Annotated in this window: 55 protein-coding genes, 4 tRNA genes and 1 pseudogene (1 of these 60 running past the window's edge); 34 read left to right on the top strand and 26 right to left on the bottom strand. The window is 74.0% G+C overall.

Going from position 1 to position 56,157, the window contains the following annotated elements:
* On the top strand, positions 1–68 hold the 3' end of the coding sequence (gene glmS / locus AC230_RS29515) for a glutamine--fructose-6-phosphate transaminase (isomerizing) (protein WP_049719379.1). The gene continues 1,753 nt to the left of window position 1, outside the view; only the last 68 of its 1,821 coding nucleotides appear in the window; its start codon lies off the left edge, out of view; its stop codon occupies positions 66–68.
* 270 nt (positions 69–338) lie between these two features.
* Here the strand turns inward: glmS and AC230_RS29510 are convergent, their stop codons facing one another.
* Positions 339–860 (bottom strand): universal stress protein, encoded by a 522-nt coding sequence (locus tag AC230_RS29510; RefSeq protein ID WP_049719378.1) that lies wholly within the window; start codon positions 858–860, stop codon positions 339–341.
* A gap of 437 nt (positions 861–1,297) precedes the next feature.
* On the opposite strand from AC230_RS29510, the gene AC230_RS29505 reads away from it, so the two are divergent.
* The 8 genes from AC230_RS29505 to AC230_RS29470 all read left to right on the top strand — a co-directional run bounded on the left by AC230_RS29505 (position 1,298) and on the right by AC230_RS29470 (position 9,033).
* A complete protein-coding gene (locus AC230_RS29505; protein WP_049719377.1) occupies positions 1,298–1,657 on the top strand; it encodes a hypothetical protein in 360 nt (119 codons plus the stop codon).
* Between the two features lie 367 nt (positions 1,658–2,024).
* On the top strand, positions 2,025–3,368 hold the full coding sequence (locus AC230_RS29500) for a GlxA family transcriptional regulator (protein ID WP_049719376.1): 1,344 nt from the start codon (positions 2,025–2,027) through the stop codon (positions 3,366–3,368).
* A gap of 5 nt (positions 3,369–3,373) precedes the next feature.
* On the top strand, positions 3,374–3,979 hold the full coding sequence (gene orn / locus AC230_RS29495; protein ID WP_049719375.1) for an oligoribonuclease: 606 nt from the start codon (positions 3,374–3,376) through the stop codon (positions 3,977–3,979).
* Positions 3,980–4,086: 107 nt separating this feature from the next.
* A tRNA-His gene (locus AC230_RS29490) sits at positions 4,087–4,159 on the top strand.
* 248 nt (positions 4,160–4,407) lie between these two features.
* Positions 4,408–5,724, top strand: coding sequence for an ABC transporter substrate-binding protein (locus AC230_RS29485; protein WP_241833401.1), 1,317 nt, complete (start codon positions 4,408–4,410; stop codon positions 5,722–5,724).
* Positions 5,721–6,719, top strand: a complete 999-nt coding sequence (locus AC230_RS29480; protein ID WP_049719373.1) for a carbohydrate ABC transporter permease — start codon at positions 5,721–5,723, stop codon at positions 6,717–6,719. The genes AC230_RS29485 and AC230_RS29480 overlap by 4 nt, the downstream gene beginning before the upstream one ends.
* Positions 6,720–6,728: 9 nt before the next feature.
* Positions 6,729–7,583, top strand: a complete 855-nt coding sequence (locus AC230_RS29475; RefSeq protein WP_049719372.1) for a carbohydrate ABC transporter permease — start codon at positions 6,729–6,731, stop codon at positions 7,581–7,583.
* 61 nt (positions 7,584–7,644) lie between these two features.
* Positions 7,645–9,033, top strand: coding sequence for a GH1 family beta-glucosidase (locus AC230_RS29470; RefSeq protein WP_049719371.1), 1,389 nt, complete (start codon positions 7,645–7,647; stop codon positions 9,031–9,033).
* A 9-nt stretch (positions 9,034–9,042) separates the two neighbouring features.
* Here AC230_RS29470 and AC230_RS29465 read toward each other — a convergent pair whose 3' ends face one another.
* Together AC230_RS29465 and AC230_RS29460 are read right to left on the bottom strand one after the other, a co-directional pair.
* Positions 9,043–9,912, bottom strand: coding sequence for a spermidine synthase (locus AC230_RS29465; RefSeq protein WP_049719370.1), 870 nt, complete (start codon positions 9,910–9,912; stop codon positions 9,043–9,045).
* Positions 9,913–9,927: 15 nt separating this feature from the next.
* Entirely contained in the window at positions 9,928–10,416 is a 489-nt protein-coding gene (locus AC230_RS29460; RefSeq protein ID WP_049719369.1) for a hypothetical protein, read from the bottom strand.
* A 287-nt stretch (positions 10,417–10,703) separates the two neighbouring features.
* On the opposite strand from AC230_RS29460, the gene AC230_RS29455 reads away from it, so the two are divergent.
* Positions 10,704–12,080 carry an NsdA family TPR-like regulatory protein gene (locus tag AC230_RS29455; RefSeq protein ID WP_049719368.1) on the top strand — a complete coding sequence of 459 codons (1,377 nt, stop codon included), beginning with the start codon at positions 10,704–10,706 and terminating at the stop codon, positions 12,078–12,080.
* 461 nt (positions 12,081–12,541) lie between these two features.
* Here the strand turns inward: AC230_RS29455 and AC230_RS29450 are convergent, their stop codons facing one another.
* A complete protein-coding gene (locus AC230_RS29450; protein ID WP_049719367.1) occupies positions 12,542–13,135 on the bottom strand; it encodes a histidine phosphatase family protein in 594 nt (197 codons plus the stop codon).
* Between the two features lie 295 nt (positions 13,136–13,430).
* Here AC230_RS29450 and AC230_RS29445 point away from each other — a divergent pair, with 295 nt between their 5' ends.
* From AC230_RS29445 to AC230_RS29415, 7 genes are all read left to right on the top strand, one after another.
* The gene (locus AC230_RS29445; RefSeq protein WP_078871666.1) at positions 13,431–14,423 is read left to right on the top strand and encodes a phosphatase PAP2 family protein; all 993 of its coding nucleotides are present in this window, start codon (positions 13,431–13,433) and stop codon (positions 14,421–14,423) included.
* Positions 14,320–15,501 (top strand): hypothetical protein, encoded by a 1,182-nt coding sequence (locus AC230_RS29440; RefSeq protein ID WP_049719365.1) that lies wholly within the window; start codon positions 14,320–14,322, stop codon positions 15,499–15,501. Before AC230_RS29445 ends, AC230_RS29440 begins: the two co-directional genes overlap by 104 nt.
* Positions 15,492–17,060, top strand: a complete 1,569-nt coding sequence (locus tag AC230_RS29435) for a hypothetical protein (protein WP_049719364.1) — start codon at positions 15,492–15,494, stop codon at positions 17,058–17,060. The genes AC230_RS29440 and AC230_RS29435 overlap by 10 nt, the downstream gene beginning before the upstream one ends.
* Entirely contained in the window at positions 17,057–18,415 is a 1,359-nt protein-coding gene (locus AC230_RS29430) for an AAA domain-containing protein (protein WP_049719363.1), read from the top strand. The genes AC230_RS29435 and AC230_RS29430 overlap by 4 nt, the downstream gene beginning before the upstream one ends.
* Positions 18,416–18,484: 69 nt before the next feature.
* Positions 18,485–18,868 carry a hypothetical protein gene (locus AC230_RS29425; protein WP_241833400.1) on the top strand — a complete coding sequence of 128 codons (384 nt, stop codon included), beginning with the start codon at positions 18,485–18,487 and terminating at the stop codon, positions 18,866–18,868.
* Positions 18,869–19,013: 145 nt separating this feature from the next.
* Positions 19,014–19,592: a bifunctional DNA primase/polymerase gene (locus AC230_RS29420; RefSeq protein WP_049719362.1), complete on the top strand. Its 579-nt coding sequence runs from the start codon at positions 19,014–19,016 to the stop codon at positions 19,590–19,592.
* Positions 19,593–19,610: 18 nt separating this feature from the next.
* A tRNA-Lys gene (locus tag AC230_RS29415) sits at positions 19,611–19,684 on the top strand.
* Positions 19,685–19,749: 65 nt separating this feature from the next.
* Here AC230_RS29415 and AC230_RS29410 read toward each other — a convergent pair.
* Entirely contained in the window at positions 19,750–20,988 is a 1,239-nt protein-coding gene (locus tag AC230_RS29410) for a M6 family metalloprotease domain-containing protein (RefSeq protein ID WP_049719361.1), read from the bottom strand.
* Positions 20,989–21,402: 414 nt separating this feature from the next.
* On the opposite strand from AC230_RS29410, the gene AC230_RS29405 reads away from it, so the two are divergent.
* Positions 21,403–23,187 (top strand): putative bifunctional diguanylate cyclase/phosphodiesterase, encoded by a 1,785-nt coding sequence (locus AC230_RS29405; RefSeq protein WP_078871664.1) that lies wholly within the window; start codon positions 21,403–21,405, stop codon positions 23,185–23,187.
* A 78-nt stretch (positions 23,188–23,265) separates the two neighbouring features.
* On the opposite strand, the pseudogene AC230_RS29400 reads toward AC230_RS29405, so the two are convergent.
* Positions 23,266–24,344: pseudogene (locus AC230_RS29400) on the bottom strand (LLM class flavin-dependent oxidoreductase).
* A gap of 244 nt (positions 24,345–24,588) precedes the next feature.
* Here AC230_RS29400 and AC230_RS29395 point away from each other — a divergent pair.
* From AC230_RS29395 to AC230_RS29375, 5 genes are all read left to right on the top strand, one after another.
* Entirely contained in the window at positions 24,589–25,350 is a 762-nt protein-coding gene (locus tag AC230_RS29395) for an IclR family transcriptional regulator (protein ID WP_049719360.1), read from the top strand.
* A 125-nt stretch (positions 25,351–25,475) separates the two neighbouring features.
* Positions 25,476–25,549: transfer RNA gene (locus AC230_RS29390), tRNA-Lys, on the top strand.
* A gap of 65 nt (positions 25,550–25,614) precedes the next feature.
* Positions 25,615–25,986, top strand: coding sequence for a hypothetical protein (locus AC230_RS29385; protein ID WP_049719359.1), 372 nt, complete (start codon positions 25,615–25,617; stop codon positions 25,984–25,986).
* A gap of 75 nt (positions 25,987–26,061) precedes the next feature.
* Positions 26,062–26,880: a DsbA family protein gene (locus tag AC230_RS29380; RefSeq protein WP_049719358.1), complete on the top strand. Its 819-nt coding sequence runs from the start codon at positions 26,062–26,064 to the stop codon at positions 26,878–26,880.
* Complete coding sequence (locus tag AC230_RS29375; RefSeq protein ID WP_049719357.1) at positions 26,877–27,743, top strand: cytochrome c biogenesis CcdA family protein; 867 nt, start codon at positions 26,877–26,879, stop codon at positions 27,741–27,743. Before AC230_RS29380 ends, AC230_RS29375 begins: the two co-directional genes overlap by 4 nt.
* Here the strand turns inward: AC230_RS29375 and AC230_RS29370 are convergent.
* Both AC230_RS29370 and AC230_RS29365 read right to left on the bottom strand, forming a co-directional pair.
* The gene (locus AC230_RS29370; protein WP_049719356.1) at positions 27,713–28,306 is read right to left on the bottom strand and encodes a lytic polysaccharide monooxygenase auxiliary activity family 9 protein; all 594 of its coding nucleotides are present in this window, start codon (positions 28,304–28,306) and stop codon (positions 27,713–27,715) included. The genes AC230_RS29375 and AC230_RS29370 overlap by 31 nt on opposite strands.
* A gap of 238 nt (positions 28,307–28,544) precedes the next feature.
* Complete coding sequence (locus AC230_RS29365) at positions 28,545–29,417, bottom strand: C40 family peptidase (RefSeq protein WP_157868685.1); 873 nt, start codon at positions 29,415–29,417, stop codon at positions 28,545–28,547.
* Between the two features lie 220 nt (positions 29,418–29,637).
* Between AC230_RS29365 and AC230_RS29360 the strand changes: the two genes are divergently transcribed.
* The 4 genes from AC230_RS29360 to glxA all read left to right on the top strand — a co-directional run bounded on the left by AC230_RS29360 (position 29,638) and on the right by glxA (position 34,576).
* Positions 29,638–29,711: transfer RNA gene (locus tag AC230_RS29360), tRNA-Lys, on the top strand.
* Positions 29,712–29,812: 101 nt separating this feature from the next.
* On the top strand, positions 29,813–30,502 hold the full coding sequence (locus AC230_RS29355) for a FadR/GntR family transcriptional regulator (RefSeq protein WP_049719354.1): 690 nt from the start codon (positions 29,813–29,815) through the stop codon (positions 30,500–30,502).
* Positions 30,503–30,749: 247 nt separating this feature from the next.
* On the top strand, positions 30,750–32,609 hold the full coding sequence (locus AC230_RS29350; RefSeq protein WP_049719353.1) for a glycosyltransferase family 2 protein: 1,860 nt from the start codon (positions 30,750–30,752) through the stop codon (positions 32,607–32,609).
* Complete coding sequence (gene glxA / locus AC230_RS29345; protein ID WP_078871663.1) at positions 32,606–34,576, top strand: radical copper oxidase GlxA; 1,971 nt, start codon at positions 32,606–32,608, stop codon at positions 34,574–34,576. The genes AC230_RS29350 and glxA overlap by 4 nt, the downstream gene beginning before the upstream one ends.
* 171 nt (positions 34,577–34,747) lie before the next feature.
* Here the strand turns inward: glxA and AC230_RS29340 are convergent, their stop codons facing one another.
* The 6 genes from AC230_RS29340 to AC230_RS29315 all read right to left on the bottom strand — a co-directional run bounded on the left by AC230_RS29340 (position 34,748) and on the right by AC230_RS29315 (position 39,577).
* Positions 34,748–35,809 (bottom strand): glycoside hydrolase family 6 protein, encoded by a 1,062-nt coding sequence (locus tag AC230_RS29340; protein WP_049719351.1) that lies wholly within the window; start codon positions 35,807–35,809, stop codon positions 34,748–34,750.
* Positions 35,810–35,973: 164 nt separating this feature from the next.
* Positions 35,974–36,636, bottom strand: a complete 663-nt coding sequence (locus AC230_RS29335) for a class F sortase (RefSeq protein WP_049719350.1) — start codon at positions 36,634–36,636, stop codon at positions 35,974–35,976.
* Positions 36,637–36,649: 13 nt separating this feature from the next.
* Complete coding sequence (locus tag AC230_RS29330; RefSeq protein WP_049719349.1) at positions 36,650–37,249, bottom strand: hypothetical protein; 600 nt, start codon at positions 37,247–37,249, stop codon at positions 36,650–36,652.
* 170 nt (positions 37,250–37,419) lie between these two features.
* A complete protein-coding gene (locus tag AC230_RS29325; protein ID WP_049719348.1) occupies positions 37,420–38,199 on the bottom strand; it encodes an HAD-IIA family hydrolase in 780 nt (259 codons plus the stop codon).
* Between the two features lie 95 nt (positions 38,200–38,294).
* Positions 38,295–39,152: a hypothetical protein gene (locus AC230_RS29320; RefSeq protein ID WP_053161415.1), complete on the bottom strand. Its 858-nt coding sequence runs from the start codon at positions 39,150–39,152 to the stop codon at positions 38,295–38,297.
* A gap of 113 nt (positions 39,153–39,265) precedes the next feature.
* Entirely contained in the window at positions 39,266–39,577 is a 312-nt protein-coding gene (locus AC230_RS29315) for a hypothetical protein (protein WP_049719347.1), read from the bottom strand.
* A gap of 185 nt (positions 39,578–39,762) precedes the next feature.
* Between AC230_RS29315 and AC230_RS29310 the strand changes: the two genes are divergently transcribed.
* Complete coding sequence (locus AC230_RS29310) at positions 39,763–40,842, top strand: Gfo/Idh/MocA family oxidoreductase (RefSeq protein WP_049719346.1); 1,080 nt, start codon at positions 39,763–39,765, stop codon at positions 40,840–40,842.
* A gap of 16 nt (positions 40,843–40,858) precedes the next feature.
* Here AC230_RS29310 and AC230_RS29305 read toward each other — a convergent pair whose 3' ends face one another.
* Positions 40,859–41,278, bottom strand: coding sequence for a hypothetical protein (locus AC230_RS29305; RefSeq protein ID WP_157868684.1), 420 nt, complete (start codon positions 41,276–41,278; stop codon positions 40,859–40,861).
* A gap of 19 nt (positions 41,279–41,297) precedes the next feature.
* On the bottom strand, positions 41,298–41,627 hold the full coding sequence (locus tag AC230_RS29300; RefSeq protein WP_049719344.1) for a hypothetical protein: 330 nt from the start codon (positions 41,625–41,627) through the stop codon (positions 41,298–41,300).
* A 158-nt stretch (positions 41,628–41,785) separates the two neighbouring features.
* On the opposite strand from AC230_RS29300, the gene AC230_RS29295 reads away from it, so the two are divergent.
* The 5 genes from AC230_RS29295 to AC230_RS29280 all read left to right on the top strand — a co-directional run bounded on the left by AC230_RS29295 (position 41,786) and on the right by AC230_RS29280 (position 45,809).
* The gene (locus tag AC230_RS29295; protein WP_049719343.1) at positions 41,786–42,673 is read left to right on the top strand and encodes a helix-turn-helix domain-containing protein; all 888 of its coding nucleotides are present in this window, start codon (positions 41,786–41,788) and stop codon (positions 42,671–42,673) included.
* 15 nt (positions 42,674–42,688) lie between these two features.
* The gene (locus AC230_RS31675; RefSeq protein ID WP_078871662.1) at positions 42,689–42,889 is read left to right on the top strand and encodes a DUF397 domain-containing protein; all 201 of its coding nucleotides are present in this window, start codon (positions 42,689–42,691) and stop codon (positions 42,887–42,889) included.
* A 178-nt stretch (positions 42,890–43,067) separates the two neighbouring features.
* Positions 43,068–43,463, top strand: a complete 396-nt coding sequence (locus tag AC230_RS29290) for a hypothetical protein (protein ID WP_078871661.1) — start codon at positions 43,068–43,070, stop codon at positions 43,461–43,463.
* Between the two features lie 22 nt (positions 43,464–43,485).
* Positions 43,486–45,228, top strand: a complete 1,743-nt coding sequence (locus AC230_RS29285) for an alpha/beta hydrolase (protein WP_049719342.1) — start codon at positions 43,486–43,488, stop codon at positions 45,226–45,228.
* On the top strand, positions 45,225–45,809 hold the full coding sequence (locus AC230_RS29280; protein ID WP_241833399.1) for an LppA family lipoprotein: 585 nt from the start codon (positions 45,225–45,227) through the stop codon (positions 45,807–45,809). The genes AC230_RS29285 and AC230_RS29280 overlap by 4 nt, the downstream gene beginning before the upstream one ends.
* Here AC230_RS29280 and AC230_RS29275 read toward each other — a convergent pair.
* The 7 genes from AC230_RS29275 to AC230_RS29245 form a co-directional block, all read right to left on the bottom strand.
* A complete protein-coding gene (locus AC230_RS29275; protein WP_049719341.1) occupies positions 45,806–46,255 on the bottom strand; it encodes a hypothetical protein in 450 nt (149 codons plus the stop codon). The two genes, AC230_RS29280 and AC230_RS29275, sit on opposite strands and share 4 nt — an antisense overlap.
* 96 nt (positions 46,256–46,351) lie before the next feature.
* Positions 46,352–47,209 (bottom strand): fumarylacetoacetate hydrolase family protein, encoded by an 858-nt coding sequence (locus tag AC230_RS29270; RefSeq protein WP_049719340.1) that lies wholly within the window; start codon positions 47,207–47,209, stop codon positions 46,352–46,354.
* A gap of 116 nt (positions 47,210–47,325) precedes the next feature.
* On the bottom strand, positions 47,326–47,784 hold the full coding sequence (locus AC230_RS29265; protein WP_078871660.1) for a YidC/Oxa1 family membrane protein insertase: 459 nt from the start codon (positions 47,782–47,784) through the stop codon (positions 47,326–47,328).
* Between the two features lie 10 nt (positions 47,785–47,794).
* Complete coding sequence (locus AC230_RS29260) at positions 47,795–48,112, bottom strand: DUF6412 domain-containing protein (RefSeq protein WP_049719339.1); 318 nt, start codon at positions 48,110–48,112, stop codon at positions 47,795–47,797.
* A gap of 40 nt (positions 48,113–48,152) precedes the next feature.
* Positions 48,153–49,667, bottom strand: coding sequence for a sodium:solute symporter family protein (locus tag AC230_RS29255; protein WP_049719338.1), 1,515 nt, complete (start codon positions 49,665–49,667; stop codon positions 48,153–48,155).
* Positions 49,664–49,861, bottom strand: a complete 198-nt coding sequence (locus AC230_RS29250; RefSeq protein ID WP_049719337.1) for a DUF3311 domain-containing protein — start codon at positions 49,859–49,861, stop codon at positions 49,664–49,666. Before AC230_RS29250 ends, AC230_RS29255 begins: the two co-directional genes overlap by 4 nt.
* Before the next feature lie 190 nt (positions 49,862–50,051).
* Positions 50,052–51,320, bottom strand: coding sequence for a DUF445 domain-containing protein (locus AC230_RS29245; RefSeq protein ID WP_241833398.1), 1,269 nt, complete (start codon positions 51,318–51,320; stop codon positions 50,052–50,054).
* Positions 51,321–51,544: 224 nt separating this feature from the next.
* On the opposite strand from AC230_RS29245, the gene AC230_RS29240 reads away from it, so the two are divergent.
* Positions 51,545–52,912, top strand: coding sequence for an SGNH/GDSL hydrolase family protein (locus AC230_RS29240; protein ID WP_049719335.1), 1,368 nt, complete (start codon positions 51,545–51,547; stop codon positions 52,910–52,912).
* Between the two features lie 420 nt (positions 52,913–53,332).
* Here the strand turns inward: AC230_RS29240 and AC230_RS29235 are convergent, their stop codons facing one another.
* The 3 genes from AC230_RS29235 to AC230_RS29225 are packed head-to-tail and all read right to left on the bottom strand — an operon-like array spanning position 53,333 to position 55,907.
* Entirely contained in the window at positions 53,333–54,298 is a 966-nt protein-coding gene (locus tag AC230_RS29235; RefSeq protein ID WP_049719334.1) for an ABC transporter ATP-binding protein, read from the bottom strand.
* A 3-nt stretch (positions 54,299–54,301) separates the two neighbouring features.
* Positions 54,302–55,066: an ABC transporter permease gene (locus tag AC230_RS29230; protein ID WP_078871695.1), complete on the bottom strand. Its 765-nt coding sequence runs from the start codon at positions 55,064–55,066 to the stop codon at positions 54,302–54,304.
* A 40-nt stretch (positions 55,067–55,106) separates the two neighbouring features.
* Positions 55,107–55,907: an ABC transporter permease gene (locus tag AC230_RS29225; protein ID WP_049719332.1), complete on the bottom strand. Its 801-nt coding sequence runs from the start codon at positions 55,905–55,907 to the stop codon at positions 55,107–55,109.
* Positions 55,908–56,157: the final 250 nt, after the last annotated feature.

Raw genomic sequence — 56,157 nt, 5'->3', positions numbered from 1 at the left:
CGGCCAAGGCGATGGGCCGCGACATCGACAAGCCGCGCAACCTCGCGAAGTCCGTCACCGTCGAGTAGGGCCGGCGCCCTTCGAGGGGACGGTTCTCCCCGCGCGTGCCACCGGGCGCGCGGGGAGACCGCCTCCCCGGTGCCGGCGTCGCCCTCACGCCGGCGGTGAAGCCACCGGTTCCGGGAACCGTCACCTCCCGCCCGGCAGCAGGGCCTGCCCGTTACGTACCCGCGGGCGGGGCGCCGCGCACCCCTACGCATGGGTAGACTGCTCCGGCCGCCGCACGCCACCGCCCTTCCGCCGACCGGGAGTTGACGAACCGCCGGAGAGGGGCCCGGCTACGGGATGACGACCACGGGCCGCTGCGCCCGGCGCGCCAGCCGCCCCGCCACCGAGCCGAAGATCCGGCCGACGATCCCGTGGGTGGAGCCGACCACGATCGCGTCGGCCGCGTACTCGCGCCCGACCTCCTCCAGCTCGTGGCAGATGTCGCCGCCGCGCTCGACCAGGATCCAGGGCACCTCGGAGAGGTGGTCGGCGCAGGCCAGCTCCAGCCCCAGGACCTCGGTGCGGTGGTCCGGGACGTCGACGAAGACCGGGGGCTCACAGCCCGCCCAGACGGTCGTCGGCAGCCGGTTGGCCACATGGACGATGATCAGGCCCGAGCCGGAGCGCCGGGCCATGCCGATTGCATACGCAAGCGCTCGCTCGCTCGACGTGGAGCCGTCGAAGCCCACGACGACACCGTGCTGGAACGCCGGATCGCAGGAATGACGTGCTTGTTCCGCCGCCTCGGGGAGCGCCGTCTGATCGGCGATCCGCTTGCGGTCCGCGGGTTCGGAGAATTCGTGACCGGCCATCGGTGTCTCGGCGAAGGGAGTCCTCGTACGGAGGGGCGTCGGTGGGCTGGCTCGGGAGTCGCGCCGTGTGCCGCACCGGGGCGGTGGCGTCAGAACGGCGACAAAAATCCGTCCGGGATTCATCTTTTCAAGGGCTTACCCCCCAGGGTACGGCGGCGGGTGCCGGGTGCCCAGGGTCCGGCCCCCGAAGAGGCCGGAAGGAGCCGGCCGGCGCCGGACGGACCCGGACCGGACGGACCCCCGGCGAACGGTGCTCGGCACTCGGTGTCCCCCTCGACGGGCGTGACGGCTGACGGGTGAGCGTTCCCCGGAGCATGCACGAGGGCCGCCCGGAGCGCAATGCCCCCTTGGGCCCTACCCCTGCCCACCCGCTCAGTGACCCACACGCCCGGCCGGCGTTGTACTACCGCCAGCAGACGCCGCCAGGGAGCCGCTCCGTGCCCGGAACCCGTGATGACGCCCACGACGAGGACGCCGGAAGGGAATCGCCCGATCCGGTGAGCGACGTGGTCCGCTGGGCGGCCTTCAGCTGCACCCTGGTGCCCGTCGTGCTGTTGATGTGCGGTCAGTCCCTGGGCGGCGCCGCGGGCAGCGCGGCCGGCCTGGTCGCGGTCACCTGCGCCTGCCGGGCCCTGCTGCGCCGGTCCGAGCGCGCGGCCGGGCGCGCCGTCCGCGGCGGACGGCTGGTGGACGGGCCTGCGGAACGGGCCGTACCGCACCGTGGCCGGCACGGTCGTACGGGGAGCGGTACGCACCGCGGCTCGCGGCACGCGGGCACCGGTACGCCCCTCGACTGATTTTTTGTACGACGACACCCGTATGTTTTCGGCCAACTTCGGGCCGACAGCCCTCGCTTGGCCTGACCAGCCCCCAACAGCCGGGCGACCAGCAAGGAAAGGACCGCTGAGGGCGGTTGCACCCTACGGGGATTGGGCAGTGGCGAGAGGCGTACTTTTCAGCGGGGCCTGCAAGTGCAACGCTTCGTGATCGAACGCTTCGCGCCAAGTTGTCATGTCGACATAGAGCCGGGTGGTGAACTGGTCACCGCGACTACATCCGACACAGTAGATTCGATCTTGGCCATGACCGGCGGGGGAACCGTTCAGGACCGAGGGGAAACGTGCAGGACCGAGAGGACTCGACCGCCGAGGGGGGCTTAGCGCCATGAGCCAGGACTCCACGACCGTACCGGAGACCGTGCGCAAGCTCTCCGGACGCCGCCGCCGGGAGATCGTCGCCGTATTGCTGTTCAGCGGCGGCCCGATCTTCGAAAGCTCCATTCCGCTCTCCGTATTCGGGATCGACCGGCAGGACGCCGGAGTTCCCCGTTACCGCCTGCTGGTCTGCGCAGGCGAAGATGTGCCATTGCGAACAACCGGTGGCCTCGAACTGACCGCACCGTACGGCCTGGAGGCGCTCTCCAGGGCCGGCACCGTCGTCGTACCGGCCTGGCGGTCCATCACCCAGCCACCGCCGCCGGCCGCCCTCGACGCACTGCGCCGGGCCCACGAGGAGGGCGCCCGCATCGTCGGGCTGTGCACCGGTGCCTTCGTACTGGCCGCCGCGGGACTGCTCGACGGCAGACCCGCCACGACCCACTGGATGTACGCGCCGACGCTCGCCAAGCGCTACCCCTCGGTCCACGTGGACCCCAGGGAGCTCTTCGTGGACGACGGTGACGTCCTGACCTCGGCGGGCACGGCGGCCGGCATCGACCTGTGCCTGCACATCGTGCGCACCGACCACGGCGCCGACGCGGCGGGGGCGCTGGCCCGCCGGCTCGTCGTCCCGCCGCGCCGCAGCGGCGGCCAGGAGCGCTACCTCGACCGCTCTTTACCCGAGGAGATCGGCGCCGACCCGCTCGCCGAGGTCGTCGCCTGGGCGCTGGAGCACCTCCACGAGCAGTTCGACGTGGAGACCCTGGCCGCCCGCGCCTATATGAGCCGCCGCACCTTCGACCGCAGGTTCCGCTCGCTCACCGGCAGCGCGCCGCTCCAGTGGCTGATCACCCAGCGGGTCCTCCAGGCCCAGCGGCTGCTGGAGACCTCGGACTACTCGGTGGACGAGGTCGCCGGGCGCTGCGGCTTCCGGTCGCCCGTCGCCCTGCGCGGCCACTTCCGCCGCCAGCTGGGGTCCTCCCCGGCCGCCTACCGGGCGGCCTACCGGGCACGGCGCCCGCAGGGCGGATCCGACGGCCGGCCGGACCGCCCCGACCGGGCGGACCGCGCGGAGCGGGGCGAGCGCTTCCCGGGGGCGGAGCCGGTCGAGCCCCGGGCCGGGGAGGCGGCGGTCATGGGCATGAGACGGAGCGCGCTCGCCGCCGCGCACGCCGTCCCCGGCGCTCCGCTCGGCGGCGACCGGCACCACGGGCACGGTGGGCACACCGGGCACGGGGTGCCGGTGGGCCACGGCGTCGGCCCCGGGCCGAACGCCGTGGAACCGGGCAAACCGGAATCGGATCTCTACAGCCCTCACCTGCCCGGCCAGCGGGAACGCCCCGTAGGGTGAGTTCCATGAACGATCGCATGGTGTGGATCGACTGCGAGATGACGGGACTCTCGCTGTCGTCCGACGCGCTCATCGAGGTGGCCGCGCTGGTCACCGACTCGGAGCTGAACATCCTCGGCGACGGCGTGGACATCGTCGTCCGCCCGCCCGCCGAGGCCCTGACCACCATGCCCGAGGTGGTGCGCCAGATGCACACGGCCTCCGGGCTGCTCGCCGAGCTGGACGGCGGGACGACGCTCGAGGAGGCCGAGCGGCGGGTCCTGGAGTACGTCCGCGAGTACGTCCCGGAGCCGGGCAAGGCCCCGCTGTGCGGAAACTCGGTCAGCACGGACCGCGGCTTCCTGCTGCGGGACATGCCCGAGCTTGAGGCGCACCTGCACTACCGCATCGTCGACGTCTCGTCGGTGAAGGAGCTGTCCCGCCGCTGGTTCCCGAGGGCGTACTTCGCCAGCCCGAAGAAGAGCGGCAACCACCGGGCGCTCGCCGACATCCGCGAGTCGATCGCCGAGCTCCGCTACTACCGGGAGGCGATCTTCGTCCCGCAGCCCGGCCCGGACTCCGACACGGCGAAGGCGATCGCGGCGAAGCACGTCCTGCCTGCTCAGGATTAGTGACGCAGCTCGCTCCCGGTTCGGCGAAAGCCGGGAGCGAGCACCCCTCCGGACCCTGTACACTTTTTCTCGGCCGGTGGGAAACACGGAAACGAACGCCGGACGTGGTGGGTATAGCTCAGCTGGTAGAGCACCTGGTTGTGGTCCAGGATGTCGCGGGTTCGAGTCCCGTTACTCACCCTGATCGACCCGAGGGCCCGGTCTGCGGAAGCAGGCCGGGCCCTCGGCGTTGTGCCGTCCCCGCCCCCGCCCCGCACGCCGACACGCCGGGCCGCGCCCCCGGACGCCCCCACCGCCGCGGCGTGCCGCGCCTTTGACAGTCCGTCGGCTTGCGGCAGAGTGGCCGGCGTTGGATCCGGAAGCAGCCCTGCCGCAACTCCCGCCCGCCCGGCCCGCCCCGCGGCCGGCCCGCCCTGGAGGACGCACGCGTGCACCGTCGCAGGCACAGCAGCGCGCACGCCCGGCGGACGTGCCGGACGGCGGTGGCCCTCACCGCCGCCGCCGTGCTCGCGGCCGCGGTGCTCACCGGCTGCGCCGGGGACGGGGACGACGGGCGGACCACGCTCTCCGTGGGCACCTTCGGGGTCTTCGGCTTCCGGCAGGCCGGGCTCTACGCCGAGTACGAGCGGCTGCACCCGGACGTCCGGATCACGGAAAGCGTGATCGAGCGCAACGACACCTACTACCCCCAGTTCCTCACCCACCTGGTGACCGGCGGCGGGCTGGCCGACATCCAGGCCGTCGAGGTCGGCGACATCCACGACCTGGCCCGGGACCTGGGCGGCCGGCTCACCGACCTGTCCCGCGCGCCCGGGGTCCGCGCGGGCACCTGGCTCCCCTGGAAGTGGGCGCAGGCCACCGCCCCCGACGGCAGGACCGTGGGGCTCGGCACGGACATCGGCCCGATCGCCGTCTGCTACCGCAAGGACCTCTTCCGGCGGGCCGGTCTGCCCACCGAACGGGGTGCCGTCGGCCGGCTGTGGGCCGGCGACTGGCACAAGTACCTCGCCGTCGGACGGGCCTACCGGGACCGCGCCCCGGCGGGCACCGTCTTCACCGACTCGGCCGCCGGGATCTACAACGCCGCCATCCACGGCTATCCGGAGCGCTACTACGACCGCGCCGGACGCCCGCTGTACACGGGCGGACCGGCCGTCCGCACGGCCTGGGACCTGGCCGTGCGGGCCGCCCGCGACGGACTGACCGCGCGGCTCAAGCAGTTCGAGAAGCCCTGGGACCAGGCGTATGCCAACGGGCGCTTCGCCACCGTCGCCTGCCCGCCGTGGATGCTCGGCTACATCAAGGAGAAGGCCGGCGACGCGGGCCGCGGCCGGTGGGACGTGGCCGCCGCGCCCCGGCCCGCCAGCTGGGGCGGCTCCTTCCTCACCGTGCCCCGGGCCGCCCGGCACCGGGCCGCCGCCGTCGCGCTCGCCGCCTGGCTGACCGCCCCCGAGCAGCAGGCCCGGCTCTTCGAACGGCAGGCGAGCTTCCCCTCCACCCCCGCCTCGTACGCCATGCCGCAGCTCCGGGGCGCGCGCAACGCCTACTTCGGCGGCGCACCCGTCGCGGAGATCTTCGCCGAGGCGGCCCGCCGGGCCCCCACGCTCGTCACCGGGCCCCGCGAGCAGCTGATCGGGACCGCGTTCACCGACGTCGGCATCGCCCAGGTCGAACAGCAGGGCAGGGCGCCGGAGGCGGCCTGGGCGGCGGCCCAGCAGGAGATCGAGAACGCGGTGGACGAATGACGGCCGCGCCCACGACGACGGCGTGCCCGCCCGGCGCCGCGGACCCCGGCCGCCGGGAGCGCCCCGGCGCCGAGGACCGGCGCGCGGCCCGGCGCAGCCGCCGCTACCGGTGGGACGTGCGCTACAGCCCCTATGCCTTCGTGGCGCCGTTCTTCCTCTTCTTCGCGGCATTCGGGATCTTCCCCCTGCTGTGGACGGGCTGGGCCTCGCTGCACCGGATGGAGCTCACGGAACCGGGCCGGGAGCGGTGGACCGGGCTGCACAACTACGTACGGCTGCTGGACGACGCGTTCTTCTGGAACGCGCTGGGCAACACCGCGGTGATCGGCGTCCTGTCGACGGTGCCGCAGCTGCTGACGGCCCTGGGGCTGGCGCACCTGCTGCACCACCGGTTGCGGGCGGCGGTCTTCTGGCGGGTGGCGCTGCTCGCCCCCTACGCCACCTCGACCGCCGCGGCCACCCTGGTCTTCGTCCTCCTCTACGGGCGCGACTACGGCATGGTCAACTGGGCGCTGGGGCTGGCCGGGCTGGCGCCGGTGGACTGGCAGAACGGCACCTGGGCGGCCCGCGTCGCCGTCTCCTCGATCGTCGTGTGGCGGTGGACGGGCTACAACGCGCTGATCTACCTGGCCGCGATGCAGGCGGTGCCGGACGAGCTGTACGAGTCGGCGGCGCTGGACGGGGCGTCGCGGCTGCGGCAGTTCCGCCATGTGACGGTGCCGGCGCTGCGGCCGACGATCCTCTTCACCGTGGTCGTCTCCACGATCGGGGCGACCCAACTCTTCGGGGAGCCGCTGCTGTTCGGCGGGGCGGGGGGACAGAAGGGCGGGGCCTCGCACCAGTTCCAGACGCTGGGGCTCTACCTCTACGAGCAGGGCTGGTACGACTTCCACCTCGGGCGTGCCGCGGCGGTGGCCTGGGCCATGTTCCTGATCCTGCTGGTGGTCGCCGGGGCCGGCGGGCTGGTCGCCCGGCGGCTGCGCGGGGACGGGTGAGGGGCCGGCGTGCGCGGACGGGGCGGACGGGGCCGGGCGGCCGGGCGGCACCTGCGCGCCGGGCCGGTCACGTACGCCGTGCTGACGCTGTTCACCGCGGGCTCGGTGCTGCCGCTGCTGTGGACGGCCGTGGCGGCCTCGCGGGACAACACGCGGCTGGCGCACACGCCGCCGCCGCTCTGGTTCGGCCCGCACCTCGGCCGCAATCTGGGCATCGCCTGGGGCGAGGCCCGGCTGGGGCTCGCGGTGCTGAACACGGTGCTGGTGGCCGGCAGCGTGGCGCTGGGCACCGTGCTCTTCTGCACCGTCGCCGGCTTCGCCTTCGCCAAGCTGCGCTTCCGCTTCAGGAACGCCCTGCTGGCGGCGGTGGTCGGGACGATGATGGTGCCCCCGCAGCTCTCCGTCGTCCCGCTCTTCCTGGTCGTCGCGCGGCTGGGGTGGACCGACCGGCTGCAGACCGTCGTCCTGCCCACGCTGGTCAGCGCGTTCGGCGTCTTCTTCATGCGGCAGTACCTGGCGGAGGCACTGCCGCTGGAGCTGATCGAGGCGGCCCGTGTGGACGGGGCGAGCAGCCTGCGGATCGTGCGGCACGTGGTGCTGCCGGTCGCCCGGCCGGCGATGGCCGTGCTGGGGATGCTCTCCTTCGTCCAGGCGTGGAACGACTTCTTCTGGCCGGTGATCGCGCTGACCCAGGACAACCCCACCGTCCAGGTCGCCCTCACCGGGCTCGGCCGCGGCTACGTGCCCGACCAGGCCGTCGTGATGGCGGGCGCCCTGCTGGGGACGCTGCCGCTGCTGCTCGTGCTCGCCCTCTTCGGCCGCCACATCGTGGGCGGCATCATGCGCGGCGCGGTCAAGGGCTGACCGCCGTGCGCCCGGCCGTGTGCCCCTCCCCCTTCGGTTCCACCGCTCCCGGAGTGCCTCCATGCCCCTGACCTCCTTTCCCCCCGGCTTCGTCTGGGGCGCCGCCACCGCCGCCTACCAGGTGGAGGGGGCCGCCCACGAGGGCGGCCGCACCCCTTCCATCTGGGACACCTTCTGCCGGATCCCCGGCAAGGTGCGCGGCGGCGACACCGGTGACGTCGCCACGGACCACTACCACCGCTTCCGCGAGGACGTCCGGCTGATGTCGGACATCGGCCTCGGCGCCTACCGCTTCTCCGTCTCCTGGCCGCGCGTCCAGCCCACCGGGCGCGGCCCCGCGTCACAGCGCGGCCTCGACTTCTACCGGCGGCTCGTCGACGATCTCCTCGCCCACGGCATCCAGCCCGTGCTGACCCTCTACCACTGGGACCTGCCCCAGGAGCTGGAGTCGGCGGGCGGCTGGCCCGAGCGCGGGACGGCGCAGCGCTTCGCCGACTACGCCCATCTGGTCGGCGAGGCGCTGGGCGACCGCGTCGGCTCCTGGACGACCCTCAACGAGCCCTGGTGCAGCGCCTTCCTGGGCTACGCGGCCGGGGTCCACGCCCCCGGGCGCACCGACGACGCGGCCGCCCTGCGCGCGGCCCACCATCTGAGCCTGGCGCACGGACTGGGCGCTCAGGCGCTGCGCGCCGTGCTGCCGCGGCGGGCCCGTATCTCCGTCGTCCTCAACCCGAACGACGTGCGGGCGCTGACCGGTTCGGCCGCGGACCTGGACGCGCGGCGGCGCATCGACGCGCTCTCCACGCGTATCTTCACCGGGCCCATGCTGCGCGGCGCGTACCCCGACGACCTGCTCGCGGACACGGCCGGGATCACCGACTGGTCGTTCGTCCGCGACGGCGACCTGGACGTCATCAAGCACCCCCTCGACTGGCTGGGCATCAACTACTACACGCCGTCAGTGGTATCAGCCGCCACTGACAACCGGCCCTCACCCGGTCCTTCCGCGTATCCCGGGGCCGGGGGCGTCGTCTTCCACCAGCCGCCGGGCCCCCGGACGGCGATGGACTGGACCGTCGATCCGTCCGGCCTCCACGAGTTGCTCACGCGCTTCGCGCACGAGGCGCCCGGGCTGCCGCTCGCCGTCTCCGAGAACGGGGCGGCGTACGACGACGGGCGTCCGGACGGGCGGGGCGTCGTCCACGACCCCGAGCGGATCGCGTATCTGCGCGGTCATCTCGCCGCCGTGCTGCGGGCGTTGGAGGACGGGGTGGACGTGTGGGGGTACTTCGTGTGGTCGCTGCTGGACAACTTCGAGTGGGCGTACGGGTACAGCAAGCGGTTCGGGATCGTGTACGTGGATTACGGTTCGCTGGCGCGGACGCCGAAGTCGAGTGCGCGGTGGTACGGGGAGGTGATCCGCACCGGCCGCCTGCCGGCGGCGGGTTGAGAGGACGCCTCAGCGGAACACCGACGGCGGCGGCTCCGGTGACGGCCGCGCGCCCGCGTCCGTCACCACGCCCGCCCCGCCCGTGAAGTCGTCCAGGTCACGGCCGTGCTGGACCCGTCCCTGATGCGGATCCGTCGCGCAGCGGCGGGTCAGCTCCGCGACCGGCAGCGGCCGGTCGGACGCGAGCAGCACCACATTGCCGAACCGTTTCCCCCGCACCACCGCCGGATCGGCCGCCACACACACCTCCGGAAAGACCGACCGCACGGTCGCGACCTGCGCCCTCGCGTGGGCGAGCGGCGGCCCGTCCGCGAGATTGGCGGCGTAGAAGCCGCCGGGCCGCAGCACCCGCCGTATCTCGGCGGCGTACTCCGCGCTGGTCAGATGGGCCGGCGTGCGGGCCCCGGAGAAGACGTCGGCGATGATCAGATCCGCCCAGTCCTCGGGCGCCTTGGCCAGGACCGCCCGCGCGTCCCCGCCGCGCACCCGGATCCGCCAGCCCGGGTCGAGCGGCAGCTCCCGGCGGACGAACTCGACGAGCGGCGCGTCGATCTCCGCGACCTGCTGGACGGAGCGCGGCCGCGTGACGGCGACGTAGCGGGCCAGGGTGAACGCGCCCCCGCCGAGGTGCAGCGCCTGGACCGGCCTGCCGGGCGGGGCGACCAGGTCCGCGACGTGACCGAGCCGGCGCTGGTAGGAGAACTCCAGGTGGGCGGGGTCGTCGAGGTCGACGTGCGACTGGGGCGCCCGGTCGATCAGCAGCGTCCGGGCGCGCGGCCGGTCGGGGTCCGGCTCCAGCTCCGCGACCCCGCCCGCCACCCGCGCGCTGACCGGCTCCGCGCCGCGTCCGCGCCCTGACCTCTGCTTTCCTCGTGCCACACGGCAAGTATCGCCTCAGCGGCAGCGGTCCACGGCCTCGATGGTGCGGGCCGCCTCGCCGAGGGCCGCGCGGAGGACGGCCGGGTCGGTGGCCTCGGAGAAGGCGGCGTCCGGGGCGACGAGCCAGCCGGTGCCCGTGACGGGCGGTTCGTGCCGGCCGGCGCGGGCGCCCCGGCCGTACGCCTGGGTGCAGGCGCTGCCCGGCATGTCCCAGGCGGCGGCGGTGCCGGGCGGCACGAGGAAGCCGAGGGTGCGGCAGTCCCCGTCGTGCAGCACGGGTCCGACGCCGTCGCGCAGCCGGAGGATGTCCACCGCCTCCAGGCCCTGCCGGGCGGGCACGGTCACCAGGTCGCAGGGCGTGCCCTCACCGGCCACCGCCCGCGGCGGGCGGGGCACGGGGCCGCGCCCCTGGCGTGCGTGATCGGAACGCGGCTGGTCGGGACGCGGCTGGTGAAGGGCCGCAGCCGTCCGCGAGCCGCCGATGTCCACTCCGGCTTCCGCCAAGGGAAACGCCTCCTCCGCACGTTTCACTGCACCTGTCGCCGCCGCTTCGTCCCCCGCCGGCGAGCGCTCGCTCACCCGGTTCAACTGCCCTTCCCCGTCAACGGCTACGGCGCCACGCCGTCACAAAGGATGGCAGTTCATGGCGGATGGCGAGTGGGATATCCGGTTTGTAGGCAAACCGGACGTACGGGATTCCCCATAGCCGGTACGGTCTTCACCGCCGCACGGCAGCACCACCGTCCGCCCCGGCACCCGGCGGGGCGGCAGTCGCCAGGAGAGGCCCGGCCATGGCGTCGCCCCCCACGTCCCCGTCACCTCGTCCGCCCCGGCCCAACACGGCCTTCCGCCAGCTCCGCGGGCAGCGCTCGCCCGGCGAGTTCGCGGCCCTGGTGCGCCGGGCGGCCCGGGAGATCGGCGAGCAGGTCTCGTGCGACGCGCGCTACATCGGGCGCGTCGAGTCCGGTGAGATCCGCTGCCCCAACTACGCCTACGAGCGAGTCTTCCGGCACATGTTCCCCGGCCGGGAACCCGCGGACATGGGCTTCCTGCCCAGGGCGGCCGTACGGGGACGGGGGGCGCGCAAGGAAGACGGTGCGCCGTCCGCACACACCGAGAGCCCCGCCGACGACCGTACCTCCGGCGTCGACGGCACCAGTGACGAGGAGAGCGACGTGTTGCGTCGCGCGTTCATGACGGGAGGCACGGCCGCGGTGGCCGCCGTCTCCCTGGCCGGCGTCGCCGACGCCCGGCCGCGGCGGCACGCCGGGGAGGCGGAGGCCGCCGCGGTCGAGCAGGCCGTCCGCCGCATCCGGCTGCTCGACGACCGGCACGGCGCGGACGCGCTCTACCGGCGCGCGGCCCGTCCGCTGCGGGCGGCGTACGACCTGCTCGACGCGGAGACGCGGCGGCGGTCGGTCGCCGACCGGCTGCACGCGGGCGCGGGCGAGCTGGCGATCTCGGTCGGCTGGCTGGCGCACGACTCGGGGCGGTTCTCCGACGCGCGCTCGCACTACGCGGAGGCGCTCGCGACCGCGCGGCTCGCCGGGGATCCGGCGCTGGAGGCGCACGCCTTCTGCAACACCGCGTTCCTGGCGCGGGACGCCGGGCGGCCGCGGGAGGCGGTACGGGCCGCGCAGGCCGCCCAGCAGGCGGGCCTCCGGCTCGGCTCCGCCCGGCTGATGTCGCTGCTGGCCCTGCGCGAGGCCGGCGGCTGGTCCCGGCTCGGCGACCGGGCCGCCTGCGAGGCGGCGCTGCTGCGCGCGCGCTCGTTCTTCGACCGGGGCGCGAGCGACGCGGACCCCGAGTGGATGACCTTCTTCGGCGAGGCGGAGCTGGAGGGGCTGGAGGCGCAGTGCTGGTCCGCGCTCGGCGACCGGCCGCGGGCCGTGGCGCACGGGGAGCGGGCGGTGGCGCTCGCGGATCCGCACTTCGCGCGCAACACCGCGCTGTACACGGCGCAGTTGGCGGACGATCTGGCGCGGGGCGGGGAGCCGGAGGCGGCTGCCGCGGCGGGGGGGCGGGTGCTGGAGCTGTTGGGGCAGGTGCAGTCGACGCGGATCCGGGGGATGGTGGGGGCCACGGTGCGGAGTCTTCGGCCGTACCGGACGGACTCCCGGGTGGCGTCGTTCCTGACGCGGCATCGGCACTTGCGGCTGTCCGCTTAGGGGCGCTCAGGGGGTCTCTCCCCGCCCCGCCCTTTCACCGTTTCCTCCGGGGCTCCGCCCCGGGGCCCGGACCGCGCTCCGCGCGGTGAGGCGGGACTCCGCCCCTGCACCCCACCGGGGGCTGCGCCCCCCTGGGCCCCCGCCCCCCTGGGCCGACCCACCGCGCGCGGTGGGCAGGGGGCCGCGCCCCCCTGCCCACCGAAGCCGCGCTCCGCGCGGTCGGTCCCCCGACACGGCGCTGCCACGGCGGCCCCGCGCGGCAGCGCACAGGAAACCGGGGGTGCTCCCGCAGGACCGGGGGCACTCCCGCAGGACCGGGGGTACGCCGCAGGACCGGGGGTACGCCCGCAGGACCGGGGGTACGCCCGCAGGACCGGGGGCACCCCCGCAGGACCGGGGCCCGTCCTCCGGAGGGAAACCCGTCCTCCGGACGGGAAAGGCAGGGCGAGGCGAGAAGCCCCTCAGCCCAGATGCCCCGTGTCGTTCCAGCGCTCGATCGCCGGCTCCCCGTACGCCCAGCCGAGGGTCGACAGGGATGTCGGGTCGAGGCGGATGCGCGCCGCGAAGGCGACGTCGTAGCCGAGCCAGCGTGCGGCGATGACGCGCAGGATGTGGCCGTGGGCGAAGACGAGGACGTCGCGGTCGGCCGAGCAGGCCCAGGCCACGACCTCGTCGGCCCGGGCGCCGACCTCCGCGAGCGTCTCGCCGCCGGGGACGCCGTCGCGCCAGATGAGCCAGCCGGGCCGCCGGGCCTTGATCTCGGCGGGGGTCATGCCCTCGTAGTCGCCGTAGTCGAACTCCACGAGGGCGTCCCAGTCGGTGGCCCGCTCGCCGAAGCCGGCGAGTTCACAGGTCTCCTTGGCGCGGACGAGGGGGCTGGTACGGACCTCGACGCCGGGCAGCGCGTTCCAGGGGGCGCGGTGCAGTCGCTCGCCGAGCAGCTTCGCGCCGCGCCGGCCCTCGTCGAGGAGCGGGATGTCCGTGCGGCCGGTGTGCTTGCCGGACAGCGACCACTCGGTCTGTCCGTGCCGGGCCAGCAGGATGCGCGGTGCCATGGGGAGGGCCCCTTCGGAGAACTCGGTGACGGGAAAACTCGGTGACTTCCGCCACAAATGCGGCGGACCGACGGGTTCCATCATCACCCACACGCGGATCACGCGTCCCGCCCTCCCCGGGCAACCCGGGCCCTCGTACGGGCGTCCTCGTACCCACCGCCCCTCGCACGGGGACCGAACCGGGAGTGACCCCGGTGTTTCCGTGAAGCCACGGGGCGGTGTGCGCCACATGTGGCGTACACCGTACGGTTGCTTGCGCGCTTGTTGGCCGCCTGAACACATGGAGAGCGTCCGGATGTACCCCACCGCACCACTCGGCAAGCGGCCGCGCTGGTGGACCGAACTGCCGTTGATCGCCGTCGTCTACGCGGTGTACTCGGCGGGTCGTCTGCTCGTGCGGGGGGACGTCTCGACGGCGGTCGATCACGGTCTGTCCATACTCGACCTCGAAAAGCGATTTCGAATAAATTTCGAACATCCGCTGAATCGGTTGTTCACGGACCACGCCATCCTCGGCGTCCCCTCGGACTTCGCGTACGCCTCCCTGCACTACGTCCTGACACCGGCCGTCCTGGTCTGGATCTTCAGACGCCGCTCCGAGCACTACCGCACGGTCCGGACCTGGCTGATGATCTCGACCCTCATCGGGCTCGTCGGCTTCACCCTGCTGCCCACCTGCCCGCCCCGGCTGCTGCCCGACGGGTACGGCTTCGTCGACACCATGCGGCAGTACTCCTCGTACGGCTGGTGGGGCGGCGACGCGAGCGCCCCGCGCGGCCTCGGCGGGCTCACCAACCAGTACGCGGCCATGCCCAGCCTGCACGTCGGCTGGGCCCTGTGGTGCGGCGCCGTCCTGTGGCGGTACGGCCGCGGCACCTGGACGAAGGCCGTCGCCGTCGCCTATCCGCTCGCCATCGCGCTGGTCGTGATGGGCACCGCCAACCACTACTTCCTGGACGCCGTCGCCGGCGCCGCCGTCATGGGCGCCGGCCTGCTGCTCACCAGGCCCGCGCTCCGGCTCGCCGGCCGGCTCCGCGCCCGGTTCGCCCGCACCCCCGCCGACGCGGGGCCCGGGGAAACCACCGTGGCCCCCGCGAATGTCAGTGGCGGATGCGAGACTTCGGGACGACGTACTGCGCTGCCGCGCGCGGCAGCGCCGGAGACACGGCCCGAGGCGGACGCCAGTGACCCCTACACTGCGGACTTCCCAGCAGAACTCCCCCGCCCAGCCGCCCGCGGCGCCGGCGGGGACAGCCAGCCCGACGGCGCTGCGGCAGCGGCTCGCTGAGCTGCGCGGCCCGGGCGTCGCGCCGCGCCCGCTCGACGCCCGCGCCCTGGCGGCCCTCGCCGCCAATCCCGGCTGCCGCCGCCGGGCCCTGCTGGACGGCGCCGGGGTCGACAAGGCCGCCCTGGCCAGGGCGCTCGGCTCCCCCGCCCCCTTCGGCCAGTCCCCGTTCGCCTTCGCCCGGGGCAACGCCTTCGAGGCCCGGGTCACGGCGGACGGCGGCGCGGAGCTGGTCCGGCTGCTGGTGCGGGAGCTCGGCGAGGGCGAGCCGCCCGGGCCGGGCGCCGTCGACGCCCCCGACCTGACCGCCTCCGGCCCCGAGGGCCGCACCGCGCGCACCGCCCTGGCCCTGCGCGAGGCCACCGCCGCCGGCCGGTGGGCGGTGCTCGACCACCCCATGCTGGCGCTGGCCGTCGCCGGCGCCCCCGCCCACCTGGAGCCGGACGCGGTCGTCGTCCACCCCGACGGCGGCTGGACGGTCGTGGAGATCAAGTCCTTCGCCCTGATCGACGGCGCGGCGGACCCCGCCAAGGCCGGGGCCGCCGCCCGCCAGGCCGCCGTCTACCTGCTCGCCCTGGAGGCCCTGGCCGAGCGGCTGCCCGGCCCCCCGGCCGGCGGCCGGGTCCGTGACCGGGCCCTGCTCGTCTGCCCCAAGGACTTCTCCAACCTCCCCGCCGCCGCCCTCCTCGACCTCCGCAAGCAGCGCGCCACCACCCGCCGCCAGCTCGACCGGCTCACCCGGGTCGAGGAGATCGCCGCCGCCCTGCCCGCCGGCGCCGGCTTCGACCCGGCGCGGCCCGCGGACGAACTGACCGCCGCCGTCGAGGCGGTCGCCGCCGCCTACGCGCCCGAGTGCCTGGCCTCCTGCGAGCTCGCCTTCCACTGCCGCGCCCGCGCCCGCGCGGCCGGGGACGTCCGGCACCTGGGCCGCGCGGTCCGCTCCGAGCTGGGCGGGCTGACGACCGTGGACGAGGTGCTGGCCGCGAGCCGGGGCACGGCGGAGACCGACGACCCCGCCGTCGCCGCCCTGCGCCGCGCCGCCGCGCTCCGTGCCGAGGCGCTGGGGGCGGCATGTCGCTGATCGACACCCTCGCCCGGCTGGAGGCCGTCCGCTCGGGCCGCGCCCGGCCCGTCGCCACCGTCCGCCACCGGCACCTGTCCGCCCGGCCGCTGGTCCTCGTCCCGCTGACCACCGCGGGCGAGACCGGCGCCCCGCTCGGCGCCCTCGTCGGCACCGACCGCGCCGCGCCGCGGCTGCTGACGGTGGCCCAGCCGCGCGACCGCGCCCTGCGGTTCGCGTTCCTGGCCGAGCTCGCCGAGGCCGTCCTGCCGTACGTCGAGGGGTTCGCGGACGACACCGTCCCCGAGGAGCGCAAGGAGACCGACCCGGCGACCGGCCGGCGCACGACGGTCGAGGCCGAGCTGTGCGCCGACGCCCCGCAGCTGCTGGTGCCGAGCCCGGCGGGCGTCGAGTACGTCCGGCTGCTCGGCCGGTCCATGCGCTTCCGGCGCACCGCCGAGCAGGATCCCTCGGCCGACTGGCCCGCCCCGCCCCGCGTCCCGCTGCTCGGCCGCTGGTTCACCCACTTCGGCGAGCGCGCCCGTGTCCCCGGCTCCGCCATGCTGCTGTCCATGACGGAGCTGCTCGGCCGCCACTGGGCCACCGGCCAGAGCCGGCTGGAGGACCAGCACCTCGGCGCCCTCCTCGCCTGGATCGACCCGCCCGGCGGCACGGACGGGCCCGCCGCGGCCCTCGCCGCCGAGCAGGCGCGCGACGCCGACGGGCTGCTCCTCCACCCGCCCGCCGGTCCCGCCACCGACCCCGCCTTCGACAGCGAGCGGCTGGCGCCCGCCGTCGCCCGCTACGACGCGGCCCGCGCGCGGGTGCTCGACACCGGCCGCGGTCACGACGCCCTGCGCCGCGCCGACGAGGAGATCCGCGCGCTGCTGGCGTCCCAGCTGCGGCCCACCTGGGACGCGCTGTGGCGGGGCGTTGACCTGCTGCGGGAGCTGCCGGAGGCGGCCGGGGCCGCCGAGCGGTGGAAGGGCGACCGCTGGTCGTACACCGCCCACCGCGACCGTGTGCGCGCCGGCGAGCCCCCGCAGCCCCGGCGCGACGACGCGGTGACCGCCGCCCGCAAGCTGGCCGCCCGCGAGACGGCGCAGGCGCGGCTGGAGGCGCGGGAGGCGCTGGACGACCCGCTGGTGATGGCCGCGCGACGGCTCGCCGGGGAGGCGTTCGCCGGGGAGGTCACCGAGGTGGTCATGGAGTTCTCGGAGGGGAGGGTGCCCCGGCCGCGTCCGCTGGTGACGGTGCGCACGGACGACGCTCCGCTGCTGGAGGAGGGCGTGCGGGTGCACCGGGCGCTGGCGGACGGGCGGACGCAGTCGGCCGAGTGCGTGGCGGCCGGCCCGGAGGGTCCGGTCGTGCGGCTGATGACGGGCATGGGGCGCGGCAGGGTGCCCGACGCGGGCTCGGTGCCCGCGCCCGGGGAGCACGTGTGCTGGACGCTCTTCGAGCACGCGCCCCGGGGCGGCCCCGACCTGCCCGACCCCGAGCGGACGCCGTGGACGCACGGCGGGCCGCCCGGTCCCCCGGCCGACGAGCCCGACCCGGTCACCCCGGAGGACCTGCTGTGAACGCCGTGCCCGCACCGCGTGCGGTCTTCGACCCGTCCGCCGCGGCCGCCGCGGCGACGGAGGCCATCCTGCGCGACACCCTCGGCGACGGGCACCGCGGCGTCGTCGTCGACTCGCCGCCCGGTGCCGGCAAGTCGACGCTCGTCGTGCGGGCCGCGCGGGAGCTCGCCCGGGCCGGGCGCCCGCTGATGATCGTCGCGCAGACGAACGCCCAGGTGGACGACCTCGTCCTGCGGCTGGCCGCGGCGGACGCCGAGCTGCCCGTCGGCCGGCTGCACAGCAGCGACCCGCAGCCGTACGACCCGGCGCTGGACGCCCTGGAGCAGGTGGTGACCTCCACCAGGCCCGCCGACCTGGCCGGGCTGGACGTCGTCGTCTCCACCGCCGCGAAGTGGGCGCACACGCGGGTGGACGCGCCGTGGGGGCACGCGATCGTCGACGAGGCGTACCAGATGCGGTCGGACGCGCTGCTGGCGGTGGCGGGGCTCTTCGAACGGGCGCTGTTCGTGGGCGATCCGGGGCAGCTCGACCCGTTCAGCGTCGTCGGCACGGACGGGACGGCGCAGTGGGCGGGCCTGTCGTACGACCCGTCGGCCAGCGCCGTCAGCACGCTCCTCGCCCACAACCCCGGGCTCCCGCAGCACCGGCTGCCCGTCTCCTGGCGGCTGCCGGCTTCCGCGGCGCGGCTGGTCTCCGACGCGTTCTACCCCTACGCGCGCTTCCGCAGCGGCACCGGGCCGGGCGACCGGCTGCTGGCCTTCGGCGCCCGCCCCGACGCCTCCGCGGTGGACCGCGTGCTGGACGAGGCGGCCGCCTCGGGGTGGGGGCTGCTGGAGCTGCCCGAGCGCCTCACGCCGCGGACGGATCCGGAGGCGGTGGCGGCGGTGGCGCTGGTCGTGCGCCGGATGCTCGACCGGGGCGGGGCCGTGACCAGCGCCCCGGACGGGCCGGTGCCGCTGACCGCCGGGCGGATCGCCGTCGGCACCGCCCACCGCGACCAGGCGGCGGCCGTGCGGGCCGCGCTCGCCGGGCAGGGCGTCTCCGGGGTCGCGGTGGACACGGCGAACCGGCTGCAGGGCCGCGAGTTCGACGTCACCGTCGTCCTCCACCCGCTGTCCGGCCGCCCCGACGCGACGGCCTTCCACCTGGAGACGGGCCGCCTGTGCGTCCTCGCCTCGCGGCACCGGCACGCGTGCGTGGTGGTGTGCCGGGCGGGGGTGGACCGCCTGCTCGACGAGCATCCGTCGACGGAGCCGGTGCGGCTGGGGGTGGCGGTGAAGTTCCCGGACGGGTGGGAGGCGCACCACGCGGTCCTGGCGCATCTCGCGGAGCACCGGGTGGCCTGGCGGGGGTGAGCCCCGCCCGGCCCCCTTGCGTGCGGCGCGACAATGGAGGGCGGTGCAGACGATCCAGGAGGTAGGTACATGTGCGAGTGCGAGCCGAAACAGGCTCCCGGTCCGGGCGGGAGCGGCGGCGCCTCCGCCCCGCGCCGCCTGAGGCCCGCGCCGCTGCTCTTCGAACCGCCGGAGGCCGTCGCGGAGGCCGAGCACTTCTTCGACCTGGAGTCGATCGAGGATCCGCGGGAGCTGCTGGCGCGCTCGACCGAGCTGGCGCTCGCCTTCCGGGCCGCCGCCGATCGCGCGGTGGAGTTCCAGGCGGTGGCCGCGGCCCAGCTCGCCGACCCCCGGCGGTTCGACCGGCTGCCCACGGCCGCGATCGCGGAGCAGGCCGAGTGGAGTGAGGACTACACCAGGAAGATGGTGGAATTCGGCCGGGGCCTGCTGCGCGGCAGCAGGACCGCGGAGTAGCGGACCAGCCGCCCCGACCGTACGGCCCATGACCTCTCATGGGCCGTTGGCATATGCGGGACCAACCTAGCGCACCCCTCGCCGGCCTGTCCCGATTTCCCGCAACTGCCGCCGCCCGCCGCCGTGTTGGTGCCGATCATGGGACATGGACACCAGGCCGCGCGCCCCGCGCCCCACCCGCAGCCCGAGCCCGCACCCCGCCGTCCGGGTCTCCCCCGCCGGCGCCGACTGGCTGGCCTCCGCCAGCCCGTTCCCCCGCAGCGTGCTGGCCCTGTGGGCGGACAGCCCCCGCTCGCCGCTCGTCCTCCCGTGCGGTACGGCCTTCGACGTGATCGGCGTCCCGGCGCTGTTCGGCCGCCGCATGCTCGACCGGCTGTGGTCGGCCGGGCCCGGCTCCGGCCCGGTGGCCGCCCAGCAGGGGCGGCTGCTGCTGTTCGCCGCCCCGGGCACGGCCCAGCGGCTGCCCGCGCTGCTCCGCTGGGAGGAGTGGGCGGAGGCGGTCCCTCCGCTGCTGTGCCTGGGCACGGGCGACGCCGTGACCGTCCCGGCACCCCTGCCGCCCGACGAGACCGAGCCGACGCCGCCGTCCTGCCGCTGGGTGGTGGCCCCCGACGTGCGCCGGCCGTGGCTGCCGGGCCCCGACGTCCTGCTCTGGGCCTGCGTCCGGACCGCCCGCGCGGGTCTCAAACATACGGATTTTCTTTCCACCGGATCAGGGTGCTAGAGTCTTCTCTGTCAGCAGGCGCCGCTAGCTCAGTTGGTTAGAGCAGCTGACTCTTAATCAGCGGGTCCGGGGTTCGAGTCCCTGGCGGCGCACAGACGGAGAAGATCCCTCTCGCGGAAGCGAGGGGGATCTTCTCGTTTCCCCTTCACCGCCCCTGTCACTCCTTGTCCATGCGCACCGTCCACGCCCCGCCCGGCGCCCTTCCCTGGACGGTGATCCGCACGCCCTCCGGCTTGACCTCCAGGGTCTCGCCCACGGCCAGCGGGGCGTCCGCGAGCGGCGGGTAGACGGCCTCGCCCGCGCACGCCTGGGTGGCGGGGTGCCCGTCCAGCACCCGCACGGGCCCGCCGCCGGACGGCGTCTCGCTGTTCACCCGGTAGACCAGCACCCCTTCCGCGCAGGTGGCGGCGTCGTTGCCGGACGCGACGCGGACCTCGGCGACGATCGCGCCGGTCCGTCCGGTGCGGGCCACCAGCAGCCGGGCCGGCCGGTCCTGCCCCGCCCGCGGCCGCTCCTCCAGCGGCAGCAGGGTGTGCAGGCCGCTGCCCCGGGAGGTGACGCAGTCCACCTGCCGGACGTCGATCCAGCCCAGCTTCCACTTGTGCCAGCCGAGGGGGTCGGAGGCGAGCCCGAACTGGCTGCCCATGAGGTCCCAGTCGCCGACGTGGGTGTCCCAGTCGCCCTTCCCCTCCGACGGCCGGTGGTAGAGGTCGGGCAGGTCCAGCACGTGGCCGGTCTCGTGCGCGAGGACGTTGCGGTCCGGCGGATGGTGTTCGAAGACGGTGACGACGCGGCGCAGCTCGGCGCCGTCCACCTCCAGCGGCCGGTCGAGGTTGACGACCTTGGTCGCGTCGGAGTCCACCCCGGGGGCGTCCGGGTCGGCGACCAGGTAGACGAGCCCGTAGCGGCCGAAGTCCACGCCGCCGCGCGCGGCGGCGATGGCGTCGCGCAGGTAGGCGGTGCGCAGCTCGCCGTCCCAGTCGCGCTGTATCCGGTACGCGGTGGAGGGCCGGGGCATCCGGAACCAGCGGTTCACGGGGTGGGCGCGCACCGTGAACCGCCCGTAGGAGGCCCGTTCGAAGAAGCGCGAGGTGGCCGGGAAGTGGTCCGCGGCGAGCTGTGCGGGGGTGGCGACCGGCCGGGAGTCGGGGAAGGAGAGGAAGACCATGACCGCGTCGAGGCGGCCGAGGGGGCGCGGGTAGGAGGGGTTCCAGGTGTCGAGGCCCTCGGAGTGGTGGGCCTCGCTGCGCGGGAGCGCGCAGGGCCCGCCGGGGCCGGCCGCGTGGGCGGGGCCCGCCACCAGGGTCGCGGCGATGGCGCACAGGGAGGTCAGCACGGCACCCAGGCGGCGCAGGCGGGGCCGTTCCGCCCCCCGGGGTGTCTGCGGACGCACCACGTCGACCTCCCGGGACGGATTCGGGACACCGCCATCAGCCTTGAGTGATTTGTGGCGTTATGCCCTGTTCCAGTCCCCCAGTCGAGTGATGGGGCCGACTTCTGGGTACATCACCCTCAGTCACGGACGGTCAAGCGAGATCACATCGGGAAGCGCGTCCATACGGCTCCGGCCCCCGGCGGACATGGACGCGCGGAAACGGTCGGCGACGCGCCGCACCGAGGAGACCCGGCCCCCGGACCGGGGCCCCGGCCGCCCGAGCGGCCCCCGCACCATCCCCACGAACACCCCATGCGCAGCACCAAATGCCCCAACCGACCGCAGAATGTCGCCACTTCGAGCGCGATTGCGGAACTGCACCGGAACGAACGCCGCACGGACAGTGCGGAAACGAATGCCACGCGGGAGCGAGCGGTGAGCGGAACCCTCGACGGCCAGGGCGGCGCGCCGGGTGCGACGGTGCCCGTCGTCACACAACGCAGCGTCACGATCGGTGACTCCACGCAACGCGGCGTCGACGCGGACGATTTCCGCGCCGCCTTCCGGGCCGCGCACCTCGGCATGGCCGTCGTCGGCCCCGACGGCCTGGTGCGCGTCGCCAACGACGCCCTCGGCGCCCTGCTGGGCACCGACGCGGCGCGCCTCCAGGACTGTCCCGCGGCCGAGTTCACCGGACTGCGGGAGGACTCCCGGGTCTGGAACGCCTACCGGGAGGTGCTCCTCGGCCGCCGGGCACGGCTCAACTGCACCCGCCGGCTGCGCCGTCCGGGCGGCCGCGCGATCTGGGCGGAGGTGACCGTGACCCCGCTGCCGGGCGGCCGCGACGCGCTGCTCTCGGTGGCGGACATCAGCGAACGGCGCGACCTGCGCGCCCGGTTGCGGCACCTGCGGATGCACGACCCGGTGACCCGGCTGCCCAACCGCAGCCTGTTCTTCGAGCGCCTGGCCGCGGCGCTCGCGGCCGCGGACGGCCACGGCCGGATCGGGCTGTGCTACCTGGACCTCGACGGCTTCAAGGCCGTCAACGACACCCTCGGCCACCGGGCCGGCGACCGCCTACTGTGCGCGGTGGCGCGCCGGCTGCGGGAGTGCGCGGCCGGGGGCGGCCACCTGGTGGCCCGGCTCGGCGGCGACGAATTCGCCCTGCTCGTCGAGGAGTCGGCGGGCACCGAGCAGCTCGTCGCACTCGCCGGCGCCGTCCAGGCCGCGCTCCAGCGGCCGTTCGAGGTGGACGGGCAGCGGCTGGCCGTCTCCGCGAGCATCGGCGTGGTCGAACGCCCGACGGCGGGCACGCACGCGACCGAGCTGATGCAGGCCGCGGACACGACGCTGTACTGGGCCAAGGCGGACGGAAAGGCCCGCTGGGCGCTCTTCGACCCCGAGCGCAACGCGCACCGCATGACCCGGCAGGCGCTCTCCAGCACGCTGCGGCCGGCCGTGGAGCGCGGTGAGTTCGTCCTGCAGTACCAGCCGCTGGTGGGGCTCGTCGACGGGGTCGTGCGCGGGGTGGAGGCGCTGGTCCGCTGGCACCACCCGCAGTTCGGCACGCTGGCGCCGAATCGGTTCATCGGGCTCGCCGAGGAGACCGGCGCCATCGTGCCGCTGGGCCGCTGGGTGCTGGAGACGGCCTGCCGGCAGGCGCGCCGCTGGCAGCTCGCCCGGCCCGCCGAGCCACTGGTGGTGAGCGTGAACGTGGCGGTCCGCCAGGTCTGGGACTCCGACCTGGTCGCGGACGTGGCCGCGATCCTCGACGGCACGGGGCTGCCGGCCCGGCTGCTCCAGCTCGAGCTCACGGAGTCGGCGGTGATGGGATCGGCCGGGCGCCCCCTCCAACAGCTGCGCAGACTCAGCGACATGGGCGTCGCCATCGCCATCGACGACTTCGGGACCGGCTACTCGAACCTGGCCTACCTGAGCCGGCTGCCCGTCTCCGCGCTCAAGCTGGACGGGTCGTTCGTCCACGGCTTCCGTACGGACGAGCACCCCAACCCCGCCGACGAGACGATCGTCGAGGCGCTGGTGCAGCTCGCCCACCGGCTGGGGCTGACCGTGACGGCGGAGTGCGTGGAGAGCGCGGAGCAGGCGGAACGGCTGGGGCGGATCGGGTGCGACACGGGACAGGGCTGGTTCTTCTCCCGGCCGGTGGGCGCGGAGCGGATCTCCGCGCTGCTGGGCGCGGGAGCGGGGGCGGTGGTGTAGGAGCGCCCGCCGCGGAGGCCGCGCCCCTGCTCGACCCGGCGCACGCGCGGGGGCGTGCGCCGGGCGTCATCCGCCGCCTCACATCCCGTACGCGTCCGCGATCAGCTCGTAGCTCCGCAGCCTCGCCCGCGGCCCGTGCACGTTCGCCGTGATCATCAACTCGTCCACGCCGGTCCGCGCGGCCAGCGCGTCCAGCCCCGCCCGCACCTCGTCCGGCGTCCCGTACACCACATTCCCCACCCAGTCCTTCACGACTCCCGCTCCGCGGCGCTCCCTTCGTACGCCTCCGCCTCCTCCGGCGTCGGCACCAGACCGGGGCGGCCGCCGCGCAGCCGGAGCATCGCCAGGGCACCGGTCATGACCTGGCGCCGCGCCTCCCGGGCGTCGTCCGCGGCCAGCGCCTGGACGCCGATCTTCGCGTACGGGCGGTCGAGCACCGCGGAGGGGCGGAAGGAGGAGCGGTAGAGCTCCAGGGCCGGCAGGGTGTTCGCCGCCGAGAAGTGGTGGGCGAAGGAGAACGGCAGGCCGAGCGCCCCGGCCAGCCGGGCGCTGAAGCCGGACGAGCCGAGCAGCCAGACCGCGGGCCGGTCGGCCCGCTGCACACCGCCGGGCACCCGGCCCTGCACGGGGCCGGGCACCGCGTGGATCCGCGCGTAGGGATGACCGTCGGGGAAATCGTCGTCAAGGAAACGGATCAGCTCGGCGAGCTGCCGCGGGAAGTCGTCCGCCCCCTCCCCGAGCCGGTCGGTGCGCCGGAGCGCGGCCGCCGTCGCGCCGTCCGTGCCGGGCGCGCGCCCGAGCCCCAGGTCGACGCGCCCGGGCGCAAACGCCTCCAGCGTGCCGAACTGTTCGGCGATCACCAGCGGCGCGTGGTTGGGCAGCATCACCCCGCCCGAACCGAGCCGGATGCGGTCGGTGTGCGCCGCGAGGTGGGCGAGGATCACGGCCGGCGAGGAGCTGGCCACGCCGGGCATCGAGTGGTGCTCGGCGACCCAGAAGCGGTGGTAGCCGCGCCGCTCGGCGAGGCGGGCCAGCTCGACGGTGGTCGCCAGCGCCTGCCCGGCGGTCCGTCCGCTGCCGACGGTGGCCAGGTCCAGGACGGACAGCCGCACCGGGGCCCGTCCGTCGGTCGTCGTTCCGTACTGCGCTTCGGCCACGGTGGCCCGCCTCCCTGCTCGCCTGTCGCAACACTGCTCGACGGAGGCCAACCGGAGCCCCTCTCCGGTTTATTCCCCGCCCCCTCGCCCCCCGCCCCTCATGCGGACGGCATATGCCCATGACCAGCGCCACAGAACAGAGCCACCCACTCCGCGCCGTTTCTCGCCAACAGGCTCTCCGGAGGGCCCCCTTCGCCCCTATCGTGAGAAGCGGAACACCCGCGCAACCAGCCAAGGGGAGACCGTGGCGCTCAAGCCCGAGCCGATCACACCGTTCCACTCGGTACAGCAGGCCCTGCGCGTCCTGGAAGCGGTCACCAGGCACGTCGGCGGGGTCAGCGAGGCCCAGCTCGCCCGTGAGACCGCCCTGCCCGCCGGCCGTCTGACGCCGCTGCTCTCGATGCTCCACCGCGAGCACTACGTGACCCGCGTCGGCGACGGCGCCTACGCCGCCGGTCCCGCGCTGGACACCCTGGCCACCGGCCCCGGGCGGGAGACCGCCCTGACGCACCGGCTCCAGGACTCCCTGTCCCGGCTGCGCGACACCATCGGCGCCGCGGTCTACCTGAGCAGCTACGTCGACGGCGAGGTCCGGATCACCCAGTACGCGGACGGGCCGTGCACGCCCCGGGTCCACGAGTGGGTCGACTTCCGCACCGCCGCCCACGCCAGCGCGGTCGGCAAGTGCCTGCTCACCCAGCTCGCCCACGACGACCGGCGCGACCACCTCGCGCGCCACCGGGCCGCCCGCTTCACCTCGCGGACGATCACCGACGAGCGGACGCTGCTGACCCGGCTCGCGGCCCAGCCCGCCACCGTGCCCGTCCTCGACCTCCAGGAGTACGCGGTCGGCACCGTCTGCGCCGCCGTCCCGATCACCGCCGGGAAACGCGTGGGGTCGCTCGCCCTCTCCCTCCCGCTCGCGCACGCCCACCGGCTGCGCCGCGCGGCCGAGGAGCTGAACCGGCACGCGGCCCCGATGCTGCTCTCGCTGGCCCTGCACTGAGCCGGGCCCCACGCGAGACGGTCCCCACGGGCGCGCAAGGCCCGGAATCCCGGGGCCGGAGGGCCCTCCGGGGCGGGTGGTACGGAGCACCCCTCGGGACCAGGTAGTATTTACTCCGTCAGCAGGCGCCGCTAGCTCAGTTGGTTAGAGCAGCTGACTCTTAATCAGCGGGTCCGGGGTTCGAGTCCCTGGCGGCGCACCGACAGAAGAAGGCCCCTCACCTTGGTGAGGGGCCTTCTTCGTCAGAGGAGGAAGGAGCAGCCGGTGCCCCAGCACCGCCGTACGGCGGCAGCCTGTCTGCTGCTGCTCCTCGTGGCCCTCTTCGGCCCGGCCGCCCCCGCGGCCACGGCCGCCACGGCACCCGCCTCCGTCCCCACGGCGACCTCCCCCGACGGCGCGTTCACCCCGCCGCACATCGGCGTCCGCGACGACGGCGGCGGCAGTTGCCGGCCGCTCGACGTCCCGCTCAAGGGCGCCGACGCTGTCGTGGCGCACGGCCACACCGACCCGCTCACCGCGGCCGGCACCGCGCGTTCCCCGCTGCCCCGGGCGCCCCACCAGCGGCTCGGCGTCCCCCGGGCCCCGCCCGGAACCGTCGCCGGGGCCGCCGAGCTCCTCCCCGTCCTGCGGATCTAGACCCGCCCGCACGGCCCGTCGCCGGGCCGCGCCCCGGCATGCCCAGATTCCGCCCGACCAGGGAGTTCCCCCGCCATGTCCCCCAGCACCTCCGCCAAGACCGGCAAGCCCGGACCCAAGAAGCCGGCCGCCGGCAAGCCCTCCGCCGCGAAGGCCCGGACCACCCGCTCCCGCCGGCTCGCCGCCGCCGGCGCCGTCGTCGCCCTGCTCGTGGCCGTCGTCGCCGCGGGCATCGCCATCGCCAAGGGCTCCGGGGGCGACGACCGCAAGCCCTCCGCGTCCTCCTCGGCCGACCCCCAGCAGGCCCTCTACAACCAGGTCGAGCGGACCACCAGCCGCCGTGCCGAGGACGACCCGATGGCCGTCGGCAAGCCGGACGCCCCCGTGGTGATGGTGGAGTACGCCGACTACCAGTGCTCGTTCTGCGGGAAGTTCACGCGCGACAGCCAGCCCGAGCTGATCAAGAAGTATGTCGACACGGGCGTCCTGCGGATCGAGTTCCGCAACTTCCCGATCTTCGGCGAGCCGTCGGTGCGCGCCGCCCGGGCCTCCTGGGCCGCCGGGCAGCAGGGCCGCTTCTGGCAGTTCCACGACGAGGTGTACGCCAAGACCCGCAAGGGCGACGCCCTCGCCGAGGACAAGCTGGTCGACCTGGCCCGTACCGCCGGAGTGCGCGACCTCGACCGCTTCCGCTCGGACATGAACGGTTCCGCCGCGGCCGACGCCGTCAAGAAGGACCAGGAGCAGGGCTACGGGATCGGCGTCTCCAGCACCCCGTCCTTCCTCGTCGGCGGCCGGCCCGTCGCGGGCGCCCAGCCGATGGAGGAGTTCGAGGCCGCCATCGCGCAGGCGAAGGCCGCCGCCGAGGCCGCGCGGGCGAAGGCCGGCAAGTGACGGACATCGGCTACCTCGCCGCCTTCCTCGGCGGTGTCCTCGCCCTGGTCAGCCCGTGCAGCGCGCTGCTGCTGCCGGCGTTCTTCGCCTACTCGCTGGCGAGCCCCGGCAGGCTGCTCGCCCGCACCGGCGTCTTCTACCTCGGCCTCGCGACCACGCTCGTCCCGCTGGGTGCGGCCTCCACGGCCGCCAGCCGGCTCTTCAACGGCCACCGCGACGCGCTGGTCACCGCGGGCGGCTGGATCGTGATCGCCCTGGGCGCCGCCCAGATCCTCGGGCTCGGCTTCGCCTCGAAGAAGGCCCAGGCCGCGGCCGGCCGGATCACCCCGACCACCGCCGCGTCCACCTTCCTCCTGGGCTGTGTGTACGGCCTGGCCGGCTTCTGCGCCGGGCCCATCCTCGGCTCGGTGCTGGCCATGACCGCCATGCGCAGCGAGGTCGCGAGCGGGGCCGCGATGCTCGCCGTCTACGCGCTGGGCATGGCGCTGCCGCTGTTCCTCCTCGCCCTGTTCTGGGACCGCTTCAAGCTGGGCGGCCGGCGCTGGCTGCGCGGCCGGGAACTGCGGCTCGGGCCGCTGCGGCTGCACACCACCTCCCTGCTCTCCGGGCTGTTCTTCATCGGGATCGGCGTCCTGTTCCTGCTGTACGACGGCACGACCGGACTGCCCGGCCTGCTGGACGCCGACCAGGAGGCCGGCCTCGAGGAGACCGCCTCCCGGCTGGGCAACGCGGTGCCCGACCACGTCCTGCTGGCCGTCGCCGCGCTCGCGGTGGCCGGCGTCCTGGCGCGGATCGCGCTGCGCCGCCCGCCGGCCGGTGAGGCGGACGACGATCAGGACAGCCGGACGTCCGAGCAGGCGTAGAACGCGTTGCCGGTGTCGGCGATCGTCCAGACCGAGAGGATCAGCTGCTTGCCGGTCCGGCCGGCGGGGATCGTGCCCTGGTGGGTGACCGTGGCGTCCGGTATCCGGCCGCCGTAGGGCACGGTCAGGAAGGGCTCCGGCTCCAGGTCGGCGCGGGTGAGCGGGCGGGTGGGGTCGTAGTGGTCGTTGGTGAGGTAGTAGCGGAAGTCGGTGGTCGCGTGGCGGGCCGTCAGCCGCCAGCGGAAGGTGGTGGGCTGTCCGGCCGTGAGGTCCGTGGCGGGCCACTGGCCGCCGCGCGGGTCGTCGAGTTCGGCGAAGCGGCTGTTGCCGCCCGCGCAGAGGGTGCCGTCCGCGGGCCCGTGGCTGGGGAAGCCCTTCGGGCCCTCGACGCTCTGCGGCTCCCACTGGATCTCGCCGCAGTCCTGCACCGTGCCGTTGGCACAGAACCGCTGCCGGCTGGTGGGGGCGTCGGTGTAACCGTGCGCCCCCGCACTGGCCGTGGAGAAGAGGGAGACGCAGGTGACACCGATGCCGACGATCACCGCACTGATCTTCTTGCGCATACTTCGCTCCTGAACGTGGGGGGTTCGTGAGCCGGTGGGGGATGCCGGCGCGGCGGACCGCCGCATACGGGCCGCCGCGTCCGGACCATGCGGTCTAGACCAAGACGGAGGCTAGCGCCGGGCAATAGTCATGTCCAGGCCAAAGACGGCGACGGTTCGGCCGCCGTTCACGGGAAGGGCCTTGCCCCCTTCGCCCTCGGCCCGGGCCCCCTTCGCCTCAGTCCGGGCCCCCTTCGCCTCAGTCCGGCCGGACGCCGCCGTCCGCGGCCGCGGCCCGCAACGCCCGCCCCGCGGGCAGCCGCACCCGCCCGTAGAGCCGCGGCCGGTTCCGCGAGAACGTCGAGATCCGCACCTTCGTCCCCGGCCGCGCCGCCTCCACGTACCGCTCGCCGCCCAGGTAGATCGCCACGTGGTGCACCCCGGAGGCCCGCCCGTCGGAGGACCAGAAGACCAGGTCCCCCCGGCGCAGCGACCGGCGCGGCACCCGCGCGGTCGCCCGGTACTGATCGGCGGCGACGCGCGGCAGCCGGACGCCCGCCCGGCGGTACGCCTCCTGTACGAGCCCGGAGCAGTCCCAGCGGTGCGGCCCGCGCCCGCCGAGCGCGTACGGGTCGCCGATGTGCGCCACGGCGTACGCGACCGCGGCCTCCAGCCTCCGGGCGGCGGACACCCCGCCGCCCCCCTCCTCCTCGGCCCCGGCGAGCCCCTCCTCCGGGCCGGACGCCGCCTCCGCGCCCGCCTCCGCTACCGCCTCCGCTCCGGGGCCGGCCGCCGCGCCGACGGGCAGCGGCACCCCCTCCACCGCCGGCGCCCCGGCCTCCGGTCGCCCCTCCACCGCCGGCACCCCGTCCTCCGCCGGCGCCCCCTCCACCGCCGGCTCCCCGGCCTCCGGTCGCCCCTCCGGCGCCGGGTCGCCGGCGGCCGGGGCCATCACCGCGGGGTCGGGCGGCTCCCCGGCCCAGGCGACGGCCGGACCGGAGCCCGCGAGGAAGGCCGCGCCCACCGCCACCACGAGGGCGCCGCGCACGGCGCCACGGCGGACACCCCCCTCGTCGTCACTCTCCGCAGGCCCCCCGGCCCGCGGGCGGTCGCCGGATATCGGGTCGCTCACCGCTCTCCGCTCCCTTCCGCCGCCTTCCGGACCGGCCCGCGGCCGGGGCCGGACGCCCGCCCGGCCAGCTTCTCAACGGTCCGCGCGCCCCGCACTCCGCCGGCCGTCCCCGGGGGCCGCCCACCGCCGCGACCAGCGGCGGAGCCCCCGGTCCGGGGGTACTCCGCCAGGGTGGTCGGAAGCACCCCCAGGAGTGAGGTAGAGTTTTCTCTGTCAGCAGGCGCCGCTAGCTCAGTTGGTTAGAGCAGCTGACTCTTAATCAGCGGGTCCGGGGTTCGAGTCCCTGGCGGCGCACGACAGCCGAGAGGCCCCTCACTCACCGTGAGGGGCCTCTCGGCGTTGCCCAAGGCTTTCGTGTGATGGCCAAGCGGATGCCGGCAGGGCACAGTCTCCCAATGGCCAGTGACCTCCTGGAGCGGATCAAGCAGATCGTCATCGACCGCCGGCTGCCGCCGGGGGCGCCCCTGCCCACCGAACGGGAGCTCACGGAGCTGCTGGGGACGGGACGCACCTGTGTCCGCGAGGCGCTCAAGGCGCTCCAGGCGATGGGCATCGTCGAGATCCGGCACGGCTTCGGCACCTATGTGGGCCCGATGACCATGGCCCCGATCACCGAGGGCCTCGCCTTCCGCACCGTGGCCGGCCACCGGCGCGGCGAGGACAGCCTGCTCCAGCTCCTGGAGCTGCGGGAGGCCGTCGAGACCGGGCTGGCGTGGCGGCTGGCCGGCCGGATGCCCGAGCCGGACCTGGCCGAGCTCGACGCCATCGTCGCCCGGATGGAGGACGAGGCGCTCACCGGCCCCGTCCGGGCGGAGACCGACCGCGCCTTCCACGCCGTCTTCTGCCGGGGGCTCGACAACCCGCTGATCGACGCCGTGCCCGAGGCGTTCTGGAGCGCCTTCCACCGGCTGCGCGACGGAGTGCGCACCACCGCGCCCCCGGACCCGCGGACGGTCTCCGCCCGGCACCGGGAGATCGTCGCGGCCGTCAGGGCGGGTGACGCGGTACGAACAGAAGAGGCCATCCGCGATCACTTCTGCGACATTCGTACACGTCTCCGAAAGGCATACCGCTTTGCCCGGTAAACAGCTTGTTTCAACCTTGCGATCATGACGCGGGGTCCGAGATCCTGATCCAACAGTTGTCCCAACGTCACCGCGACCGCGGGGAGTTGACGGCACCGGAGGGAGCCGGTGCCGGTGGATCCGCACGCCCGGCCGGGGAAGCCGGGCGGCACCGGGCACCGGCCGAGGGGGGCCGGCGGGCCCGCGCACCAGCACACCACGCGGCGTCGCCGCGTGCGGGGGAACGACCGTACGGGGGGAACGATCCATGACGTCCACGCCTGCCGACGCGCGGCGCACGGCTCCTCGCGAGCCCGTGCCCGGCGACCCCTCGGTCGCCACCCGGCTGCGCATCCCGGCCCCGCCGGAGCCGGAGGACGGGCGGCGCAGACCCGCGCCCCGCCCCTCCCCGCCGCCCCGGCCGCACCGCCCCACCCGCCCGCGCTACGACTACGAGCACTACAGCCGCCTGGCCGGCCCGCTCACCCAGCCCGGCCCCGGCCCCTACCGGGTGCGCTACCGCAGCCTCCTGGCCGACGAGCCGCACCGCGTCCAGGCCGCCCTGCTGCTGGGCCTGGCCCCCGTCGTCTCCGTCGTCCTGCTGGTCTGGCTCCTCCAGCCCTCGCACTGGACGCACCGGGAGCACGCGACCACGACGATGCGGATCCTCGACGCCGTCATGCTGGTCTCCATCGGCCTGATCGAGATCTTCCGCACGCTGAACGTCGTCTCCAACGCCCACGCCACCCTGGTCGCCCGCGACCCGATACCGGTCGTCCCGGAGACCGGCACCCGGGTCGCCTTCCTCACCTCGTTCGTCCCCGGCAAGGAGCCGATCGGGATGGTCACCCGCACCCTGGAGGCCGCGGTCCGGGTGCGCCACCGCGGCCCGGTGCACGTCTGGCTCCTCGACGAGGGCGACGACCCCGAGGTCAAGGAGGTCTGCCGGCGCCTGGGCGTGCACCACTTCTCCCGCAAGGGCGTCGACAGGTGGAACCGCCCCGAGGGCCCGCACCGCGCCAGGACCAAGCACGGCAACTACAACGCCTGGCTCGACGCCCACGGCGACGACTACGACTTCTTCGCCTCCGTCGACACCGACCACGTGCCGCTGCCCAACTTCCTGGAGCGCATGCTCGGTTACTTCCGTGACCCGGATGTCGCCTTCGTCGTTGGACCTCAGGTGTACGGGAACTACGACACGGCGGTCACCAAGGCCGCCGAGAGCCAGCAGTTCCTGTTCCATGCCCTCATCCAGCGCGCCGGCAACCGCTACGGCTCCCCCATGTTCGTCGGCACCAACAACGCCGTGCGCATCAGCGCCCTCAAGGGCATCGGCGGCCTCTACGACTCCATCACGGAGGACATGGCCACCGGCTTCGAGCTGCACCGCCACCGCAACCCCGCCACCGGCCGCAAATGGCGCTCGGTCTACACCCCCGACGTGCTCGCCGTCGGAGAGGGCCCGAACGCCTGGACGGACTTCTTCACCCAGCAGCTCCGCTGGTCCCGGGGCACCTACGAGACCCTCCTCAAGCAGTACTGGAAGGGCCCCTTCACCCTGCGCCCCGGCCCCTTCCTCAACTACACGCTGATGGTCGTCTACTACCCGGTCACCGCGGTCAACTGGATGCTCGGCGCCCTCAGTTGCTCGCTCTTCCTGGGCCTCGGCGCCGCGGGCATCCAGATCGACTCCCAGGTGTGGATGATGCTCTACAGCGACGCCGCCGCCCTCCAGATCGGCCTCTACGTCTGGAACCGCCGGCACAACGTCTCCCCCCACGAGCCCGAGGGCTCCGGCGGGGTGGCCGGCATGGTGATGTCCGCGCTCTCCGCCCCGGTCTACGCCCGCTCCCTGCTGGACGCCGTGCTGCGCCGCAGGAGCCGGTTCGTGGTGACGCCCAAGGGCGACTCGGCCAGTCCGGACACCCTGTTCGGCACCTTCCGCATCCACCTCTTCTTCCTGCTGATCTTCGGCGGTTCACTGGTGGCCTCGTTCTTCCTGGGCCACGCCCACGCCGCGATGCGCACCTGGGCGGCGCTGGCCGTCGTGATCACGGTCGCGCCCGTCGCCGCCTGGTGGTGGACCGAGCACCACGGCAAACAGCCCGAGGGGACCCAGCCATGAGACTCCGGACCGTGAAATTCCGGAACCGCCTGCTCAGCCGCCGCACCCGCCGCACCGCGGTCGGTGCGGCGGTCGTGCTCGCCCTGGCGGGCATGAACGGGCCGGCGATCTGGGGCTACGCCTCCGGCCAGTACCACGAGTACAAGATCAACCAGCCGGGCTACAAGGCGAAGAACGGCCACTGGGAGGTCGTGGACGTACCCGACGAGTACCGCATCAACACCATCCACGCCGCCCTGCTCCACACCGGCAAGGTGCTCCTCGTCGCCGGCTCGGGCAACAACGCGGCCAACTTCAAGGCGAAGTCCTTCCGCACGGTCCTGTGGGACCCCAGGGCGAACACCTTCAAGGACATCCCCACCCCCAAGGACCTCTTCTGCGCCGGCCACACCCAGCTGCCGGACGGCCGGCTCCTCGTCGCCGGCGGCACCCAGCGCTACGAGAAGCTGGAGGGCGACGTCACCAAGGCCGGCGGCCTCATGGTCGTCCACAACGAGAACCCCGACAAGCCGATGACCTTCCCCGCCGGCACGGTCTTCACCGGGAAGCAGACCGGCAAGTCCTTCGAGTCCAAGGACGCCGTGCTCGTCCCGCGCGCCAAGAAGGAGCAGGGCAAGGACGGCAAGGTCAAGGTCACCGTCAGCACGGCCCGGGTCTACGTCGAGGCCCTGAGGAAGGGCCAGGAGTACGCCACCGGCCTCACCGACAACTACCGCATCGACGGCCTCAAGGGCGACGACGCCCGCAACTTCTACGGCATCGCCAACAAGCTGTCGTTCGACAAGAAGGACTTCCAAGGCATCAGGGATTCCTTCGAGTTCGACCCCGTCGCCGAGCGCTACGTCACCGTCGACCCGATGAACGAGGCGCGGTGGTATCCGACGCTGACCACCCTCCAGGACGGCCGGGTCCTCTCCGTCTCCGGCCTCGACGAGATCGGCCAGGTCGTCCCCGGGAAGAACGAGATCTACGACCCGAAGACCAAGAAGTGGAGCTACCTGCCGCAGGAGCGCTTCTTCCCGACCTACCCCGCCCTCTTCCTCACCGACAAGGGCAAGATCTTCTACACCGGTTCCAACGCGGGCTACGGCCCGGCCGACAAGGGCCGCGAGCCCGGCGTCTGGGACCTGGGGAACAACTCGTTCATCCCCGTCCCCGGCATCAGCGATCCGGACGTCCTGGAGACGTCCATGTCCGTCCTCCTGCCCCCCGCCCAGGACCAGCGGTACATGGTCCTCGGCGGCGGCGGGGTCGGCGAGGACAAGAAGTCCACCGCCCGGACGCGGATCGTGGACCTGCACACGGACCGCCCCCGCTTCCGGGACGGGCCCGACCTCTACGCCAAGGCCCGCTACCCCAGCAGCGTCATCCTCCCCGACGACACCGTCCTCACCACCAACGGTTCCGGTGACTACCGGGGGCGCAGCGACTCCAACGTCCTCCGGGCCGAGATCTACGACCCGCGCACCAACTCCTCGCACGCGGTGGCCGATCCGCTCGTCGGCCGCAACTACCACTCGGGTGCCCTGCTGCTGCCCGACGGGCGCGTCATGGCCTTCGGCTCCGACTCCCTCTTCCGGGACAAGGACAACACGATGCCCGGCGTCTTCCAGCAACAGATCGACCTCTACACCCCGCCGTATCTCTTCCGCGACGGCCGTCCCGCGATCAGGAGCACGGCGCCGCAGGTCGTGAAGCTCGGGGGGCGGGCGTCGTACCGGGTCTCGTCCGCGCGGCCGGTCGCGAAGGCGCGGCTGATCCGGCCGGGGTCGTTCACGCATGTGACCAACGTCGAACAGCGGTCCATCGCGCTGGAGATGAGGCGGGAGGGTTCGTCCTCGGTGACCGTCACCCTCCCGAAGGATCCTTCGCTGGTGCCGCCGGGCTGGTACATGCTGGTGGTCGTGGACGATCAGGACACGCCGTCGGAGGCGGTGTGGGTGCGGGTGCCTCCGGCGGAGAAGTAGGGAGATTCGCCCCGGACCCGCCCCTTCACCGTCTCCGCGCGCTCCCGCGCGGGGCAACGCGCCTTCGCCGCGTTGGTCCTCGAACGCCGGACGGGCTGATTTCAGCCCCCCGCGCGGCAGCGCGGCGAGCAACGGTGAAAGGGCGGGTCCGGGGCATCCTCACATCGCGCCTCACGACCGCGCATTACGCGCCAACTCCAGCGCATACGACGTCCACCACTCCCCCGCATCCGGCCCCCCCTTGCACGCCCCGTCCGACTCCCCCGGCCGCTTGATCCAGAGGTAGGCGTCAACGAGCCGGTCACCCGTGTGAACAGTCGGCGGCTCCCCCAGCGCCCTCCCCCCCGGATTGCACCACGCCTTCTCGTGATCGCCCCCCGACTCGGCCAGCGGCCCGTTCCCGTTCCGGCTGGTGTCGATGACGAAGTGCTTGTCGCCGACGAGGGCGGAGAGGGCCCGCCCGTACTCCTTGCTGTCGCGCGTCGTCTGGAAGTTGGAGACGTTGAGGGCGAAGCCGTCGGCGCGGTCGATGCCGGCGCGCCGCAGCGGCTCGGCCATCCGGGCCGCGGGAGTGATCCAGTTGGGGTTCCCCGCGTCGAGGTACACCTTCGTGCGCGGCAGCGACTTCAGCTTGCGGACGGCCTCCTTCAGCAGCGCGTACCGCTCCTCGTGGAACTGCTGCGGCGTACAGCCGTCCTCCATGTGCGGCAGCGCGTCCGGCTCCAGGATCACCGTGGCGCTGCGGTCGCCGATGCCGGCGGCCGCGCGGTCGAGCCAGGCGCGGTAGGAGTCCCCGTCGGAGGCGCCGCCCTGGGAGTACTGGCCGCAGTCGCGGTGCGGGATGTTGTAGAGGACGAGGAGCGCGTCGCGGTCGGCCCGGGCGGCGGCCTCGGTGAAGCCGCGGGTCTGGCTCTCGGGGTCGTCGACGCCGATCCACTCGGCGACGGGCTGCTGGGCGATCCTGCCGATGAGCGCGGCGTCCCGGTCCTTGCCCGCCTTGCGCAGCTCGGCGGCCTGGCGGGCGGCGGTCCCGTCGGGGTTGACCCAGTACGGGGACTGGGCCCGGGGGAGCTGGGAGGGGGAGGCGATGGCGGGCCGCGGGGATCCGTCGGGGGCCGGGGAGTCGGTGTCCGGGGAGGAGCAGCCGGCCAGGAGCACCAGGGCTCCCGCGGTGACCGCCCGGGCGAGGACCGCGCGGGCCCGACGGGCGTGGCCGGTGTGACTGCCGTACATCCGCTCCCCCTTGGGGTGTACTTCCGTGGGCGCCTGGCGCCCCGCGGGACAACGACCGGTCGCCCCCATGCTGGCACAGCCGTGTCCGCGGCCGGGGCCGGTCATCTCATGACACGACCGCGGATCGCTCTGAAGGAGCACCGGAGGCGCGGCGCGGGGGCCGTTCACGCCGGTCCGGTTCCGGTCAGGTAGGCCGAGACGACCACGTTGGCGTCGTAGGCGCGGCGGGCGTGGTCGTAGTCGCCGCCGCAGGTGATCAGGCGGAGTTCGGCCCGGCCGGGGGCGTGCGGCCCGTAGACCCGGCCGGGGTCGAAGTGGTCCTTGCCGACGACGGTGACGTCGTCGACGGTGAACTCGGCGGTGGTGCCGTCGGCGCGGTCGACGGTGACGGTCTCGCCGCGCCGCAGGTCGCCGAGCCGGTAGAAGACCGCCGGTGCCCGGTCGGTGTCGACGTGGCCGACGAGGACGGCCGCGCCGGTGCTGCCGGGCTGGGGGCCGCCCCGGTACCAGGCGACGGCGCCGGCCCGGTCGTAGGGCGGGGGTTCCGCGGCGCCCTCGCGGGTGAGGCCGTGGGCCTCGACGGGGGCCTTGAGGCCCATGGCCCGGATGGCCAGGAGGCGGGGCGGCGCGGGGGCCAACGGGGCGTGCGGCGGCGGGAGTTCGCGCACGGGAGGGCGCCCCGCGGCGGTGAGGTCACCGGTGGCGGGCCAGGAGGCGTACGGCACCTCGGTGACCGCGCGTCCCCACAGCCACAGGGCGCACAGCAGGGCGGCCCAGACCGCTCCCATCAGGAGCCGGCCGCGGCCGCCGGCGCGTGCTTCGTCCACGGCGGGGCGCCGTTCACCGGCGGGCGGCGTCGGTGCGGCGGCGGTACCAGATCAGGCCGCCGGCGATCAGGACGCCGGCGCCGCCGAGGACGAGCCCGGGGGTGCCGGGGGTGCCGGCCGCGGCGGCCGGCGCGGTGCCGCCGCCGCCCGCGGGCACGGGGGCGACGGGGACGCCGTGCTCGCGCTCGTGCTCGTGGTCCTGGGCGTTCTCGTGCTCGCGTCCGAGGGCGGCGTGGCCGTCGCGGCCGTCGGGCACCGCGTCGGGGACGACGGTCAGCACGCCCTCGGCGACGTCCTCGCGGCCGTCGCAGCTGACGCGGACGGGGTAGGTGCCGGCGGACGTGGTGGAGCGGACGGTGGCCTCGGCGAAGTGGCCGGTGGTGTCGCGGGCGAGCCGGGCATCGGTCACGAACGCCTCCGAGACGGCCGTGGCGCGGTCGCCGGCGCACCCCGAGACGCGCACCTGCACGTCGGCTCCGGGTCTGCTGGTGACGGGAACGAGTTCGACCGTTCCCGTGCGGGTGGCCGGGGGATCGTCGAGGGCATGGGCAGGGGCGGTACCGACGGCGACCACCGTCAGCGCGCCGCAGAGTGCGGAGCGGACTGAAACCATGGTGAACCTCCTGACACCTCAGAGGTTCACCCGGCGGGGACGGGCCGCGCATCCGCTCCGTGCGCCCGTTACTCCGATCGGTGACGGATCCGGATGCGCGTGCCGTCCGCTCGGGTCACTCCCGGGTCACCCCCGGGTCGCTCCCGGATCACTTCCGCGTCGGGCCCGCCTCACACCAGGCCGACGAGATCCGCGATGGAGTCGACGACCCGCGAGGGGCGGAAGGGGTACCGCTCGACCTCGTCCGGTGTCGTCAGTCCCGTGAGCACCAGGAAGGTCTCCATGCCGGCCTCCAGCCCGGCGAGGACGTCGGTGTCCATCCGGTCGCCGATCATGGCGCTGGTCTCGGAGTGGGCGCCGATCATGTTGAGCCCGGAGCGCATCATCAGCGGGTTGGGCTTGCCGACGAAGTAGGGCTCGCGGCCGGTGGCCTTGGTGATCAGGGCGGCGACGGAGCCGGTGGCGGGAAGGGCGCCCTCGGCGGACGGGCCGGTCTCGTCGGGGTTGGTGGCGATGAACCGGGCGCCGTTGTTGATCAGCCGGATGGCCTTGGTGAGCGCCTCGAAGGAGTACGTGCGCGTCTCGCCCAGCACGACGTAGTCGGGCTCGGCGTCGGTGAGGACGTAACCGACGTCGTGCAGCGCGGTGGTCAGACCGGCCTCGCCGATGACGTAGGCGGTGCCGCCGGGCCGCTGGTCGTCCAGGAACTGGGCGGTGGCCAGGGCCGAGGTCCAGATGCTGGCCGCGGGGACGTCCAGGCCGATCCGCTGGAGGCGGGCGTGCAGGTCGCGCGGGGTGTAGATGGAGTTGTTGGTCAGCACGAGGAACGGCCGGCCGGACTCGCGGAGCTTCTTTATGAAGGTGTCCGCACCCGGCACCGGGATGCCTTCGTGCATCAGCACACCGTCCATGTCGGTGAGCCAGGATTCGATGGGCTTGCGCTCTGCCACGTGCGGAACTCCTGCCGGTACTGCCCCTCCGGGGGCCGGGGGCGCCTGATGAACCGGGACGGCAGGGCTCGCCCGCCGCCCCGGCACCTTCCAGCCTAGTCAGCCCCCGGGGCGTTCTTCCGGGCGCCGGCGGCCCCCGGCCGCGCGTGCGCGGCGGCACGGGTCCGGGACGGCCGGCGGGGCGCACCCCCCGTGGCGCCCTGACGCCGCATCCGCCGCGCCCACAGCACCAGTCCCACCCCGCCCCCCAGACACCCCACGGCCAGCACCCCGACCACCACCGGCCCGACGCCCCGCACCCCGGTGTCCGCCAGCACCGGCGGCGGTCCCCCGGCCGGGAGGCCCGCCCGTGGCGTGGGCCCGGGAACGGCCGGGCCGCCGGCGGGCGGCGAGCCGACCACGAAGGTGTAGTCCTCCGACTCCCCGACCCACGCGCCGTCCTCCCCCCTCCGCTGCACGGCCGCGACGTTCGCCGTGACGGTCCCCTCCGGGGCCCCCTCCGCGAACCCCAGCCGCAGCGGCACGACCACGCTCCGGTGCGCGGGGACGTCGAAGCCGTGGAAGTCCGGCGAACGGCCGTCCAGGACACCGACGTTCTCCGCCTCCTCCGTCCGCTCGAAGCGGACCGGCCGCCACCGCGCCCCCTCCCGGTCGTAGAACGACATGCGCACGTCCTGCGGCCGCAGCGCCCGCCCCCGGTCCGCCAGCACCACGACGGGATGCACGGCCCGGCACCCGACGCCGGTGACGTTCCTCAGGTCCAGCTCCCAGGCCGGCCCGTCGGCCCCGCGCTCGTAGACGGCGGGACCGCCGCTCAGCCGGGAGACGATCGGGAAGTCCCGGCTGCCCGGGTCACCGCACGGGGGCCGGTCGGCGGCCGAGGCGGGGGCCGGAAGGGCGCACAGCGCGAGAGCGCCGGCGGCGGCCGTCCTCAGCACACGGATCAGCGGCATCCTGAAACCTTTCGTCGCCGGACCCGTCCCCGCCCCGGCGCCGGACGACGACCGACACGGCGGGAAGTCCCCCGGCCGGCCGCCGGATTCCGCCCGTTGGGCGGAGGCGCGCCTCAGGCGCACAGGGCGTAAAGGGTGACGGTGCGCCCCTCGTGCGTGCCGGGGAACGGCGCGGTGGTCACCGACCATCCCTTCCGGTCCTCCGTCGGGTGGGTGCTGGCCATGTAGTTCCGGCCGGGCGGGCTGATCTGGGCCCCGCCGCTGTGCACGTGCTCCCGGCCCGGACAGTAGATCGTGTGCGTGGCGGTCCGCGCCGTGGGGACGGTGAACGTCCGGCTGATCCCGTGCTGGACGGCGTCCGCCGGGGAGGGGGTGAGGAAGACGAGCAGGACGGCGGCCGGGACGGCGACCAGGGCGGATCTCATGGCGGTTCCTCTTGACGAGCTCGACGAAAGGGACATCACTCAAGGAACAACGCGAGTGACGACCAATCGGTCCGTAAGGGTGCAATCCCTTCGCTCGGACGAGTGACGGACGGGTGCGCCCCCGCGCCCGGCAGGTGGACTCCCCGCCTCCGGAACGCCCGGCGCCGTATGCCACAGTGACGACCATGGACACCGGCACCCCCCTCCGCGTCGGCCTCATCGGATACGGCACAGCGGGCTCCTTCTTCCACGCCCCGCTGATCGCCGCCACCCCGGATCTCGCCCTCGACACGGTCGTCACCGCCAACCCCGAACGACAGCGCCAGGTGCGCGCCGAGCACCCCGGCACCCGGATCGCCGCCTCCCCGGACGAACTCTTCGACCGGGCCGCCGGCGACGGCCTCGACCTGGTCGTCGTCGCCTCCCCCAACCGCACCCACGTCCCGCTCGCCCACCGCGCGCTGGAGGCCGGCCTCCCGGTCGTCGTCGACAAGCCGCTCGCCGCGACCGCCGCCGAGGCGGAGGCGCTGGACGCGCTCGCCACCGAACGCGGCCTGCTGCTCAGCCCGTTCCAGAACCGCCGCTGGGACGGCGACTTCCGCACCGTCCGGAAGCTGGTCGAGGACGGGGCCCTCGGCCGCGTCCTGCGCTTCGAGTCCCGCTTCGAGCGCTGGCGCCCGAACCCCAAGGGCGGCTGGCGCGAGTCCGGCGACCCGGCCGAAGTCGGCGGCATCCTCTACGACCTGGGCAGCCACCTGGTCGACCAGGCCGTCGCCCTCTTCGGCCCGCCCGAGACCGTCTACGCCGAGTCCGACGTGCGCCGCCCGGGCGCCGAGGCGGACGACGACACCTTCATCGCCCTCCGGCACGCCGGCGGCGTCCGCTCCCACCTGTGGATGAGCGCCGTCACCGCCCAACTCGGCCCGCGCTTCCGGGCCCTGGGCACCGACGCGGGGTACGTCAAGTACGGCCTCGACCCCCAGGAGGCCGCCCTCCGCGAGGGCCTGCGGCCGGGGGACGGCCCGTGGGGCGCCGAACCGCAGCCCGCCTGGGGCCGGCTCGGCGCCGGCGAGTCCCCCCTGACCGGCGGCGGCGAACCCTTCCCCACGCTCCCCGGCGACTACCCCGCCTACTACGCGGCCGTCGCCCGCGCCCTCCGCGACGGCGGCGCACCGCCCGTCACGGCGGCCGAGACCGCGACGACGCTGCGCGTCCTGGAGGCGGCCAAGCGGTCGGCGGAGCAGGGCCGGACGATCACCTTGTGACGCGCCGCGCCCCCCGTCAGCGCGGCCGCTCCACCACGGCCCGCCTGATCACCTGGCGGGCCTCGGCGACCAGGCGCTCCCAGGTGAGCGCGGACCCGCTGTAGAGCAGCAGGCGCAGGGCGTCGGCGCGGGCCCGGTCGGCGCCCGTCGCGCGGAGCGCGGCGAAGAGTTCGTGCGCGGGCCGCCCGCCCAACGCCCGCTCGGCGCCGACCAGCAGGGCACGTTCGCCCTCCGCCCCGCCCTCCCGGGCCACCGCCCGCACCCCCAGCACGATCAGCATGCGGACGAGCGCCTCCCCCGTCGCGGGCGACACCCCCCGCTCCCGGTGCCGGAGCAGCCGCTCCCGCCGGTACCGGCCGTCCCCGAGGCCGCGTTCGCGCCGGACCGCGTCGTCGGCCAGGGCGACGCACGCACTCCACGCCTCGTCCTCCCCCATGACCGCCATTCTGCCCGCGTCATCCCCTCTCCCCGCGCAGGCAGTGCTCCATCACCCAGTGCGTCAACGCCTCGGCGGTGGCCTTCCGCGACGCCCCCGGATCATCCCCGGCCGCCGCCGTACGCCGCGCCGCCTCCAGCTCCGCGCACCGCTCGCACCCCGTCTGGTACGGCCGCAGCCCGGCCGCGTTGCGCTCCTCCCGCGTCGCCAACCGCAGCGCCGACGGCGGGACTTCCCATTCCAGCCCGCCACCGGGCCTGCGCACCTGCACGCGGTCCCCGGTGCAGCCGGTCACCTGGACGAGACGGTTCTCGCGGACGTCGACGACGAACACCCCGCTCCTGTACATGCGTTCGCACCTTCCCCGGCGCGCCCCACGGCCCCGGAATTCCACAATGGCCGACAGCGGAAAGGGATTTCAAACTCCAATTTCCAGAGCTGCAATTTGCAGGTCTGCCGGTTCCGGTGGCGGACGGCCCGGGAGTCCGGAAGGATCTGCACACGGTCATGGCACAGGGGGGTCTTGTGGGTGCACAGGCACAACGCACCGCGCGACGGCGGCGGTTGGGGGCGGCGCTCCGCGCCGCGAGGGAGGGTGCGGGGGTCACCACGACGGAGGCGGCCAACGCGATCCACTGCGACAACACGAAGATGAGTCGGATCGAGACGGGGCGGCATCGCGTGACGCGGCTGGAGCTCAACGCGTTGTTCGACCTCTACCGGATCAACGATCCCGCCGTGCGCAAGCAGTTGATCGCCCTGGCGTCGGAGGGCAGCAAGCGAAGCTGGTGGCGACGGCACAGCGCGATGATCTCGCCGAAACTTTCAGAAGTGCTCGTCCTGGAGTCGGACGCGGCCCGGATCGCAGCCTTCCATACACAGGTGGTTCCTGGGCTCCTGCAAACCCCCGACTACGCCAGGGCAATCATCGGCGGTCTCACCTCCCAATACACCGAGGAGGAGGTGGAATTCTACGTCGAACTACGAATGGAGCGGAAACGCATCCTCGCAGGGGACGATCCCCCGGTGCAATATCTGGCACTCATCCCGGAGGGAGTGCTGCACCAGCGATACGGCGGCGCGGAGGTACTGGCTGCACAACTGCGCCATCTGGTGGCGGTGAACAGACCACCGCACCTGACGATCCAGGTGATTCCCTTCACACAGACGGCGTTCACCGACACCGCCGGTTCCTTCACCTTCTTTTCCTATCCGGACCAGCTGGACCTCGACGTCGTACTGGTCGAGTCCCTGGACGGCTCCTTGTGCTTGCAGGAGGATGACTCCGTCGCCCAGTACACCAAGGCGATCGACGGACTCCGGGCATCGGCCCTCTCGACCCAGCAATCCGTCGAGCTGATCACATCGATGGCCGATGAACTTGAGCGCGGGTAGGGAAGGACACCGACCGTGTCACAGTGGCACAAGTCCTCGTACAGCAATGACACGGGAGGCGCCTGTGTCGAAACACGCAGTTCGCCCAACGGGCGAATAGCCGCAAGGGACAGCAAATCCCGCACCCGAGGCATCTGCCTCTTCCCCCCGGATACCTGGACCTCCTTCGTCACCGCCCTCCGGCGCGACGCATTCGACACCGAACACTCTCGGTGATATCCGCCACGTGCGCGCGGCACGGTTTCGGGGCGTGAGGGCGCCAACAACCGCCCGCCGCACGGCAGTTGCCTGTCGTTTGCCGTCGCATCCTCGCCGCTGGCATGGACACTCCCCCTTTACGATCACTTTCAGCCAACAGGAGCCCATGCCCCCAGCCACAGCGAGGTGCCCACAGATGACGGTTGCCAGACTCTCCGAGCGCATGGACCGGGCCTTCAACCCGGACCGCTACGACGCGGACGGGCAGCTCGTCCTGGCATCCGCCGAGGGCGGAGGCGGCGGCGGGACGCACAAGGCGACCTCCGGCCCGTGGACCACCGCCTCCGGAGTCGCCGGGGAGCTGCACCGGGACATGCAGACGGCGATGACGGATCTCGGCCACGCGCATGAGGGGCTGGGCAACGGCACATCCGGCTTCGCCAGTGCCAAGGCCCTGGGCGCCCTGCGGCCCGGCTGGGAGGAGCGGCTCTCCGGGATCCGGGACCTGTGCGGGCACCTCGACGGAGAGATGAAGAAGGTCGGCGTCGAGTTCCACGAGAACGAGGTCGGAACCAAGAAGTCGTTCAAGTAGCAGAGCGGAACAACAGCCGACCGTGGTCACCATCGACGAGCTCAGAAAGCTCGACACCTCGAAGTTCACGAACGCCGCCAAGGCGTGGGGCGCGATCAGCAACCGGGCGAGCGCGGCGAAGCGCCGCGTGGACAGCGAAATGATCGCCAAGGTGGGCGAGACGCAGAAGGGCGAGGCCGCCCAGGCGGCGATCAAGTCCCTGAAGCGGCTGAGCGACAACTACCAGTACATACACGCCGAATGCGGCCTCATACGGACGGCCCTCGACGGGCTGGCGCAGGACCTCGCCGCGCCCCAGCGCAAGCTCAAGCTGGCGCTGGAGGACGCGGCACAGCGCAAGTTCACGGTGGGCGCGGACGGTTCGGTCGAGTACCCGCGCGTCTCGTTCGACAAGCTCCCCGCGCCGGCGCTCCAGCAGCCCGCCCAGGGCGGCGGCCTCATGCTCCAGGCCGACCCGAACGCGGCGAAGGCGCAGGAGATAGCGGACCACATCGCGTCCGCGCTCAGGGAGGCCGCCGAGATCGACGGCCGCTATGCGGGCGCCCTCGGCAAGCTCACGACGAACGGCGATCTGAGCAAGACGGACTGGGCGGACGTCGCCGCGGACATGAAGAGCGTCCAGGGCGCGAACCGTTCCCTGGCGCAGGAGCTGAACGACCGCAAGAAGAAGTCTCCGTACGAGAACGCGGAGTGGTGGAAGAAGCTCCCGCAGGACAGGAAGGACGAACTCATCGCGGCCTTCCCGGACAAGGTCGGGAACCTGGACGGCATTCCGTCCGCCGTGCGCGACCAGGCAAACCGGGAATACCTCCCGGCCCTCATGGGCAAGTTGGAGGCGCAGGGCGACGAGGATTCGATGACGAAGCTCGAAGGTCTGCGGGGGATCGACGAGAAGCTCCGTGAGAACAAAGGAGGCCCGATCTTCCTGCTGGGGATCGGCGACGAGGGCAACGGCCGGGCCATCGTGTCGTACGGAAACCCGGATACCGCGAAGAACGTCTCCGCCTATGTTCCGGGCCTCGGCACCAAGCTCGACGGCGACTTCGCCGACGGAACCGTCAAGCGGGCCATGCAGACCGCGAAGGGCGCTCGCAGATACGAGAAGTCGACGGCGTCCATCGTGTGGCTCGGCTACGACGCACCGCTCATGGGCCCTGACAAGTGGCTCAAGAACTTCGACGTGGCGGGCGAGGAGAACGCCGAGAAGGGTGCCCCCGCCTATGACAGCTTCCTCAAGGGCATCAGGGCCACCAACGAGAACAACCACCCGCACGTCACCGCGATCGGCCACTCGTACGGCTCGCTGACCGTCGGCAAGGCCAGCCAGGAGCCGGGCGGGATACCGGCCGACGACATCGTCCTGCTGGGAAGCCCGGGTACGGGGGTCGACAAGGCCGAGGACCTGGGGGTCGGCAAGGACCACGTCTATGTGGGCGCGGCGGAGAACGACATGGTCTCCAAGCTGCCGTCCAAGAAGGACGCGGTCATCGGGACCATTGGTACGGTGGGGCTCGGCCCGTTCGGAGGCTGGGCGGCCACCGAACTGCTCGGTGACGAGAAGAACTGGTTCGGCACGGATCCCGCGAACGCGGATTTCGGCGCCCACCGGTTCAAGGTGGCCGACGGTCCGTCGGTGTTCCACAAGAATCCCATGGCGGCCCACTCGGGATACTTCGACCCGGATCGGGACCGGGAATCCGCGAACAACATCGCCCTCGTCGTTTCCGGGCACGGCGACAAGATCACTACCCAGGAGCACCGATGAGACCCCGCGCCGTGATCGCCTGCGTCGCGATCCTCGCCCTGGCAGGCTGCGGGACGTCATCGACCGGTTCGCGGACCGAGAGGAAGCAGGAGAAGACCATGGACATGCGGCAGGCCGCGGAACATGCGGACCGGATCCTCGACGACACCTTCGCCGCGATCGTCCCGCCCGTGCGGTGGACGCACGACGAAACCATCAGCGGCGGCTGCCCCGGCTCACCCGGGCTCGGGGACGTCTCCCGCCACCGCACCGTCATGACCATCATCTCCGAGCAGCGGCGCGGGAATTTCCTGGGGCTCGTGGAACGCCACTGGAAGAAGAAGGGCTACACCATCACCGGGACCAATCCCGACAAGGAGTTCCCCGCGCTGTTCGCCTCGGCCCCGGGGGACTACCGCATGGAGCTGGTATTCGGTGCCAAGGGGCAGGCGTTTTTCAGTGTGGCCACCCCCTGCTTCGCCAAGTCCGAGGTTCCGGAGCCGAAGAGCACCCCCAACGGCCCCAATTATGCGGGCAAGGAGGTTCCTTACCCGGACCAGAAGTCCGACTTCTGGTCGTCCACCGAACCCCTCACCCGCTAGGGACCGCCCTCCGCCCGCGACCGGTACAGCACGGCGAGCGCCAGCCCCGAGCCCAGGAGCACCAGTCCCCCGCCGACCGCCATGTCCCCGTCCATCGGCGGGCCGCTGTGGCCCGGCCGGGTGTCGCCGCCGGACGAGCGGACGGCGGTCAGCGGTGCGACGGTGATGGGGTAGCGGGTGCGGGCGGAGGGGTCCGTGGGGAGGGCCGTGGGGGCGGCGTACCCGCGGTCGTCGGTGCCCACGGGGGCGCCCCCGACGCACGCGCCCGGCGCACCCGCCGCGCAACGCGCCGCGGCGGCGCGTTCGTCCGGCGGGCCCTGGACGGTGAAGGCGCTGAGCAGCAGCGCGCCGCTGACCGTCGTGGCCAGGACCGTCGCGGTCGCGGCCAGGGTCGCCCTGGCCGTGGGACGGGCCCGGAGCCGGGCCCGGCGAAGACTGTGCCGCATGTCCGAAAATAAGCACACGGGAACCGACCCCCTCGGGCAGCACACGCGCCCGTTCCCCCGAACGCACCGATCCGCCGGCCGCGCACGCCGCGTCGGTCACCCGCCCTTGAACTGCACCCGCTGGCCGCCCAGCCCCTCGATCTCGAGTTCGACGAGGTCGCCGGAGCGGAGGTAGGGCCTGGGCTCGGGCCGGCCGAGGGCGACGCCCGCCGGAGTTCCGGTGTTGATGACATCCCCAGGGTAGAGGGTCATGAACTGGCTGATGTAGCACACGAGATGGGCGACCGGGAAGATCTGGTCGGCGGTGGTGGAATCCTGCATCAGCCGGCCGTTGACGCGGGTGCGGATGGCGAGCGCCTGGGGGTCGGGGATCTCGTCGGCGGTGACGAGCCAGGGGCCGAGCGGGTTGAACGTCTCGCAGTTCTTGCCCTTGTCCCACTGGCCGCCGCGTTCGAGCTGGTAGGCGCGTTCGGAGACGTCGTTGCTGATGGTGTAGCCGGCGACGGCGGCGAGGGCGTCCTCGTCGGTCTCCAGGCGGCGTGCCGTGCGGCCGAGGACGACGGCGAGCTCGGCCTCCCAGTCGGTCCTGAGGCTGCCGGGCGGGATGAGGACGGTGTCCTCGGGGCCGACGACCGTGTCCGGCGCCTTGAGGAAGAGCGCCGGTTCGGCGGGCTTGCGGACGCCCATCTCGGCCACGTGGCCGTGGTAGTTGAGCCCCACGCAGACGATCTTGCCGATGCGGGCGACGGGCGGACCGACGCGCAGCCCGGCCGGTTCGAGCCGGGGCAGGATGCGGGCGCCGAGGGCGGCCCGCACCCGGTCGAGGACGGAGGCGTCGCCGAAGAGGGCGCCGTCCACGTCGCGGACGACCGAGGAGAGGTCGCGCAGGACGCCCTCCTCGTCCAGCAGTGCCGGGCGTTCCGCCCCCGCCGGGCCGACTCGGAGCAGCTTCATCGGTTCGAACCCTCCGGGTCTCGGCAGACTTCGCGTCCGTGCGTACGGCCCAACCGACTGATCGTCCAGGAACCGGCGGGTGATCGGCAAGAGCCGTTTCGGTCTGTGGAGGGTGCTCAGGCCGGACGGTGGAGGTACGCGCGTTCCACCGCCGACCACAGGGTCGTCGTCACCACGTACAGCCCGGCCGCGAGCGGCACGACCGCGACCGTGACCAGCGTGCCGAAGGACAGCAGCGGGGCGATCCGGGCCACGGCGGCCACGCCGGGCGGCCGCTCCTCGCCGGCCGGGCCAAGGGCGGCGGCCGCCGCGCGGGCGCGCCGGTACGTCCAGGTGGCCACGGCGGCGACGACGGCGAACAGGCCCGCGTACACCAGCCCGTGGGCGCCGAACGGGCCGCCGTCGCCCAGCGCGTCGGCCCACCGGCCGCCCAGCGGGGCGCCGAAGAGCGTGTGGCCGGGGAGCCCGCCGCCGGAGCCGGCGGAGAACAGGTGGTACATCACGGAGAAGACGGGCAGTTGGACGAGCGTGGGAAGGCAGCCCGCCACCGGGGAGACGCCCTCCTCCCGGTGCAGCTCGGCGCTCCTACGCGGCCGTCGGGAGGGGACGGCCGGGTGCCCTGGGCCTGCGCCGGCCCCGGGCGTCGGGGTCGCACCGGGCGAGGAAGGCGGTGCGCAGCTCCCTGTCGCGGAGGGCGGTGCGTATGCGGGTCGGGGTGAGCGGGCCCGTGCCGGGGGCGGGGACGAGGGCGGCGCACAGGGCCAGGGCCGCGCCGACGGTGGCCGTCGAGGCGATGGCGACCGCGCTCATCAGGACGCCCGGCAAGCCGCTCTGCGCGAGCAGGAGTTCGGCGAGGAGGGCGAGGAGCACGGCGACGTGCGTGCGCTGCACCACGGCGTTCATCGTGTCCTCTCCCCCCCCTCTCCGGTCGGTCGTTCCGATATTAGGCGCGGCCACTGACAGCGGGGTCGGCCGGGGGCGGGTCGTGGGCCAACACCTCGGCGTCCGGCCGGTCGTCCGCCGGTTTCGGGCCCAGCAGGGACACCGCGAGCGCGACCACGAGGTTGGCGCCGAGGGCGAGCGCGCCCGCGTTGACGCCCCACAGCGGGTCGTGGCCGTTGAAGACGAGCGCGCAGACCAGGACGCCGCCCACGGCGAGGCCGCTCAGTGCGCCCCATAGGGTCAACTTCCGCCACACCAGGCCCAGAAGAATCATGGGGACGAGCTGGGCCATGCCCTCGTAGGAGATGAGGGAGAGCCGGACGAGCGTGTTGGGCGCCGCGTACGTCAGGGCCAGCGCCAGGGTGCCGGCCGCGACGACCACGGTCTGCGCCGCGAAGCGCTGCCGCCGGGGGCGGCCGTGCAGCGCGGGGACGAGGCCGAGCACGCTCCTGCCCCACATCGTGCCGATGACCAGCATGAAGACGGCCATCGGCACGATGGACGACAGCGCGGCCGCCACGCCCACGAGGCCGACCAGCCAGGCCGGGAGCGAATCCACGACCAGCTTGAACAGGGCCAGGTTGGAGCCCGCGCCCGTGAGGCCCGGGACGACGAAGAGGGCCGCCAGGCCCAGCAGCATGGGCACGAACAGCAGCACGTTGTAGAACGGCAGCAGGACCGCGTTGCGGCGCAGGGCGTCGGCGCTGCGGGCGCCGAGGTAACCGGCCACGGTGGTCGGGAAGATGACGACGGTGAGCGAGTTGAGGAAGCTCGTCGTCGCGAACCACGTGCCGCCGAGGCCGCTGCCGCCGTGGCCGCTCAGCGTCAGCCACTGCGGCTTCTCCGCCACCAGGCGGTCGAGGAACGGGCCGTAGCCGTCGAAGTAGTGCACCGGGACGTAGACCGCGAGGAACGCGAGCGTGCCGATGACGAGGACGTCCTTGAGGACGGAGACCCACGCGCTGCCGCGCAGCCCGCTGACGACGACGAAGGCCGTGGTGACGGCGAAGGCGATGAAGTAGGCCCAGTCGAGGCTGATCGCGCCGTAGGAGATCGTCGAGACGACGACGCCCATGCCGGTGATCTGGAGCTGGATGTACGGCAGGAGGCAGACGGTCGCGAGCACGGCGACGAGGGCGCCGAGCCAGGGCCTTCCGTAGCGGTGGGCGACCATGTCGGTGATCGAGACGAGGCCGTGCTCGCGGGCGTACGACCACAGGGTCGGTCCGACGACGTAGCCGATCGCGTAGCCGCAGGAGAGGTAGGCGATGACGTAGAGGACCGGGGCGCCGAAGTTGTAGCCCCAGCCCGCCGCGCCCAGATAGCTGAAGCTGGTGTAGCCCTCGCCGGCCATCAGCACCCAGATCATCACCGTGCCGAGGCTGCGGCCGCCGACGGACCACTCGGTGATGCCGCCGCCGGCGCCCCGGCCGCGGACGGCCAGCAGGCCGAGGGCGACGGTGAGCACCATGAACCCGCCGAAGACCGCCGTCGCGACGGCGGAGTCGCCGCTCATGCGCGGCCTCTCTTCCGGTCGCTCCGGCGGGCCAGGTGCACGCCGGCCGGGGTGAGGAGGGTCGCCAGCAGCAGCCAGAAGAAGAGGAACGGCAGCCCGAGGACGGTCGGGTGGACGCGGTCCACCAGGGGGAGGGCTCCGAGGTAGAGCACGTAGGGGAGCAGGAGCCACAGGAGGGCGGGACGTTTCAGCACGGGGGCAACCCTAGGTCGCGGGTGCCGCGGGTTCTCTTCCCCCACCCCGCCCTTTCCCCGTTTCCCGGGGCCCGGCCCCGCACCCGGACCGCCCTCCGGGCGGTCGGCGGGCCTCCGCCCCTGCACCCCGCCGGGGGCTACGGCGCCCGGCCCCCGGAGCGCCCCACGAAGGCCGGACCCTCCGCATCGGCTACGCCCCCACCAGCCGCGACGCCGTATAGATCAGCAGCCCCGCCAACGCACCCACCACCGTGCCGTTGATGCGGATGAACTGCAGGTCCCGCCCGATGTGGGCCTCGATCTTGCGGGAGGTCTGCTCCGCGTCCCAGCCCGCCACCGTCTCGGTGATCAGGGACGTGATCTCGTCCCGGTACGTCGTCACCACGTGCACGGCCGCGTCCTCCAGCCAGCCGTCCACCTTCGCCCGCAGCGCCTCGTCCGAGGACATCCGGGCGCCCAGCGAGAGGATCGCGGAGCGCGCGCGGACGCGCAGTTCGCTGCGCTCGTCCTCGGCGGCGGCGACGACCATCGCCCGGACGGAGCCCCAGGCGGAGGCGATCAGGTCCTGGACCTCGCCGCGCCCGAGGACCTCGGACTTCAGCCGCTCGACGCGGGCCCGCGTGTCGGGGTCGGTCCGGAGGTCGCGGGCGAAGTCCGCGAGGAAGCGGTCGACCGCGCCCCGCGCCGGGTGCTCCGGCATGTCCCGCATCTCGGTGACGAAGCGCAGCAGCTCCTTGTAGACGCGCTCGCCGACCTTGCGGTCCACGAAGCGCGGCGTCCAGCCGGGGGCGCCGCCGGAGACCGCCTGCATCACGGAGTCCCCGTGGGTCACCAGCCAGTCGCGGGCGCGGACGCACACCAGGTCCACGACCTTGTGGTGACCGCCGTCGGCGACGATCCGCTCCAGCATCCGGCCAAGCCCCGGCGCGACCTCCTGCGCGTCCGCGCGCCGGGTGACGGCCTCGCCGACCACCGCCTGGACGTCCGCGTCGCGCAGCACCCGCAGGGCGCCGCGCAGCGCGGTCGCGAGCTCGGCCGTCACCCGGTCGGCGTGCTCGGGCCGGGCCAGCCAGGCGGCCAGCCGGGTGCCGATGCCGACGGCGCGCAGCCGGCGCCGTACGACGTCGCCGGAGAGGAAGTTCTCCCCCACGAACTCGCCGAGGCTCCGGCCGAGCTGGTCCTTCTTGGTCGGGATGATCGCCGTGTGCGGGATGGGGAGGCCGAGCGGCCGGCGGAAGAGCGCGGTGACCGCGAACCAGTCGGCGAGCGCGCCGACCATGCCCGCCTCCGCGGCGGCCGCCACGTAGCCCGCCCAGGCGCCCGCGCCGGACGACTGCGCCCACTTGGCGAGGGCGTAGACGAGGGCGACGGCGAGGAGGAGCCCGGTGGCGATGGCCTTCATCCGGCGCACGCCGCGGCGTTTGAGGGCGTCCGCCTCGCTGTAGATGAAGCCGGTCATCCGTACCACCCGTCCACGCCGTCTCCCTTTCGCCGGACTCGTCGGGAAGGCCCATTGTCGCCGCGGGGCCCCCGGGGACGACTCGGGGAACGCCCCTGAGGTTCCCCCGTCTTGTCCAGTGCCCCGCCGGCCGGCGATCCCGGCCTCCCCGCCTTCCCCGGTCCTCCCCGGCACCCCGTGGGATCATGAAACCCGCTGATCGTCCGTCCCAGGAGTCCTCCGCGATGACCAGGCCCCCGCAGTCCCGCGGCACCGTGCTCGCCGCGGTCGCCGCGCTGGCCGCCGTCGTGACGCTGGTCTCGACGGCGATCCTGCTCGGGACGTCCGCGGGGACCACGGGGACGGCCGGGGCGGCGGGCGGACGCGTCGGCGGGCCCCTCGCGTCCGTCCGGACGAAGGGGGCGTCCCCGCCCCCGGCCCCCGCCGGCACCTGGACGGGCACCTGGGCCGCCGCGCCGGCCGCGGCCGAGCCCCGCACCGGCCGGCGCGGGCTCGCCGGCACGTCCGTCCGCAACGTCGTCCACACCAGCGTCGGCGGCACCGGGGTGCGCGTGCAGCTCTCCAATCTCTTCGGCAACCGGCCGCTGCACATCGGTCACGCCTCCGTCGCCGTCGCCGCCCGGCCGGGGGCGGCCGCCGCCGCGCCCGGCTCCATGCGCCGGCTGACCTTCGGCGGCCGCCCCGCCACCGTCGTGCCCGCCGGGCGGGCGACCGTCAGCGACCCGGTGCCGCTGCCGGTCGCCCCGGCGTCGGGCCTCCTCGTGACCGTCTTCTCGGCCGTCCCCTCCGGGCCGGTGACGCTGCACCCGCACGCGCGGCAGCTCTCCTGGCTCGCCCGCGGCGACCGGACGGAGGACGGGGACGGGGCGCGCTACACGACCCGGACGGCGTACTGGCGCTACGTCACCGCCGTCGACGTCCGGGGCACCGAGGCGGCCGGCTCCGTCGTCGCCCTCGGCGACTCCATCACCGACGGCGTCACCTCGACCGTCGGCGCGGACCAGCGGTGGACCGACCACCTCGCGGCCCGGCTGCGCGAGGAGCCCGGTGCGCCGCGCTACGGCGTCCTCAACGAGGGCATCAGCGGCAACCGCATCCTGCTCAGCAACCGGGGGCGGTCCCCGGCCAACAACCCCAGCGCGCTGGATCGTTTCGACCGCGACGTGCTCGGCCGCACGGGGGTGCGGGCCGTCGTGATCGAGCTCGGCGTCAACGACATCCTGCGGCGGCCGCAGCAGCTCGATCCCCGGCGGATCGTCGCCGGGCTGCGGCAGCTGGTCGCCCGGGCGCACGAGCACGGCCTCCCCGTCCTCGGCTCGACGCTGACCCCCTTCGGCGGGCATCTCGGGGTCGTCCCCCGGCAGGAGACGGTGCGGCTGGCGGTGAACGCGGAGATCCGCGCCGGGCGGGTGTTCGACTCCGTCGTGGACTTCGACCGGGTACTGCGGGATCCGGCCGACCCGCAGCGCCTGCTGCCCGCCTACGACAGCGGGGACCGGCTGCACCCGAACGACGCGGGATACCGGAGGATGGCGGGGGCGGTGGATCTGGGGGTGCTGGGGGGTTCCTTGCGGGTGGGGCCCGGCTTGTGAGTCCCGCCCCAGCCCCGCCCTTTCACCATTTCTCCGGGGCTCCGCCCCTCGGCCCGGCACCGCGCTGCCGCGCGGTGGAGCGGGGCTCCGCCCCCGCCCCCCACCGGGGGCTGCCCCCCTGGCCCCCGCCTCCGCTTCGGGGCTGCGCCGGGCCCCGTTCCTGGGCTCGGCCCGACGGACCCCGCCCGGGGCCGCGCCCGGCTGACACCGCCAGCGCTTCGGGGCCGCCCCCGGGCCCCACTCCCGGGCACGCCCCGACAGACCCCGCCCGGGGCCGCGACCCGCTGACACCACCAGCGCCTCGGGGCCCCCGGGCCCCACTCCCGGGCACGCCCCGACAGACCCCGCCCGGGGCCGCGCCCCGCTGACACCGGCCCCGGGCGCCGCCCCGACCCCGGCTCCGCGCTCCGTGCGGCGTCCTCACGTGCGGGGCGGGCCGTCGCCGTACAGTCGGGCGATGACTTGCTCGATGTCCGGCTCGCGGACCGAGAGGTCGAGGAGGGGGTATCGCTCGGCGACGGCGGCGACCAGGGGGGCTGCCGAGCGGGTGGCCGGGAAGGCCAGCCACTGGCGTGGGCCCTCCACGCGGACGACGCGCGCGCCGGGTACGTCCCGCATGGGCGGCAGCTCCCGTTCCAGGTCCACCACGAGCATCCGCTCGCTCCCGCCCACCGTGTGCAGTCCGTCCAACGCGCCGTCGTAGACGAGGCGTCCGTGGTCGATGACCATCACACGGCGGCACAGCTGCTCGATGTCCGTCAGGTCGTGCGTGGTGAGGAGCACGGTCGTGCCGCGCTCGGCGTTGAGGTCGCGCAGGAAGCCGCGGACCCTGGCCTTGCTCACGACGTCCAGGCCGATCGTCGGTTCGTCGAGGTAGAGCACCTCGGGGTCGTGGAGCAGCGCGGCCGCGACGTCGCCCCGCATCCGCTGGCCCAGGGAGAGCTGGCGGACCGGGACGTCCAAGAGGGCGCCGAGGTCCAGGAGTTCGACGCAGCGGTCGAGGTTGGCGCGGTAACGGGCGTCGGGGATGCGGTACATGCGGCGCACCAGGCCGTACGAGTCGCGCAGCGGCAGGTCCCACCAGAGCGTCGTGCGCTGGCCGAAGACGACGCCGATGCGCCGGGCGAGGCGGGCGCGGTCGCGGGACGGGTCGATGCCGGCGACGCGCAGCCGGCCCCGGCTGGGGACGAGGATGCCGGTGAGCATCTTGATCGTCGTGGATTTGCCGGCGCCGTTGGGGCCGATGTACCCGACCATCTCACCGCGCGGCACGCGGAAGCTGATGCCGTCCACCGCCCGCACCTCCCGCCGCTCGCGGCGCAGCAGCCCCGCCCGGCGCCGGACGGTGAACACCTTCTCCACATCCGTGAGTTCGATGAGGTCCACGCGTCAGCTCCCCGTGCTCCGATAGCTTCTGATCCCCGCCCGCCAGGCCAGCCCCGAGAGGCCGAGCAGCAGCAGGGCGACGGCCGGCCCGCAGAAGGCCGCCCAGCCGGGCAGGTGCAGCGGGTCGTCCCGGCCCAGCAGCCACAGCGCGGGCAGCCAGTTGACGAAGGCGAGGGGCACGACGAAGGTCGCCCCGCGCACCAGTTCCTTCGCGAAGACCGTCGGCGGGTACTGCAGGAGCGTGCAGCCGCCGAAGGTGAAGGAGTTCGCCACCTCGGACGCGTCCGCCGCCCAGAACTGGAAGGCCGCCCCCGCCAGGAAGACCGCCGCGAAGATCGCCGCCCCCGTCACCACCATCACCACCGCGAACAGCACCCGCCCCGGCGTCCACTCCACGTCCACCCGTGCCACACCCCACGCCAGCACCAGCGCCCCCTGGCCGATCCGGCCGATCCGGCGCAGCGCGAACCGGTCGGCCGCCACCTGTACGAGCACCGGCACCGGGCGGACGAGGAACTGGTCGAACGTGCCGTCGCGCACCCGCCGTCCGACCCGGTCCGCGTTGCCCAGCAGCAGGTCGGCCAGGCCGAAGGAGGTGCAGGTCGTCCCGTAGAGCAGCGCGACCTCGGGGAGGGTGAAGCCGCCCAGCGCGTCGATGTGCGAGAACATCAGCAGGATCGCGACGAAGTCCAGGGCGCTGACGGCGAAGTTGCCCAGCGCCGTCAGTACGAAGGACAGCCGGTACGCCATGGTCGAGCGGATCCACATCGCGGCGATCAGACCGTACGCGCGCAGGGCGTGCCCCCGCTCACCCACCCTGGACCACCACCTTCCGCGTGGCCCGCGCCTGCGTCAGCCGCCCGAGGGCCAGCAGCACCGCCGCCCACCCCGCCTGGAAGGCCAGCGCGCCCGCCGCGCCCCATCCGGCGTGGCGTCCCAGCAGCACGTCCACCGGCACCTGGAGCATCGCCGCCCACGGCAACGCCCGCGCCACCGCGCCGAAGAGGCCCGGGAAGACGGTCAGCGGCAGCAGCGAGCCGGAGAAGAACAGGCACAGGAGCTGGCTGACCATCGCCACCCCCGCCCCGTCCAGCAGCCAGAACGCGCACAGCCCCACCAGGTAGTGCACCGCGAAGCCGACGACGACGGCCAGCAGCACCGCGCACAGGAACAGCAGCCACCGCAAGGGGTCGGCGGGCAGCGCGAGTTCGAAGTGGAGCGCGCCCGCGAGCAGCGGCACCACGCCCCGGCCCAGCAGCTGGAAGCCGGCCCGCCCCAGGTCGGCCGCCAGCCACCACAGCTGGAGGTCGGCGGGCCGGTACAGGTCGATCGCGATGTCGCCGTTGCGCACGCGCTCCTGCAACTCCTCCTGGAAACCGCCCCCGAGCAGCGACACCGTCGCCAGCAGCGCCTGGCTGACCCACACGAACGTCAGCGCCTGCGCCCGGTCGTAGCCGCCCAGGTGCGGGCGTTCGTGCCACAACGCGATGAACGTATAGGCGAGCACGAACCCGAAGACCGTATTGGTGAAGACCCCCGCGGCGGTCGCGATCCGGTACGTCGCATACCGCCGGAAGCCGCTCATCGCGACCGCTGCGTACAGCCGCATCCCGTCCCCCCTCGGCTCGTTGAACCTTGTTGGTCCGCCGCCCGGCCGGGCCGTCACCCGAAACGCAGGAGCGTAGCCGTACGTCCCAGCCCGGAGCCACGCATTTGTCACCCCCCGGTGTGGTCGGCCTCACCCGATCGGCCCCACCCCACCGCACGGGGTGCGCTGGACCCCTCCGGCCGGGCCGCGCGGTGCGACAGTGCTTCCGGGGCGCGCACGGCGGCACTGCTGTGGCAGCACTGCCCCGGGC

The sequence above is a fragment of the Streptomyces caatingaensis genome (assembly GCF_001187435.1).
Taxonomy (GTDB): domain Bacteria; phylum Actinomycetota; class Actinomycetes; order Streptomycetales; family Streptomycetaceae; genus Streptomyces; species Streptomyces caatingaensis.
The sequence above is the reverse complement of the archived record's forward strand: the minus strand, read 5'-3'. Positions and strand labels throughout refer to the sequence as shown.

Bases quoted from the DNA above. Each gene is read 5' to 3' on its own strand.
- AC230_RS29305 (WP_157868684.1), bottom strand. From the start codon at position 41,278: ATGGGGGAGGACGAGGCGTGGAGTGCGTGCGTCGCCCTGGCCGACGAC.
- AC230_RS29240 (WP_049719335.1), top strand. From the start codon at position 51,545: ATGACCAGGCCCCCGCAGTCCCGCGGCACCGTGCTCGCCGCGGTCGCC.
- AC230_RS29310 (WP_049719346.1), top strand. From the start codon at position 39,763: ATGGACACCGGCACCCCCCTCCGCGTCGGCCTCATCGGATACGGCACA.
- AC230_RS29245 (WP_241833398.1), bottom strand. From the start codon at position 51,320: ATGACCGGCTTCATCTACAGCGAGGCGGACGCCCTCAAACGCCGCGGC.
- AC230_RS29510 (WP_049719378.1), bottom strand. From the start codon at position 860: ATGGCCGGTCACGAATTCTCCGAACCCGCGGACCGCAAGCGGATCGCC.
- AC230_RS29370 (WP_049719356.1), bottom strand. From the start codon at position 28,306: ATGCGCAAGAAGATCAGTGCGGTGATCGTCGGCATCGGTGTCACCTGC.
- AC230_RS29380 (WP_049719358.1), top strand. From the start codon at position 26,062: ATGTCCCCCAGCACCTCCGCCAAGACCGGCAAGCCCGGACCCAAGAAG.
- AC230_RS29435 (WP_049719364.1), top strand. From the start codon at position 15,492: ATGTCGCTGATCGACACCCTCGCCCGGCTGGAGGCCGTCCGCTCGGGC.
- AC230_RS29260 (WP_049719339.1), bottom strand. From the start codon at position 48,112: ATGAACGCCGTGGTGCAGCGCACGCACGTCGCCGTGCTCCTCGCCCTC.
- AC230_RS29455 (WP_049719368.1), top strand. From the start codon at position 10,704: ATGGCGTCGCCCCCCACGTCCCCGTCACCTCGTCCGCCCCGGCCCAAC.
- AC230_RS29275 (WP_049719341.1), bottom strand. From the start codon at position 46,255: ATGCGGCACAGTCTTCGCCGGGCCCGGCTCCGGGCCCGTCCCACGGCC.
- AC230_RS29355 (WP_049719354.1), top strand. From the start codon at position 29,813: ATGGCCAGTGACCTCCTGGAGCGGATCAAGCAGATCGTCATCGACCGC.
- AC230_RS29270 (WP_049719340.1), bottom strand. From the start codon at position 47,209: ATGAAGCTGCTCCGAGTCGGCCCGGCGGGGGCGGAACGCCCGGCACTG.
- orn (WP_049719375.1), top strand. From the start codon at position 3,374: ATGAACGATCGCATGGTGTGGATCGACTGCGAGATGACGGGACTCTCG.
- AC230_RS29330 (WP_049719349.1), bottom strand. From the start codon at position 37,249: ATGGTTTCAGTCCGCTCCGCACTCTGCGGCGCGCTGACGGTGGTCGCC.
- AC230_RS29450 (WP_049719367.1), bottom strand. From the start codon at position 13,135: ATGGCACCGCGCATCCTGCTGGCCCGGCACGGACAGACCGAGTGGTCG.
- AC230_RS29320 (WP_053161415.1), bottom strand. From the start codon at position 39,152: ATGCCGCTGATCCGTGTGCTGAGGACGGCCGCCGCCGGCGCTCTCGCG.
- AC230_RS29445 (WP_078871666.1), top strand. From the start codon at position 13,431: ATGTACCCCACCGCACCACTCGGCAAGCGGCCGCGCTGGTGGACCGAA.
- AC230_RS29420 (WP_049719362.1), top strand. From the start codon at position 19,014: ATGGACACCAGGCCGCGCGCCCCGCGCCCCACCCGCAGCCCGAGCCCG.
- AC230_RS29350 (WP_049719353.1), top strand. From the start codon at position 30,750: ATGACGTCCACGCCTGCCGACGCGCGGCGCACGGCTCCTCGCGAGCCC.
- AC230_RS29290 (WP_078871661.1), top strand. From the start codon at position 43,068: ATGACGGTTGCCAGACTCTCCGAGCGCATGGACCGGGCCTTCAACCCG.
- AC230_RS29255 (WP_049719338.1), bottom strand. From the start codon at position 49,667: ATGAGCGGCGACTCCGCCGTCGCGACGGCGGTCTTCGGCGGGTTCATG.
- AC230_RS29340 (WP_049719351.1), bottom strand. From the start codon at position 35,809: ATGTACGGCAGTCACACCGGCCACGCCCGTCGGGCCCGCGCGGTCCTC.
- AC230_RS29500 (WP_049719376.1), top strand. From the start codon at position 2,025: ATGAGCCAGGACTCCACGACCGTACCGGAGACCGTGCGCAAGCTCTCC.
- AC230_RS29230 (WP_078871695.1), bottom strand. From the start codon at position 55,066: ATGTGGATCCGCTCGACCATGGCGTACCGGCTGTCCTTCGTACTGACG.
- AC230_RS29280 (WP_241833399.1), top strand. From the start codon at position 45,225: ATGAGACCCCGCGCCGTGATCGCCTGCGTCGCGATCCTCGCCCTGGCA.
- AC230_RS29425 (WP_241833400.1), top strand. From the start codon at position 18,485: ATGTGCGAGTGCGAGCCGAAACAGGCTCCCGGTCCGGGCGGGAGCGGC.
- AC230_RS29315 (WP_049719347.1), bottom strand. From the start codon at position 39,577: ATGAGATCCGCCCTGGTCGCCGTCCCGGCCGCCGTCCTGCTCGTCTTC.
- AC230_RS29295 (WP_049719343.1), top strand. From the start codon at position 41,786: ATGGCACAGGGGGGTCTTGTGGGTGCACAGGCACAACGCACCGCGCGA.
- AC230_RS29300 (WP_049719344.1), bottom strand. From the start codon at position 41,627: ATGTACAGGAGCGGGGTGTTCGTCGTCGACGTCCGCGAGAACCGTCTC.
- AC230_RS29470 (WP_049719371.1), top strand. From the start codon at position 7,645: ATGCCCCTGACCTCCTTTCCCCCCGGCTTCGTCTGGGGCGCCGCCACC.
- AC230_RS29480 (WP_049719373.1), top strand. From the start codon at position 5,721: ATGACGGCCGCGCCCACGACGACGGCGTGCCCGCCCGGCGCCGCGGAC.
- glxA (WP_078871663.1), top strand. From the start codon at position 32,606: ATGAGACTCCGGACCGTGAAATTCCGGAACCGCCTGCTCAGCCGCCGC.
- AC230_RS29225 (WP_049719332.1), bottom strand. From the start codon at position 55,907: ATGCGGCTGTACGCAGCGGTCGCGATGAGCGGCTTCCGGCGGTATGCG.